The sequence below is a fragment of the Acidovorax lacteus genome, from assembly GCF_039540375.1.
Classification (GTDB): Bacteria; Pseudomonadota; Gammaproteobacteria; order Burkholderiales; family Burkholderiaceae_C; genus Acidovorax_G; species Acidovorax_G lacteus.
Genome location: NZ_BAABEX010000004.1, coordinates 1 through 56054 on the forward strand (window position 1 = coordinate 1; position 56054 = coordinate 56054).

A 56054-nucleotide genomic window follows, 5' to 3' on the forward strand; every position below is an offset into this window, starting at 1 on the left:
GTTGTACGCCGCTGCTTGGGTCTGGCTGGCGCAGGCTCGGATGCTGTTGGGGCGGCTTCAATAGATTTCTTCTACACCCTCTTGGCGACCCAAAAGAAAGAAGGTGCGCCGCCGGGCGCACATCCCGGCCTCAGACCACAGCACAAGCACAGCAGCAAACTACCGCCAACCACAGAGTGCTATGGAATCCATAGCTGCTCGTGCTTAAGAAAAAAGCACGAGCGGCCTGTTTGACTTTCATCCTCCAAGCGCCGCACCGGCACACCCCCGCAGCCCCACAACGCCCCCCCGGCAACCCCACCGCCTCGCAGAAGCCCCCACGGCCTCTCACCCCCAGGCACCTTGGCGACAGCCCCGCACTTGACGCTAGACCGACCGGTCTAGATACTGCACCCATGCCGCCACGCCCCCGCTCTGCGCCCTCCACCTCGTCGCCCGCTGCATCGCCCGCCGACGCGTCAGCGCCCCCTGGCACTGCCGCACCTGCCGCACCCGCGCCCTCCACCCGCGACCGCCTGGTCCAGGCGATGGCCCGCGCGCTGCGTGAGCGCGGCCTGCACGGCGTGGGTTTGGCCGAGGTGTTGGCCGATGCAGGCGCGCCCAAGGGCGTGCTGTACCACCACTTTCCCGGTGGCAAGACCGAGCTGGCCACCGCCGCCATTGCCGCCGTGACCGAGGCCATGGTGCAGCGTCTGCAGGCCCTGCTGGCCGCAGGCGCCGATCCGGTGGCCGCGCTTACCCGCTGGGTGGGCGAGGCCGAGCGGCAGCTGGTGCGCAGCCAGTTCACCGCCGGATGCCCGCTGGCCACCGTGGCGCTGGAGACCACGCCCGACGACCAGGCGCTGCGCCAGGCGCTCGATACCGCGTTTGTCCGCATCCGCAGCACCGTGGCCGATGCGCTGGCGGCCTCCGGCATCCCGCCCGCGCGGGCCCAGATGCTGGCGGGGCTGGTGCTGGCGGCTTACGAGGGCGGCTTGCTGCAGGCCCGCGTGGCGCAAGACGGCGCGGTGCTGCAGAGCGTGCTGCAAGGGCTGGTGCGCTGGATCGAGTCCGAAATTCCTGGTCGCAGCCCGGCGACGCCCCACCTTCCACCGACCCCGGAGGCTTCATGACCCTTGAGACCCTTGCTCCCACCCGCGCCGCTCCCGCAGCAGCGGTGGAGCCCGAAGCGCTCACCCTCACCGCGGCCGACGGCACGCCGATTGCCGCGCTGCGCTACCGCCCCGAAGGCACCGCCCATGCGGGCCTGCTGGTGGGCAGCGCCACGGCCGTGCCGCAGGGCTTTTACCGGCGCTTTGCCCAGCATGCGGCGGCGCGCGGGTTTGATGTGCTGACGCTCGACTACCGCGGCATTGGCCGCTCGGCCCCGCCCAGCTTGCGGGGCTACGAGGTCGATTACCTGGATTGGGGTCGGCAGGACCTGGCCGCCGGGGTGGAGGCGCTGCGCCAGCCGGGCCGCCCGCTGTATCTGGTGGGCCACTCGTACGGCGGGCATGCGCTGGGCCTGCTGCCCAACCACCACGAGGTGCACGCCTGCTGGACCTTTGCCACGGGCGCGGGCTGGCATGGCTGGATGCCGCCGCTGGAGCGCCTGCGCGTGCAGCTCATGTGGAAGGTGGTGGGGCCGCTGTGGACGCGTCGCGCCGGTTACCTGCCCTGGAGCCGACTGGGCATGGGCGAAGACCTGCCGCTGGGCGTGTACCGGCAATGGCGTCACTGGTGCAGCTTTCCGCGCTACTTCTTCGACGACCCGGCCATGCCGCACATGGCCGAGCAGTTCGCGCAGCTGCGCCTGCCCATCGTGGCGGCCAACGCCACCGACGACGCCTGGGCGCCCCCGGCATCGCGCGACGCCTTCATGCAGGGCTACCGCAATGCGACCGTGCAGGCCGTGACCATCGACCCCGTGGTGGACCGCACCGGGCCGATTGGCCACATGGGTTACTTCCGGCCGCAGGCGCGGGCGTTGTGGGATCAGTGCCTGGACTGGCTGGCCTCGGCGCCGCACCAGGTCCAGGGAAGCTCCGCATAACTCCCTGCGGGCTGCGCTGGCACGGCCTCGGGCGGTCCATTGCGTTGCGTTTCTTGCCCGTAGCCGTGCGATGGCTGCAAAAAGCGCCTTGTGGTCCATACCGATCCGCACCCGCGCATCCTCGCGAGGGTGATGCAGAGCTTTCCAGGCGGCCGCCGCTGCCCGCGCGCTGCGGGCCTGAGCACGCCCCGGGGGTGGCGCACGCTCAGCCGTTGACCAGCAGCGCGCCCTCGCGCGTCGCTGCGCCCGAACGCACCAGGTCGTCCATCAGCGACTGCAGCCAGGCGGCTTCGGGCTGGTCGGCAAAGTGTGCGCGGTGCAGCAGCCCGAAGTAGGGCGTTCCCTCGGCCCAGGCCTGCAGGCGCGCCACCGGCACCTGCTGCCATTCGAGCAGCTTGTACTTGAGCAACACCTTGGCCGCGTACAACGCGTGGCGCTGCGGGTCTTGCACAAACCCGGCCAGACGCTTGCGTGCATAGGCCAGCGCGCCGCCCACATCGGTGAACACGCTGCCATGGCCCGGAATGACCACGCGCGGCTCCAGGCGCTCAATCAGGTCGAGCGTGGCGCCCACGGCTGCAAACGCGTCTTCGCCCTCGATTTCAGGAAACACCACGCCAAAGCCACGCTCCCAGAGCGCGTCGGCTGCGATCAGCACGCCTGCGTCGGGCGCGTACAGCACCACCGAATGCGTGTCGTGCCCCGGGGCTGCGTGCACCTGCCAGCGGCGCGCGCCCACGCGCACTTCGGTGCCGGGCTCCAGCAGGCCGTCAAAGCGAAAGCGCGGGCATTCCTGGCCCGTGGGGCGGTAGCTCAGGCGGGACTCGTCCCAGGCGCGCACGGCCTCGGCCTCACCCGGGGCAATGCGCGTGTGCACGCCCGGCCAGCGGGCTTGCAGCGCGGCGTTGCCGCCGCAGTGGTCGCTGTGCAGGTGGGTGTTGAGGATGTGGGCCAGCGGCTGCCCGCCCAGCGCGGCCTGCACCAGTGCCACCGTCTGCTCGGCGTGGGTGCAGTAGCCGGTGTCGACCACGGCGGCGCCCTGCGGGCCATGCAGCAGCACGTTGTTGGCCGACAGCCAGCCGCGCTCGAGCACCTGGATGTCGGGCGGCAGCGCCACGGCTGCCGAAGCGCCCGTGGCCCCCACTTACTTGCTGCTGGCGCGCAGTTCGCGCCGCAGGATCTTGCCCACGTTGCTCTTGGGCAGCTCGTCGCGGAACTCGATGTACTTGGGCCGCTTGTAGCCGGTGAGGTTTTCCTGGCAGTAGCGGGCCACGTCGTCTTCGGTCAGGGCCGGGTCGTTCTTGATGATGAACACCTTGATCGCCTCGCCCTGCTTGGCGTCGGGGATGCCGATGGCCGCGCATTCGACCACGCCCGGGCACAGCGAGATGACCTGCTCCAGCTCGTTGGGGAACACGTTGAAGCCGCTGACCAGGATCATGTCCTTTTTGCGGTCGATGATGCGCGTGAAGCCGCGCTCGTCCATGATGCCGATGTCGCCCGTGCGCATGAAGCCATCGGCCGTAAAGGCCTTGGCGTTCTCGGCCGGCTGGTTGTAGTAGCCGGTCATCACGTTCGGGCCCTTGATGCAGATTTCGCCCGACGCGCCCTGGGGCAGGCTGTTGCCGTCGTCGTCCTTGATGGCGATCTCGATGCCCGGCAGCGGCAGGCCGATGGTGCCGCTGAACTCCTTGGCCGTGACCGGATTGTTGGTGCCGATCGCGCAGGTCTCGCTCATGCCCCAGCCTTCGATCATGGTGCTGCCGGTGACCTTCTGCCACTGGCGCGCCGTGCCTTCGGAGGCCGCCATGCCGCCGGCCTGCGACACGCACAGGGTCGAGAAGTCGATGCTCTTGAACTGCGGATGCTGCAGCAGCGCGTTGAACAGCGTGTTCACGGCCGGCAGCATGTGGAAGGGCCGCTTCTTGAGCACCTCGATGAACTTCGGAATGTCGCGCGGGTTCGGGATCAGCGTGAGGCTGGAGCCCTGCCGGATGGCCAGAAGGCACAGCGTGAGCGCGAAGATGTGGTACAGCGGCAGCGCGGCAATGCTGTTGGCCTTGCTCAAGTCGCCCACCTTGGACAGCGCGGGCGTGAACCAGGCCTCGGCCTGCAGTGTGGCGGCCACGATGTTGCGGTGGGTGAGCACCGCACCCTTGGAGAGGCCCGTGGTGCCGCCCGTGTACTGCAGGAAGGCAATGGAGTCGAGGGTGGCCTGGCTGGGCGAGAGGCTGCGCGACTCGCCGATGGACAGTGCCTTTTTGAAGGTGACGACCTTGCGGCCCTGCGACAGCGGCAAATCGTACGCGGGCACCATCTTGGCCAGGTGGCGCACGGCAAAGGTGATCCAGCGGCCGTACCAGAAGCCCAGCAGGTCGCCCATGGAGGCCATCACCACATGCTTGACGCCCGTGTGCTCGATGACCTCGGCCAGCGTGTGGGCAAAGTTCTCCAAGATCACGATGGCGCTGGCGCCCGAATCCTTGAGCTGGTGCTCCAGTTCGCGCGCGGTGTAGAGCGGGTTCACGTTCACGCAGGTGTAGCCGGCGCGCAGCACGGCGGCCATGGTCACGCCGAACTGCGGCACGTTGGGCAGCATGATGGCCACGCGCGCGCCGGGCTCCAGCCCCAGGCTCTGCAGGTACGCGCCCAGCGCGGCCGAGCGGCGCTCCAGCTCACCGTACGACATCCAGCGGTCCATGCAGACCGAGAACGGGCTGTTTGCGTGCTTGCGGAAGGATTCCTCCAGCAGATGCGCGACCGAGCGGTACTGCTCGGGGTTCACATCGTGCGGCACACCCGGGGGGTAGCTCTTGAGCCAGATCTTGTCCATGCGTGTCCTTGTCCTCGGCAATCAAATCAATGAACGGCAACTGCCGGGCATTGTGGAAGCGGGGGCCGCGAAAGGGTTACCGGGCTTGTCCTAGGGTGCGGTGCAGTTCGGTCTCGCAGGTGACAGGATCCCCCTGGAACAGCAGGTCCATCAGGGTCTTTTCGCGGGCTGCAATCGTCTGCAGAAACTGGTCCACGGCCCCGCGTTCGCGGGCCATCGCGCCAAAGGTGTCGAAGCCGGCCTCCAGAAAGCGCTGCAGCGCGCCCATGCCCGCCTTTTCGGCCGGGCCGCGCATCATGCGCAGCATCATCCGCAGGCCGGGCGTGCGCGTGAGCCGGGCCAGGTCCTGCCCCATGCCCAACACGCGCTCGAGCTGCTGCCGACGCGCGTGGGGCTGGCCCACGGCCTGCCAGGCGCGCGCATAGCGCAGGGCGGGCGATTCCGCCGCCGGACCGGCCAGCCAGTTGCGGCCCATGTCATGGTCCAGGGTCTCGGTCTGGGCGTGCAGTTCGGCCAGCGCCACGGCGGTGCCCACCACCGGCTGCGGAAACAGCGTCTGCAGCGTGCCCGCGATGCGGCTGAACTGCTGGTCGCGGTCGCTGTAGTCGCGGTCGCTGTACAGCTCTTCCAGAAAGAAGCGCGATGCGGCGCCGAAGCGGGGCGATGCCATCAGATCGGCATAGGTGCCGGCAAAACGGCGCGATTGCAGGGTCTTCACGGCGGCCACCCCGTCGCCCAGTCCGGGCTCAGCCGTGCGCAGGCGGCGCAGGGCCTGCACGTCGGCGATGCTGTTGCGGATGGTCTGGGCGGCGTCCATGGTCTCTCCGTGCAGGCTCCACAATGCAGGGGCGGGAGCGTCTCTCCCGAGATCATCGGGGATTTCATGATCGCGAAGATACAAGGCTGGCTCGTAAGACTGTGGCTGCTCTGGGTAGCGGGCTGCACGGCCCTGGCTTGGACGCTGGACGCCGCGTGGGCCTGGTGGCTGGTGGTGCTGCCCACGCTGGTGTTCCTGGCTGTGATGGCGCTCGAATGCGCGCTGATGCATGCCCTCAACCGGCGCGACCCGGCCGCGCGCGCCAGCCTGGCGCAGGTGCTGCGCGCCTGGGCGCAGGAGCTTTGGGCGGCCACCGTGGTGTTCGGCTGGCGCCAGCCCTTCCGTGCCGAGCGGCATCCCGATTGGCTGCCCGAAGTGCCCACCGGGCGCGTGGGCGTGGTGCTGGTGCACGGCTACATGTGCAACCGGGCGCTGTGGCAGCCGTGGCTGCCGCGGTTGCGTGCACAGGGCCACGCGCATGTGGCGCTCAGCCTGGAGCCGCCGCTGGCCTCCATCGACAGCTATGCGGCCCAGGTGGAGGCCGCCGTGCGCCGCGTGGAGCAGGCCACGGGCCGGGCGCCCGTGCTGGTGTGCCACAGCATGGGCGGGCTGGTGGCGCGGGCCTGGCTGCGTGCGGTGCCCGATGCCGACCGGCGTGTGGCGCGCGTGATCACCTTGGGCACGCCGCATGCGGGCACCTGGCTTGCGCGCTGGAGCGGCACCCCCAACGGGCGCCAGATGCGCGTGGACAGCGCCTGGCTGCAGGCGCTGTCTGCTGCCGAGCCTCAAGAGCGTGCCGCACGTTTTGACTGCTGGTTTTCCAACTGCGACAACATCGTTTTTCCGGCCTCCACGGCGGTGCTGGCGGGCGCCCGGGTACACGCGTGCCACGGCTTGCCACATGTGCAGATGGCGCTGGACGAGGGGGTGATCGCAGCCTGCCTGGCCCAGATCGCCGAGGCCGACCGCGCAGGCTGAGCACTGGCCAGCCTCCCCAAGCGCTGCGGGGCGCTTGTGGCGCCCCGCAGACTGACAGATTCGCCGTGGTGCGGCGCAGCGCGATCAGGCCATGGCAGGCTCGGTCGCCTCGGCAGCGTTGGCTGCGAATTCCGGCTGGCCGCGCAGCCGCTCGTAGATCGGCGTGAAGTCGGCGGCTGTGAGGTCGAACAACTGCTCGAAGCTGTCGATCACGAAGTAGGTCTGCTGGTAGGTGTCGATCTTGTAGCGGGTGCGCATGGTGCGCTCCAGCTGCAGCGGCAAGCGCTGTGGCTCGGGGCTCTGCACCGAATAGGGCAACTCGCCGCTGGAGCTCAGGATGCCCGCGCCATAGGCCCGCAGACCGCTGCGTTCGCGGATCAGACCGAATTCGATCGTGTACCAGTACAGCCGGCTCAGCATCTCGCACGCTCCCAGCCCGTGTGCCTTCAGGCCGCCCTGTCCGTAGCGTTGCACGTAGTCGGCAAACACCGGGTTGAAGAGCAGCGGCACATGGCCGAACAGGTCGTGGAAGATGTCGGGCTCGACGACGTAGTCGAATTCCTCGGGCGTGCGGATCCAGTCGGTGACCGGGAACTTGCGGTTGGCCAGCAGCGTGAAGAACGGCACCTCGGGAATCAGCCCCGGTACGGCCACGATCTCCCAGCGTGTGGCCTTGTACAGGCGCTCGTTGATCTCCTCGAACCGCGGAATGCGGTCTTTTACGCCCAGCGCGGGCAGCGCGGCGATGAAAGCTTCGCTCGCCAGGCCTGGCAGCAGCGCGCTCTGGCGCTCATACAGGCGGCGGTAGGTGTCGTGGTCCTGTGCGGTGTAGGCCGCAAAGTCCTGCGCGCAGGTGTAGTCGGCGTTCGCGCGGCGGTAGTCGCCGCGCGGTGGGCGCTCGCTGGCGCCATAGACAACGGGTTCGGCAGCCATGGGCGGTGCTCCAGCCAGTGACCCTGCGCTCAGGCCGCTGCCTTGGGCTTGGCCGCTTCGAGCACGCCGCGCTCGATCTGGTCGCGCTCCAGCGACTCGAACAGTGCCTTGAAGTTGCCTTCGCCAAAGCCGTCGCGGTAGTCGCCCTTGCGCTGGATGAACTCGAAAAACACCGGGCCCAGCATGGGGGTGGAGAAGATCTGCAGCAGCAGGCGCGGCGTGCCGTCGGCCGTGGTGCCATCGAGCAGGATGCCACGCGACTGCAGCTCGGACACCGGCTGGCCGTGGCCCGGCAGGCGGCCTTCGAGCATCTGGTAGTAGATGTCGTTGGGGGCCGGTGCCATGGGCACGCCCGCCATCTGCAGCTTGTCCACGGTGGAGAGGATGTCGTCGCAGATCAGCGCGATGTGCTGGATGCCCTCGCCGTTGTACTGCATGAGGAATTCTTCAATCTGGCCGCCGCCCTGCTTGGATTCCTCGTTCAGCGGAATGCGGATCTTGCCGTCGGGTGCCGTCATGGCCTTGGAGGTCAGGCCTGTGTACTCGCCCTGAATGTCGAAGTAGCGGATCTCGCGGAAGTTGAACAGCTTCTCGTAGAAGCCCGCCCAAAAGCCCATGCGGCCGCGGTACACGTTGTGCGTGAGGTGGTCGATTTCGTTGAGGCCATGGCCCACCGGGCGGCGGTCCACGCCTTCGATGAATTCGAAGTCGATGTCATAGATCGACTTGCCGTCTTCAAAGCGGTCGATCAGGTACAGCGGTGCGCCGCCGATGCCCTTGATGGCCGGCAGGCGTAGCTCCATGGGGCCGGTGGGAATTTCGATGGGCTGTGCGCCCAGCTCCAGCGCGCGCTTGTAGGCCTTGTGGGCGTCTTTCACCCGGAAGGCCAGGCCGCAGGCCGACGGACCGTGTTCGGCGCCAAAGTACGCCGCCTGGCTGTGGGGTTCGCGGTTGATGATGAAGTTGATGCCGTTCTGGCGGTACAGCACCACGTCCTTGGAACGGTGGCGCGCCACCAGGGTGAAGCCCAGCTTTTCAAACACGGCTTCCAGCACGCCGGGGGTGGGCGAGGTGAATTCGACGAACTCGAACCCCATCAGGCCCATGGGGTTGTCCCAGGCTTCGATCTGGGCGGCGGTGGCTTGGGGCAGTGCAGCGTTCATGGTGTCTCCGGCCATGTCAGTGAGGATGTCCGCACTGTAGAAGCCGAAGCGGGCATGATTCGCGCGTTTGAAGGCGTGTTCTTATCCTGGTTTGCAGGAAAGTTGCGAATCATCAATGGATGGCGCAGGCTTTACGTGTATGCGACCCTGTTCACCCGGGCGCCACGCTTGCGTGGGGCTCCGGCGACCTGTCCGTCGCTGGCTTACGGTTTGCCTGCACCCGCCTGCAGTGCGCGCATCCCAAGCGCGCCCTCCAGTCGGAGCTGCTCTTCAGCCGAGAACCACTGGTCGCGCAGCGCCTGGCTGTCGCCGGCTTGCTGGCGCGCCTGGGCGTACCGGTCCAGGCGGGCGTTCCAGTCGGCCTGTTCGCGATCGAGTTGGGCCAGCGCCTGGGCAGCGGCGGGGCCGTACTGGGCGCTGCGCTGGGCATGGCGTGTGCGTTCGTCCACCCCTTGCGCGTCAAAGGTCTGGGTCTGGGCCGCGACGCCCAGGTGGGCAATCGCCTCAGCCCGTGCGGCGCGCTCGGCCGCGGGCAGTTCTGCCTCCAGGCTTTGCAGTGCGGCGGCGCGTTCCTGCTCGCTGAGCGCGGGGTTGCGCTGGATTTCCATGCGGGCCACGGCCAGGCGGTCCAGCGCTTCTTCGCGCTCGAACAGGGCCAGGTGCTCCTGGTCGTCAAAGAATCGGCGGCGCAGCGCATCGCGCTCCATCATGGCGGCGCGCAGCGCGCGCGGATCGCTGGGGTCTGCGGGCGGGCGAAGCTCGCCCAATGCCACCCGGTAATCGACATACCGGTAGGCGATCGTCAGGGCCCGCGGGACGAGCTCTGCCGGAAAAAATCGGCCTGCAAGGCCAGCCAGCCGGTCTTTCAGGGCCTGGGGCGATTCGGCTTCGCCCGCTGCCAGCAGCAGCGATTCGAGCCGGTTGCGCAGATCCTGCGCAAGCAAAGGATCGTCGGCGACGGCCTGGCGCGTGGCTGCACGCGCGTCGTCCGACACCGCTGCCCCCGTGTGCGCGAGTGCAGTCGCGTCGGAACGTGTCCCGGCCACACCCGCTGGGGCGACCGCGTTGGGGCCTGGTACGGGCAGCGGTGGCGGCCCGCCCAGGCTGACGAGCACGCCAACCAGCGCCGCCACCGCCAGTGCCGCGGCACCGGCCGCGACTGCGCGGGCACGGCCAGGCTTCGGACTGGCCGTGGAGGTGGAGGGCGTGCTCCGGTCCATCACAGGCCCAGACCCTTGAGGCGGTTGGCGTGGTCGCGGTACAGCGTGACGGGGTCCGGTGAGAACCAGTCGCGCAGGCCCAGCAGCTGGTTCACTTCGTCCAAGTGGTTCTGGCGGTAGTCGCCCAGGTGGCGGCCCAGGCGCGAGGAACAGGCGGACACCAGGCCGTCGTTGGCTTCACCGAACACCAGGCCCAGCGTGGCCAGGGGGGCATCGCTCAGGTCCAGCACGTTGGTCAGGGTCTTGGTGCCCGTCCACGAGAAATAGCGCACACCGTTGACCAGCTCGGGCCCGCTGCCGCAGCCGCTGGGCAGGCCTTGCGGGAAGCGCTGGTTGAAGCGCGCGCTGCCTGCGGTCGTGAGCGAATCGAGCGCCGCCGTGGGCATCTGGGGCAGCCCGGAGCCGCCCGAGAACACATTGATCAGCCCGACCAGCGCCGACGCGGCCGCGTTGGCCACGGCTTCCGACACCGAACCGGCCGGGGCCACACCGCGCACGATATCGGCCACGCGCGAGCCGCGGTTCACGCCACCGATGGACGTGACCGATGCCACCAGCTGCGGCGCCACACCGGCCACGTAGCGGATGGTGGGGCCGCCGTGCGAATGGCCGATCAGGTTGACCTTCTGGGCTCCTGTCATCGCCAGAATGGTGCGCACCTGGGCCAGAAGCTGCTCGCCACGTACCTCGGTGCTGTTGGCGGCCGACACCTGGGCCACGTACACCCGGGCGCCGCCGGAGCGCAGGGCGGACGGAATGCCGTAGAAGTAATCGACGCCCAGCGCCGAGTCGAACCCGAACAGGCCGTGCACCAGCACGATGGGGTAACGGGTCTGCGTGTAGCCCGTTTGCGCATGGGCGGTCGAGGCGGTCCAGAAGGTCAGGCTTGCGGCCAGCAGGGCGAGGGCCCGCCCGAGGCGGCTCCAGAGCGATGGCATGGGATATGTCTCCGGTTGTGATTGGTTTTGGCGGTACAAAAAAGAACGACCGTTCGTTTTTGTGGGACTTATTTTTCCGGGGAAATCCCCTGTCTCCATCGGGACATACCCGCCTGCGGACATACCCGGAGCTGCAGCGCAGCAACGGGCGTGCGTTTCTAAAATCCTGCGTCATGAGCACCTCTTACGCACTGGACAAGCTGGATCGGGCCATCCTGCGCCGATTGCAAGACAACGGACGCGAGACCTACGATGTCATTGGCGAAGAGGTCGGTTTGTCGCCAAGTGCCGTGCTGCGCCGCGTCAAACGGCTGGAGGATGCGGGGGTGATCCATCGCTACGTGGCGCTGGTGCGTCCCGAGGCTGTGGGCCTGGGCCTGACGGCCTACCTGAACGTACGCCTCGAAAAGCACACCGAAACCCACAAGCGCAACCCCATGGACCTGTTCCGCGCCAGTGTGCAGACTTGGCCCGAGGTGGTGGAATGCGCGGCGCTCACAGGCGAGATGGATTACCTGCTGCGCGTGGTGGTGGCCGACATGGCCCACTACAGCCGCTTCATCATGGACACGTTGCTCAAGCACCCCAGCGTGGAAGACTGCAAAACCAGCTTTGTGCTGGACCGCGTGAAGGCCACAACGGCCATGCCGGTGTAGGGGTTTTGGGCGCGTCGCCGAGGCGTCTGGCGCGGGCTTGTCGAGGGCAGCGGGGCTCCCTAAAGTTGAGGAGGTCGGTCTAGATTGCTGCGACGCAGCAAATGGAGCGGACAAAACCTAGGGAAAACCCTAAAATCACGCCCATGATCGCGACGACTAAAGATTGGCTCAAGGCATCATGGGACGCCAGCAAATACATGCTGCGCCCGATGAACGGGCGTGCCCCGTCAGGAGGTCCTTCCGTGTCCACCCCTGTCATGGTTCCCATCCGCTCGCTCGGTCCTTCGTACCGCGAGCGCATCACGGCCCATCTGCTGCAGCTGGAGCCTGCCGACCGCTATCTGCGCTTCGGCTATGCCGCCAACGACGAGCAGATCCGGCGCTATGCCGACCAGCTCGACTTCGAGCGCGACGAGATCTTCGGCATCTACAACCGCCGGCTCGAACTCATCGCCATGGCCCATCTGGCGTTCTCGGAGCATCCCGAGCACAAGCACTGCGCCGAGTTTGGCGTGTCGGTGCTCAAGCAGGCCCGCGGGCGTGGTTTCGGGGCGCGCCTGTTCGAGCGTGCGGTGATGCACGCGCGCAACGAGGGGGTGAACATGCTGTTCATCCACGCGCTGAGCGAGAACACCGCAATGCTGAAAATCGCTCGCAATGCTGGCGCGACTGTGCGGCGTGACGGTTCAGAGTCCGAGGCCTACCTGCAACTGCCCCCGGCCAGTTTGGACACGCGCGTGGCCGAGCTGGTCGAGCAGCAGTTTGCCGAGGTGGACTATCAGCTCAAAAAGCAGGCCAAGCAGTTCTGGAGCTTTCTGGCCGGCGTGCAGGAAGTGCGCAGCGGCGTGCGCAACGCGCGCCACCAAAGCGCCGAATGACTGCGCTGCGGGGCCATCGTCAGCCCCGCGTGGCGCTCGGGTGAAGGGTTTGCCCGGGGCCGCCGACATGGCAATCCGCTATCCTAGGGGTCTGATCCACTACCGCATGTCCTGCACACGTTTCTGTGTCTGACCCGCACCCTGCGCGCTTGCCCGAACGCGAAGACAAGCGCACATTCCTGCAGAAAGTCGCTGAATTCATCCACCCCGGCCCCGACTCGGCCGAGGAACTGATCGACACCCTGGCCGAAGCCGAGGACAACGACGTCATCGGCGCCGAAACCCGCGTGATGCTCGAGCGGGTGATCCGCCTGTCCGACCGCACCGCCGGCGACGTGATGGTGGCCGCACCCCGCATGGATCTCGTCAACATCGACGCACCGTTCGATGAATTGCTCAACCTGGTGATCGGCACGGCGCACTCGCGCTTTCCGGTGTACCAGGGCGAGCGCGAGAACATCATTGGCATCCTCATGGCGAAGGACCTGCTCAAGCTGCAGCGCGCGCCAGAGCTCAACATCCGTGCCTTGTTGCGCCCTGCGGTTTATGTGCCCGAGAGCAAAGGTCTGAACGATCTGCTGCGCGAGTTCCGCGGCAACCGCAATCACCTGGCCATCGTGATCGACGAGTTCGGGCGGGTGGCCGGGCTTGTGACCATCGAAGACGTGCTCGAAGAAATCGTGGGCGAGATCGAGGACGAGTTCGACATCGCCGAAGACGAAGGCGACATCTTCGGCCTGGCCGACCGCACCTACCGCGTGAGTGGCGACACACCGTTGGAGCGCGTGCGCGAAGCCTTCAACGTCGAGCTGCACGGCAGTGACCGCGAAGAGCACTTCGACACCATTGGCGGCCTGATCGCGCACGAGATGGGCCACGTGCCCCGCCGTGGCGAAAGCCATACCCTGGAAGGGCTGCAGTTCGTCGTGCTGCACACCAAGGGCGGTGCCGTGCGCTGGTTCAAGGTGTCGCGTCCCGAAGCCAGCGAAGACGCGTGATGGCGGCGTTCGAGCACGCCGCCCCCCGATCGGGTGCGTGGCGGGGCCTGCTGGCGCTGCTGGTGCTGGCAGCCGGGGTGCTGCAGGCCGGCGCACTGGCTTGGCCATGGGCCGCCCCGCTGACAGCGCCCGATGGCACCGTGGCGGGCGCGCCGCCGCTGTGGTGGCTGCAACTGCTGTCGCTGGCGGTGCTGTGCGCGGTGTTGCTGCGCACCGAGCGGCCCGCGCAGGCCGCATGGTGGGGCGGGCTGTTTGCCACGGCCTGGCTGTCCGCCACCTTCTGGTGGCTGTTCATCTCCATGCATGTGTACGGCGGGCTGGCGGCGCCGCTGGCCGCAGCGGCGGTGCTTGCGCTGGCGGCCTTTCTGGCGAGCTACTACGCCATCGCTTCATGGCTTTTTTGCCGTTTCAAGTCCCGTGGACAAGCACGAGCAGCTCTCTTTTTTGTAGCGCTCTGGACGCTCGCCGAAATGGCCCGCGGCACGCTGTGGACGGGCTTCCCCTGGGGGGCGGGCGGCTACGCGCACGTTGAGGGCCCCCTGGCGCCGCTGGCGCGATGGGTCGGCGTGTACGGCGTGGGTGCCGCGGCAGCGGCGGTGGCCATGTTGCTCGCGCAAGGCCTGCACGTGCTGCGCATGCACCCGCGCCAGCGCCTCGCGTGGCTGGCGGCCTGGACCCTGGTGCTGCTGGTGTGTGCGGCGGCCACGGTGGCGCGCACCCGGGCGCTGGACGACGCCCGGGCCGATGGCGGCGTGGCCGCGGCGGCGGCGCGCGTGCACACGCTGGCCCTGCTGCAAGGCAACATCCCGCAGGACGAGAAATTCCAGCCCGGCAGCGGCGTGCCGCTCGCGCTGGCCTGGTATGCCGAGGCGCTGCGCAGCACGCCAGCCCGCATGGTGGTGGCGCCCGAGACGGCGGTGCCGCTGCTGCCCCAGCAGCTCATGCCCGGCTACATGGACGGGCTGCGGGAGCACTTTGCCCGTGGTGAGCAGGCCGCGCTGGTGGGCGTGCCCTTGGGCGACGCGGAGCAGGGCTACACCAATTCGGTGCTGGGCTGGGCCCCAGAGGCGGCCGAGTACCAGTACGACAAGCACCACCTGGTGCCGTTTGGCGAATTCATTCCCCCGCTGTTCCGCTGGTTCACCGCGATGATGAACATCCCGCTGGGCGACTTCAACCGCGGTGCGGTGGGGCAGGCGTCCATGGCTTGGGCGGGCGAGCGGTGGGCTCCCAACATCTGCTACGAGGACTTGTTTGGCGAAGAGTTGGCCGCCCGGTTCGACCGGCCGGAAACGTCCCCCACGGTGTTTGTCAACGTGAGCAACATCGCGTGGTTTGGCGACAGCGTGGCCATCGACCAGCACCTGTCGATCAGCCGCATGCGCGCGCTGGAATTCGAGCGCCCGATGGTGCGCGCCACCAACACCGGGGCCACAGCCGTCATCGACCATCGGGGACAGGTCACGCACGCACTGCCGCGCCTTACGCGCGATGTGCTGCTGGCCGACGTACAGGGCCGGGGTGGACCCGACGCTGACACCTGGGCGGCCACGCCGTTTGCGCGCTGGGCTGCGCCCTGGGGTCTGGCCCCGGCCTGGATGGCGATGGGGTTGCTGGCCCTGGCCTGCGCACGGTGGCGGCAGCGGTCCCGTGGGCGAGGGCGCGCTTGATCCACATCAGCGCCCTGCGGGGCTTGCGGGCTGCCGCGGCCCAGGGGCGCGCCCTGCCTCGATAATAGAGGGGCCGCACCTTGACAGAACCGGGTGAGGCACAACACGAGGCGGCCCACGCCGCCACTCTGGAGCACAACTGAAAATGGCAGATTCCTTCTCGTACGAACAGCTGATCGCCTCGGGCGAAGGCCGGTTGTTCCAGCCCGACAGCGGCCGCTTGCCGCTGCCGCCCATGCTGATGTTCGACCGCATCACGCACATCGACAGCGACGGCGGTGCGCACGGGCTGGGAAGGATCGTGGCCGAACTCGACGTCAAGCCCGACCTGTGGTTCTTTGACTGCCACTTCCAGGGCGACCCGGTCATGCCCGGCTGCCTGGGGCTTGATGCCATGTGGCAGCTCATCGGCTTTTACCTGACCTGGCTGCAACTTCCGGGCCGCGGCCGTGCGCTGGGCGCGGGCGAAGTCAAGTTCACCGGCGAGGTCGGTCCCGACGTGAAGCTCGTCACGTACGAAATCGACATCAAGCGCGTGATCAAGCGCAAGCTCAACATGGCCATCGGCGACGCACGACTGCTGGCCGATGGCAAGGAAATCTACGTGGCCAACGACCTGCGCGTGGGCCTGTTCCAGCGGGAGGGCGCAGCCGGAGGTGCCGCATGAGCCCGCGCCGTGTCGTCATCACGGGCATGGGCATCGTCTCGTGTATCGGCAACGACCTGGCCACCGTCGAGGCCTCGCTGCGCGCGGGCACCAGTGGCATCAAGGCTGTTGAAAAATTCAAGGAGCTGGGCCTGCGCAGCCAGGTCGGTGGCGTGCCCGAGATCGACATCGAGGCCCGCATCGACCGCAAGCAGCTGCGCTTCATGGGCGATGCAGCGGCCTATGCGCAGATCGCGCTCGAGGACGCGATTGCGCAGGCCGGGCTCACGCCCGCGCAGGTGAGCCATCCGCGCACGGGGCTGATCATGGGCTCGGGCGGCGGCTCGCCGGCCAACCAGATCGAGGCCGCCGACACCTTGCGCGAAAAGGGCATCCGCCGCGTGGGGCCCTACCAGGTCACGCGCTGCATGAGCAGCACGGTCTCGGCGTGTCTCGCCACCAACTTCCAGGTCAAGGGCATCAACTACTCCATCACCTCGGCCTGCTCCACCTCGGCGCACTGCATCGGCGCGGCGGCGCAGCAGATCGCCTGGGGCATGCAGGACGTGATGTTCGCCGGCGGCGGTGAAGAGCTGTCCTGGGGCATGTCGCTGCTGTTCGACGGCATGGGTGCGATGTCGAGCAAGTACAACGACACGCCCGAGCGCGCCTCGCGCGCCTACGATGCGAACCGCGATGGCTTCGTGATCGCAGGCGGTGGCGGTGCCGTGGTGCTGGAAAGCCTGGAACACGCCCAGGCCCGCGGCGCGACCATCCTGGCCGAAGTGGTGGGCTTTGGCGCCACCAGCGACGGCGCCGACATGGTGGCCCCGTCGGGCGACGGCGCGATTGCCTGCATGCAGCAGGCGCTGCAGGGCATCGAAGGCCCGATCGACTACATCAACACCCACGGCACCTCGACCCCGGTGGGCGACATGCAAGAGGTACGTGCCATGCAGGCGTTGTTCGGCGACGCCGTGCCACCGTTCTCCAGCACCAAATCGCTGACCGGCCATTCGCTGGGCGCCACCGGCGTGCAGGAGGCCATCTACTGCGTGATCATGCTGCGCAAGGGCTTCATTGCAGGCTCGGTCAACGTCGAAACGCCCGACCCGGCGCTCGGCAGCATGCCGCTGGTCACGAAAACGCGCGACGCGCAGCTCACCACGGTGCTCTCCAACAGCTTCGGCTTTGGGGGCACCAACGCAAGCCTGGTGCTGCGCCGCTGGGGCAGCTGAGTCGCACGCTCCACGCTGGCTGCCCAAGCCGCTGTGCAGGTCACAGCGGCTTTTTTTTGCCCGCCGGATCGGCCTGCAGCGCCTCGTGCAGGGCCGGCCCCAGCAGCGCACGCATGCGGGTGGCCGCCAGCCCCTCGGGCACGCTGCGCGCCTGGTAGGCGAATAGCGAAATGGGGGCCAGCTCGTGCAGTTCCTGGGTCACCACGCTGGCCGGGTCCTGCCGCTGCGCGGTGAGGAAGTCGATCACCGTCCACCCCATGCCCAGCCGCACCAGTTCGAGCGCCAGTCGCGAGGTCTGCACCTGGATGGCCGGTGCGAGCGGGGCGCCCACGCGCTGAGCGATGTCGTCGATGGACTGGCGCATCGGATCGTCGCCCACCAGGCGGATCACCGGCACCTGCGTCAGGCGCGCGCGCAGCGTGGCGGCGCGGGGTGCCCGGCCCCACAGCGCCGGGGCCACGGCCAGCGACAGGCGCCCGCTGACCAGCAACTCGCTGCGGATCTGCGGGTGCGGATGCGCATAAAAGCCCAGGCCGAAGTCCACGCTGCGCGTGAGCAGGGCCTGCGTCATCTGGTCTTGGTGCAGCGTGCGCACCTCCACCGCCACCTGCGGGTAGCGGGCGGCGTGGCGCTGCAGCAGGCGCGGCAAAAACTCGTGCGTCACCGCCGGAATGGCCGCCAGCCGCACCTGCCCCTCGTCGCTGGCCCCCAGGTTGCGTGCGGTGCGTCGCAAGGCATCGAGCTGCTGGTGGATGCCCTGCGATTCGGTGGCCAGCACGCAAGCCTCCGGCGTGGGCGACAGTCCCTGGCGCGTGCGCACGAACAGCCGGTAGCCCAGCTGCAGCTCGGTGTGCGCCACGGCCTTGCTCACGGCAGACGGCGTGATGCACAGCAGCCGCGCGGCAGCGCTCATGTTGCCGGTTTGCAGCACGGCCTGAAAGACTTCCAGCTGGCGCAGGTTCATGCGTCGTCTCCGGTGTGGGTGTGAGTAAAAGTCAAAGCAAAAGGCCAATTATTCCGCTTTGGTGTGCATGCTTGTCCCATAGCATGCGCCCACCTGCACCAAGAGGCAGGGAGTGCGAACGACCGGCGGCGCGGGCACAAGCCGCGTTCCGGTCCGCCGTGCTGCAAGCCAACCCATCAGGAGATATTTGCCGTGTTGTCCGCTTCCTTGTTGTCTGCTTCGTTCACCCGCCGCGGCCTCGCCGCCCTGCTGCTGTCGGCCGCATCGGCCGCTGCGCTGGCCCAGGCCGCCAAACCGCATGTGGTGGTGCTCGCCACGGGCGGCACCATTGCCGGTGCTGGCGCTTCGGCCGCCAACAGCGCCACCTATGCCGCCGCCAAGGTGCCGGTCGACAAGCTGCTGGCCGGTCTGCCCGAGCTGTCGAACGTGGCCAAGGTGTCCGGCGAGCAGGTGTTCCAGATCGCCTCGGAGAGCTTCACCAATGACCACCTGCTCAAGCTGGGCCAGCGCGTGTCGGCCCTGGCCAAGCAGGCCGACGTGGATGGCATCGTCATCACCCATGGCACCGACACCATGGAAGAAACCGCCTACTTCCTCAACCTGACGGTGCGCACGGCCAAGCCCATCGTGCTCGTGGGCTCGATGCGCCCGGGCACGGCCCTGTCGGCCGACGGCGCGCTGAATCTCTACAGCGCCGTGAGCGTGGCCGCCAGCAAGGACGCCGGTGGCAAGGGCGTGCTCGTGAGCATGAACGACGAAATCCACACCGGGCGTGACGTGCACAAGCATGTGAACATCAAGACCGAGGCCTTCAAGAGCCAGTGGGGCCCGCTGGGCATGGTGGTGGAGGGCAAGAACTACTGGTTCCGCGCACCCGTCAAGCGCCACACCCTGCAGTCGGAGTTCAACATCGACGACATCAAGGCCCTGCCGGCTGTGGACATCGTGTACGGCTACGGCAACATGAACACCACGGGCATCGAGGCCTACCACCGTGCGGGCGTGAAAGCCCTGGTGCATGCGGGCACGGGCAATGGCTCGGTGGCGGCGCAGGCGGTCGAGTCGCTCAAGGCGCTGCGTGCCAAGGGCGTGCACGTCATCCGCTCGTCGCGCGTGCCCGACGGCTTCGTGATCCGCAACGCCGAGCAGCCCGACGACCAGTACGACTGGGTGGTGGCGCACGACCTGCGCCCGCAGAAGGCCCGCATCCTGGCCATGGTGGCGCTGACCAAGACCAACGACAGCAAGGAACTGCAGCGGATCTTCTGGGAGTATTGACAGGCTCCCCCTGAGGCGCTGCGCGCCTTCCCCCTCTCTCGCCTGGCTGCGCGAGCCGGGAGGGGGCGCCCCCAGCGGGGCGGGGCGGCCCTTGCGCGGGGGCACTGGCAGGGGCCGCGCCCGCTGCGGCGGCAACGGCTAGTTCCGTGTGAGGAAGGTATGAGATGACTTGGCGCACTGAACGTGATGCGCCGACGGTTGCCCGCATGGGCGGCCCCCGGTGCGCACCGGCAGACCGCGCGCGTGATCGGTGGGAAAGGCTGGGGCTCCAAAAGGGCTCCGGCCTTTTTTCATGGGCGGGCCGGGGCGCAGCGTGGCGGCGCGCCTTGGCCGTGGGCGCCGGGCCGTAAAATCACTGGTTTGCGTGCGGGGCCTGCCCTGTGCGCGGGCGCGCGCCGGCTCATGGGCCGTTTGTCGTGTTCGTTCTTCCCTCATTCCGGCCCTGGTCCTGCCAGCGCCCAAGACACCTCACCTCGCCGCATGTTGACCTTCCAGCAAATCATCCTGAAGCTGCAGTCCTACTGGGACGCGCAGGGCTGCGCGCTGCTGCAGCCCTACGACATGGAAGTGGGAGCGGGCACCTCGCACACCGCCACCTTCCTGCGCGCCCTGGGCCCCGAGCCCTGGAAGGCCGCCTACGTGCAGCCCAGCCGCCGCCCCAAGGACGGCCGCTATGGCGAGAACCCCAACCGCCTGCAGCACTACTACCAGTACCAGGTGGTGCTCAAGCCCGCGCCCAGCAACATCCTGGAGCTGTACCTGGGCAGCCTGGAGGCGCTGGGCTTCGACCTGAAAAAGAACGACATCCGCTTCGTGGAAGACGACTGGGAGAACCCCACGCTCGGCGCCTGGGGCCTGGGCTGGGAGGTGTGGCTCAATGGCATGGAGGTCACGCAGTTCACCTACTTCCAGCAAGTGGGCGGCATCGACTGCAAGCCCATCACCGGCGAGATCACCTACGGCCTGGAGCGCCTGGCCATGTACCTGCAGGGCGTGGACAACGTCTACAACCTGAAGTGGACCGACACCATGAGCTACGGCGACGTGTATCACCAGAACGAGGTGGAGCAGTCCACCTACAACTTCGAGCACAGCGATGCCGAATTCCTGTTCACCGCCTTTGGTGCGCACGAAAAGCAGGCCAAGCACCTGATGGAGCAGCAGCTGGCGCTGCCCGCGTACGAGCAGGTGCTCAAGGCCGCCCACACCTTCAACCTGCTGGATGCGCGCGGCGCGATCAGCGTGACCGAGCGCGCCGCCTACATTGGCCGCATCCGCAACCTGGCGCGCAGCGTGGCCCAGAGCTACTACGAAAGTCGCGAGCGCCTGGGCTTCCCGATGGCGCCGCGCGAGTGGGTGGCGCAGATCCCGAAAAAGGCCGCCTGATGATCCTGGAGGTGGCCACCCTGCAGGTGCGGCCCGGCCAGGCGGCCGCGTTCGAGCAGGCGTTTGCCCAGGCGCAGCGCATCATCGCCGCCATGCCCGGCTACGGGGGGCACGAGTTGCAGCGCTGCCTGGAGCACGATCACCAGTACGTGCTGCTGGTGCGCTGGGCCACCTTGCAGGACCACACCGAGGGCTTTCGCGGCTCGCCGCAGTACCAGGAATGGCGCGCGCTGCTGCACCATTTTTATGACCCGTTTCCGACCGTGCTGCATTACAGCCCGGTCTTTCCGTCCGAGAGCGGATCCATCGCATGACCACCCAGAACCTTCTCGTCGAACTGTTTGTCGAAGAACTGCCGCCCAAGGCGCTGCGCAAGCTCGGAGACGCGTTTGCCAGCGTGCTGGCCGACCAATTGCGTGCCCAGGGGCTGGCCTCGGCCGCCTCCGTGGTCACGCCGTTTGCGTCGCCGCGCCGCCTGGCGGCCCATGTGACGGCCGTGCTCGCGCGTGCGGCCGACAAGGCGGTGCAGCAAAAGCTCATGCCTGTGAGCGTGGGCCTGACGGCCGACGGCCAGGCCGCGCCCGCGCTGCTCAAGAAGCTGCAGGCCCTGGGGGCCGACGTGAGCGACCCGGCCGCGGCCGTGGCAGCCCTGAAGCGCGCGCCCGACGGCAAGGCCGAAGCCTTGTTCTACGACAGCATCGTGCCCGGTGCCGAGCTGGCCGCGGGCCTGCAAAAGGCGCTGGACGAAGCCCTGGCCAAGCTGCCCATCCCCAAGGTCATGACCTACCAGCTCGAAACCGACTGCGAGCTGCCGGGCTGGAGCAGCGTGCACTTTGTGCGCCCGGCCCACGGCCTGGTGGCGCTGCACGGGGCCGAGGTGGTGCCCGTCAAGGTGCTGGGGCTCACGGCGGGCAACACCACCACCGGCCACCGCTTTGAAGCCGCGCTGCCGCGCGTGACCATCGCCCATGCCGACCAGTACGCTGAAACCCTGGCGCGCGATGGCGCGGTGATCGCCGGTTTTGCCGAGCGCCGCGCCGAGATCGTGCGCCAGCTGCAGGCCGCAGCCCAGCAGGTGGGGGGGGGCGTGCGCCCCATCGAAGACGAGGCCCTGCTCGACGAGGTGACAGCCCTGGTCGAACGCCCCAACGTGCTGGTCTGCCAGTTCGAGGAGCAGTTCCTCGAAGTGCCGCAGGAGTGCCTGATCCTGACGATGAAGGCCAACCAGAAGTACTTCCCGCTGCTGGATGCGCAGGGCAAGCTCACGCACCGCTTCCTGGTGGTGAGCAACATCCGCCCCGACGATGCAAGCGCCGTGATCGGCGGCAACGAGCGTGTGGTGCGTCCGCGCCTTGCCGACGCCAAATTCTTCTTCGACCAGGACCGCAAGAAGACGCTGGCCAGCCGCGTCGAGGGGCTCTCGAAGGTGGTCTATCACAACAAGCTGGGCACGCAGGGTGAGCGCATGCAGCGCGTGCGCGCCATCGCCAACGCCATCGCCGAGCGTGTGTTCGGCCAGATCGTGGCGCAGCATGCGGTGCTGGCCTCGGCCGAAGGCGAGATCGCGCGCGACTACCTGCGCTCGTGCGTGGACATGGCCGCGCAACTGGCCAAGACCGACCTGCTGACCGACATGGTGGGCGAATTCCCCGAGCTGCAGGGCATCATGGGCGGCTACTACGCGGCCAACGACAACCTGCCCGTGGAAGTGGCGCATGCGATCGAAGACCACTACAAGCCGCGCTTTGCGGGCGACGAACTGCCGCGCGACCATGTGGGGCTGATCGTGGCCCTGGCCGACAAGCTCGAAACCCTGGTGGGCATGTTCGGCATCGGCAACCTGCCCACGGGCGACAAAGACCCGTTTGCGCTGCGCCGCCATGCGCTGGGCGTGGTGCGCATGCTGGCCGAAAAAGACCTGCCGCTGGGCCTGGACGAGCTGCTGCACTGCGCCGTGCCAGCCTTTGGCGACAAGATCACCGACCCGACGGCCGCGTTGTCCGACTTCATCTACGACCGCCTGGCCGGCAGCCTGCGCGAGCAGGGCTACCGCGCCCAGGAGGTCGAGGCCGTGCTGGCCCTGCGCCCGCAGCGCCTGGCCGACGTGGCCAAGCGCCTCGAAGCCGTGCGCGCCTTTGCCGCGTTGCCCGAAGCCGCCGCACTGGCCGCGGCCAACAAGCGCGTGGGCAACATCCTCAAGAAGGCGGGCGAGGTCGATGCCCACGTGAGCGAGGTGCTGTTGCAGGAAGACGCCGAAAAGGCCCTGTACGCCGCGCTGCAGGCCACCGGCCCGCAGGCCGACGCGCAGTTTGCCGCGGGCGACTACACCGCCTCGCTGCGCACGCTGGCCGCGCTGCGTGCGCCGGTGGATGCATTCTTTGAGCACGTGATGGTCAACGCCGAGCAACTCGATCTGCGCCTGAACCGCCAGGGCCTGCTCAAGCGCCTGCACGAGGCGATGAACCGCGTGGCCGACCTCGCAAGCCTCGCGGCCTGAGGCCCGGGCCAACCCCCGAGGCCTTTGCCCATCGTCCATGGCCCAGCGTACCGTTGCGCACCCCGGAGCCGCCACCATGAAGCTTGTGATCCTCGACCGCGACGGCACACTCAACCCGCTGGTGGACGGCTATATCACCACGCCCGACGAGTGGACGCCGCTGCCCGGCGCGCTCGAAGCCGTGGCGCGCCTGGCCCATGCGGGCTGGCATGTGGCCGTGGCCACCAACCAGCCGGGTCTGGGCCGGGGCCTGCTTGATGTGGTGGCGCTCAACGCCATCCACGCGCGCCTGCAGCGACAGCTGGCCGCACTGGGCGGGCGCATCGATGCGATCTTTTTCTGCCCGCACGCGGCCGATGAAGACTGCCACTGCCGCAAGCCCGCGCCGGGCCTGCTGGAGCAGATCGTCGAGCGCTACGGCGTCGAACCCCACGAGGTGCAGGTGGTCGGCAGCTGCAGCGCCCACCTGCAGGCCGGTGCGGCGCTGGGCGCCGTGCTGCACCTGGTGTGCACGGGCGCGGCCGCCGACTGCGCGCCGGGCCAGCCGCTGCCGCCGGGCTGTCCGGCCGGGGCGCAGGTGCATGCCGATTTGGGCGCATTTGTCGATGCCCTGCTGGCCGCGCCCGCGCCGGCTGGTCGTGCCGCCTGATGCTATGTTTTTGATAGCTGCTCGTGCTTTATTCTGAAGCACAAACGGCCTATTTCACTCCGAAACCACCATGGCCCTGATCCGATCCATCGTTCACCTGCTCTGGATGGGCGTGACCGTCGTGCCCTACGCCATTGCCATCCTGCTGGCGGCGCTTGTGGGCGTGCGCGGCGTACCGCTGTACCGCATCGCCGTGGCCTGGCTCAAGCTGTCGATGGACGGCGCGCGCTGGTTCATGGGCATTCAAGTGCGCGTCTCGGGCATGGAACACCTGCCGCAGGGCGAGCGCAGCGGGGCCATCCTGCTGCTCAAGCACCAGTCCACGTACGAGACCTTCCTGATGCCGACGATCATGCCGCACCCGCTGGCCTATGTGTTCAAGAAGGAGCTGCTGTACGTGCCCTTCTTCGGCTGGGCCATGGGCCGGCTCGACATGATCCACATCGACCGCAGCCAGCGCGCCCAGGCCTTCAACAAGGTGGTGGCCCAGGGCAAAGACCTGTTGGCCCAGGGCATCTGGATCATCATGTTCCCCGAAGGCACGCGCGTGGCCCGCGGGCAGAAGGGCCAGTACAAAACCGGCGGCACGCGCCTTGCCGTGGAAACCGGCGCGCCCGTGGTGCCGATTGCCGTCACCTCGGCCAAGTGCTGGCCGCGCAAGGCCTTCATCAAGCGCCCGGGTGTGGTGGATGTGTCGATCGGCCCGCCCATTCCCAGCACTGGCCGCCAACCCGACGAGCTGATGCGCGAGGTCGAAGACTGGATCGAGGCCGAGATGCGCCGCCTCGACCCCGATGCTTACAAGACAACCCCCTGAGGCGCTGCGCGCCTTCCCCCTTCTCTCGAATGGCCGCGCCATTCGGGAAGGAGGACGCCGCCAGCGCGGCGGGGCGGCCCTTGCGCGGCGGCCACTGGCTTGGGCCGTGCCAGTGGCAAAAGCTGCGTGCGTTTTTGTGGGCCCTTGGGGACTGTTGAGCTGATGCAGCGGCTGGTGCAACTGGTGCTGGACTTGTTCGACGCGCCGCCTGCGGTGGCGCAGCCTCCTGCGTCCCCTTCGCCCCCTGCGCCCCGTTCCTCCCAAACTTCAGGGCCCAATCGGCCGCTCGTGCTTGAAAATCAAGCACAAGCAGCTCCTGATTTCATAGCAAACGCCGCGCCTGCCGTGCCGCTGCCCGCGGTGCTGGCCCCGGCCGAGTTCCGCCACCCGCAGGCCAACCGCGAGATCCGCCTGGGCGACGCCACCGTGGCCTTTGCGCTGCAGCGTGCGCGGCGGCGCAGCATCGGCTTTACCGTGGGGGCCGACGGCCTGTCGGTGCGTGCGCCGCGCTGGGTCACGCTGGCCGGTGTCGATGCCGCCGTGCGCGAGAAGCAGGACTGGATCCTGCGCAAGCTCACCGACGCGCAGGCCCGCCGCGCGCGTCAGGAAGACGGCCGTATCCGCTGGGCCGACGGCGGCACGCTGCCCTACCTGGGCGCACCGCTGGCGCTGCGGCTGGACCCGGCCCACCGCTTTGCCGGCCGCGGCGCCGCCCTGGCCCCCGATGCCGCCACCGGACAGCCCGCGCTGCACCTGGCGCTGCCGCACCATGCCACCGAGGCGCAGATTCGCGACCTGGTGCACGCCTGGCTCATGCGCGAGGCGCGCCGCCACTTCACCGAGCGGCTCGACCACTTTGCCCCGCTGCTGGGGGTGCGCTGGACGGCACTGCGCTTGTCGGGCGCGCAGACGCGCTGGGGCAGTGCCAAGGCCGATGGCTCCATCCGCCTGAACTGGCGGCTCATGCACTACGGGCCCGCGCTCATCGACTACGTGGTGGCGCACGAGCTGGCCCACCTGCGCGTGATGGACCACAGCCCGCGCTTCTGGGACACGGTGGCCGAGGTCGTGCCCGACTACGCCCGCCTGCGTGCCGCGCTGCGCGACCAGCCCGCGCCCTTGTGGGAATAGGCGCTGCGCAGCGGCCGGGGCACAATCGGCGGCGTTGCGCGCGGGCGTGCACGGTGCACTGCCCGCGGCCCTGAACCGAGGTGTTGCCCATGATTCCCCTGCAGCTTTTCGACCCCGCGTCCAGCACCTACACCTACCTGCTGCACGACCCCGCCACGCGCGACGCCGTGGTCATCGACCCCGTGGACGAGCAGCTCGAACGCGACCTGGCCGTGATCGAAGGCCGGGGCCTGGTGGTGCGCTGGATCGTCGAAACCCACGCCCACGCCGACCACATCACCAGCGCCGCGCGCCTGGCCGAACACACGGGCGGCCGCACGGCTGTGCCCGCGGCCTGCGGCATCGGCACGGCCGCCGTGCAACTGCAGCATGGCGACACGCTGGCCTTTGGCGGCGAAACCCTGCGCGCCCTGCACACACCTGGCCACACGGCGGGCAGCATGTCGTTCGTGTGGCGCGACCATGTGTTCACGGGCGACACCCTGCTCATCAACGGCTGTGGCCGCACCGACTTCCAGTCGGGCAGCGCTGCCGCCCTGTACCACAGCATCACCCAGGTGCTGTTCGCACTGCCCGACGCCACCACCGTCTGGCCCGGCCACGACTACCAGGGCCGCAGCCATTCGAGCATCGGGGCCGAGAAGGCGGGCAACACCCGCGTGGCCGGCCGCGGCGAGGCCGAATTCATCGCCTTGATGGACAGCCTGCAACTGCCGCGGCCGCGCCGCATCGACGAAGCCGTGCCCGCCAACCTGCATTCGGGCCTGCGCCACGACGTGGATGGCGCGGCGCTGTCGGCTCCGCGCACGGCCGAAGGCTACGCGGGCGACGTGCCGCCCGCGCTCGCCTGGCAGTGGGTGCAGGAAGGCCAGGCCGTGCTGGTGGACGTGCGCACCGACGCCGAGCGCGAATGGGTGGGCCAGGTGCCCGGTGCCGTGCCCGTGGCCTGGAAGCAATGGCCCGGCATGGCCATGAACCCGGCGTTCGACGCGCAGATCCGCGAAGCCGCCGCGGGCGGCCTGCCGCTGGTGCTGCTGTGCCGCAGCGGCGTGCGCTCGGTGGCCGCCGCGCGCCGCGCCACCGAACTGGGCGTGGTGGCCTACAACATCCTCGAAGGCTTCGAGGGCGACCCTGACAGCCAGGCCCACCGCGGCCGCAAAGGCGGCTGGCGCCTGCGCGGCCTGCCCTGGCGGCAGGGCTGAGCGCGGTCGCGCCGCACGCAGCATCCCCTCTGCCGGGTGCCCGGCGCCCGCGCGTGCCCGGGCATCGTGCGGGCGACACGGCCGGGCGTGCAAACTCGGGATAATCCGCGCCATGACTTTTCTGGCCATCGACGTCGGCAACACCCGACTCAAGTGGGCGCTGTACGACGCGCCCCGCCCCGGAGCCACCGCGCTCGCGCAGGGGGCGGAGTTTCTGGACCACATCGACCGCCTGGCCGAAGGTCCGTGGGCCGATCTGCCGGCGCCCACCCGCATGCTGGGCTGCGTGGTCGCGGGCGATGCCGTCAAGCGCCGGGTCGAAGAGCAGATGGAGCTGTGGGACATTGCGCCGCAATGGGTGGTGTCGTCCACCACCGAAGCAGGCCTGACCAACGGCTACGACCATCCCACCCGCCTGGGCGCCGACCGCTGGGTGGCCATGGTCGGCGCGCGCCACCATGTGCTCGCACAGGGCCCAGCCCGGCCCATCGTCGTGGTCATGGTCGGCACCGCCGTCACGGTGGAATGCATCGACACCGAGGGGCGCTTCCTGGGCGGGCTCATCCTGCCGGGCCACGGCATCATGCTGCGCGCGCTTGAATCGGGCACCGCTGGCCTGCACGTGCCCACGGGCGAGGTGCGCACCTTCCCCACCAACACCAGCGACGCGCTGACCAGCGGCGGCACCTACGCCATCGCCGGCGCGGTCGAGCGCATGTTCCAGCACCTGCGCACCCACTGTGGGCAAGAGCCCGCGTGCGTGATGACCGGCGGCGCCGGCTGGAAGATGGCCCCCAGCATGACACGCCCCTTCGAGCTGGTGGACAACCTGATCTTCGACGGCCTGCTGCAGATGGCCGCGGGCCGCTTCGGCGGCTGAGCGCTGCCGCGCCGCCAAGTCCCACCTCCGGGCCGCCTCCCCGCGCGGCCCTGCCAAGCGGTTGGTTCACCGCCTTTGTTTCTTAAGCACGAGCAGCTATTGAATTCATAGCACTTCTTGGGTTGGCGGTAGTGTGCCGTTGGGGCTTCCTGTGGTCCGGTGCCGGGATGTGCGCCCGGTGGCGCACCTTCTTTTCTTGTCTCGCCAAGAAAAGAAGGCAAAAGAAGGCGACCCTACAGGCTGCGACCCTGCGCTTCGCTCCGGGCAACCTGCGGTGCTCGCGCCTGGGGTGCGCCGCATAACTCACTTCGCGCTTGCAGCACTGCGTTCGGACAAATGCGGCGAGCTAGAGGACGAAGCCTGCGTGTCCTACGGCACGCAGGCCACCCCAGTTGCTTCGCTCCTCGGCGCATCCTGAAGGGGGTAGGGAGACGGGCCATCGCTGCGCTCGGCCCGGCGGGGGCACCAGCGCTCTGAGGCAAACCACAGCGCGCCAAGTTCGGCCGGGAGGCTGCGCCGCCCTGGGCCGGCGAAGCCCGGCACCCCACAGCCCCGCTTCGTCACGCCCTCCACCACTGGCGCGGCCCAAGGCCAGGGCAGCCGAGCAAGGGCCGCCCCGCAGCGAGGGCTGCGTCCCCCTTCCCGAATGGCGCAGCCGTTCGAGAGAAGGGGGAAGGCGCGCAGCGCCTCAGGGGGATGCCCCTTACTCCTCTTCGAGTTCCGCCTTCGCCATCTCGACATCCAGACGCTCCATCGCGTCCTGGGGCGTGCAGGCGGCGGCTTTCTCGTACAGCGCGGTGGCTTCCTTCATCTTCTTGTCGCCGTCCAGCATCACCAGCGCGTTGGCGTACTCGATCATGGCGATGGCCGAGCCGGGGTTGAGCTTGATCGCTTCCTGAAACAGCTTGAGCCCCACGTCCTTCTTGGCGCCGTAGGTCATGCCGCCAATCAGCGAACCCACCTTGTCGATGACTTCGGCATGGAACGCGCCCAGCGCAATGCGGGCGTCGGCGTGTTTGGGCTCCAGGGCAATGGCGCGCTCCAGCGATTCCTTGACCTTGGTGCCCAGGCCCTGGGCCAGCGCCTTGGCCACGCTGATGCCCTGGCTGTAGCGGCCCAGGGCGTAGGCGTTCCAGTAGTGGGCGTTGGCGTCGTCGGGTGTTTCGGCGGCCTGCGCCTGGGCGCGCTCGGCCACGGTCATGAACAGGTCCAGGCGCGTTTTCTCTTTGGGTTCGAGGTAGTTGGCGTAGATGGCCGTGGCCTTGTTGGCCACGGTGATGCCGCGGCCACCCAGCGCCAGCCCGGCGGCGGTGGCGCCTTCGAAGTCGCCGTTGTGGAACAGGGCCCAGGCTTCGAGCAGTGCCGCATCCTTGGGGCAGGGCTCCGCATCGCCCGTGTGCAGCCGTGCCCAGTGCTTTTTGGCACTGGCGGCGTCGAAGCGGTAGGCGCCGGCGTGGGGGAAGGCGGTCCATTTGGCCATGGTGTGTCTCCTGTACGGTTCGTTGGTTTGTTGTGGTTGTGGTCGGGTACGGGCTCAGCCCTCGGCCTGTGGTGCGTACGCGCCCACCAGGCGCAGCAGGTGCAGGCGCTGTTCGGCTTCAAGGTAGGGCATGAGCAGGTTCAGCACATGGTGCGCGCCGCGCAACAGGGCGGCCTGCGCACTGTCGGGCTCCAGCGCGCGGCGTGGGTCGCGCACGTACTCGAAGCTCAGCCAGTAGGTGAGCACCACCACCATGCTGGTGGCCGTAGCTTCGAGTTCGCGCGGGTCGATGTGCAGCGTGTCGTTGCGGCCCATGCCGTCAAGCATGGAGCGCACAGCGCGCGTTTTGTTCTTGAGGATGGCCTGGAAAGCGGTCTCGAGCCGCCGGTTCTTGGACAGCAGGTCGTTGAGGTCGCGGTACAGAAAACGGTACTGCCAGATCAGCTCGAACAGCGTGTGCATGAAGAACCAAGCGTCCTCCACGTTGCGCACGCCGTCGGCCGCGCCCAGCAGCTCGTTCAGCGACCGTTCGTAGCGGTCGAACAGCGCGTTGATCAGCTCGTCCTTGGCCGGGTAGTGGTAGTACAGGTTGCCCGGGCTGATGCGCAGTTCGGCCGAGATCAGCGTGGTCGAGACGTTGGGCTCGCCGAAGCGGTTGAACAGGTCGAGCGTGACTTCCAGGATGCGTTCGGCCGTGCGTCTGGGCGCTTTTTTGACCATGCGTGCTGTCCCCTTGGCGGTTCTCGTGGTGGGCGGTAACGGTGTGGCTACTCTAACGCAGCAGCGCCCGGGCCGGGCACCGTGCGCGCGCGCCACGTCTCGTGGTCAACCCGGGGGCAGGCGCAAAAAAGGCCGTCGCGCGTGGAGCGGGACGGCCTTCAGGGGCGGGCAGGGCGCAAGCGCCCGCCGCGGGATCAGTTGGCTGCAGGCGTCGCGGCCGTCTCGGCAGCGGCCTCGGTGCGAGCGGCCACCTTGGGGAAGGGCGCGCGGGGCTTGGCGGCGGCCTTCTTGGCCGGGGCGGCCTTCTTGGCAGCCGGCTTCACGGCAGCGGGCTTGGCGGCAGCAGCCTTTTTGGCCACGGGTTTGGTAGCGGCTTTCTTGGCAGGGGCGGCCTTCTTGGCAGCAGCGGTGGGCTTGGCTTCTGCCTTGGGGGCTGCCTTGCCCACGCTCTTGGCCAGCGCGTCCACACGGGCGCTCAGGGCTTCGAGGTCACGTGCCGAGGGCACACCCAGCTTGGCCAAGGCCTTGGCCACGCGGTCTTCAAAAATGGTTTCCAGCTTGTCCCACTGGCCGGCGGCGCGCGAGCCGATGTCGTTGGCCATGGTGCTCACGCGGCTCGTGGCTTCGGAGATCTTTTCTTCGGCCACGGCCTGGGTCTTGCGTTGCAGCGTCAGGCCTTCCTTGACCAGTGCTTCAAACACCTTGCCACCTTCGACCTGCGCCTTGGCAAAGGCGCCCAACCCCGCCAGCCAGATCTGCTGGGCCGAATCCTTGACGGTGTTCGACAGCTGCGAGTTGCTGCCCTTCTTCTTGTCGTTGCTGAGTTTCTGCAGTTTCTTGACCATGGGGACCTCCGGTATGGGTGAACGGGTAAGCCGGTGCGGTGGTGCCCCCGGCGCATGCACGCACTGTACGCCGCGAGCCCCTGCAGGTGTAGGCGTGCGATCCTAAAAACGTAGAGCCACCTGTCTACAGGCCGCGGCCCGCGCCGCGGGTTTTTGCTGAATCGGTGGCTTTCGCGCATGCGCAAGAATGGCCTGTTCTCACAGGAGTGGCTATGCAGTATTTCGTGACGGGTGCAACAGGGTTTATCGGCAAGCGGCTGGTCAAGAAGCTGCTCGAGCGCAAAGGGACGGTCGTGCATTTTCTGCTGCGCAAGGAAAGCGCAGACAAGGTGGCCGATCTGCGCGCCTACTGGGGTGTGGGGCCGAGCCGCGCGGTACCGGTGTACGGTGACCTGAAGGCCAAGAAGCTCGGCGTGTCGGCCGAAGACATCAAGAAGCTCAAAGGGCAGGTGGACCACTTCTACCATCTGGCGGCCATTTACGACCTGTCGGCCGACGAAGAGTCGCAGATCGCAGTCAACATCGACGGCACGCGCAACACCATCGACCTGGCCAAGGCCATCGACGCAGGTCGCCTGCACCATGTGTCGTCCATCGCGGCCGCTGGGCTGTATGAAGGCGTGTTCCGCGAAGACATGTTCGACGAGGCCGAGGGCCTGGACCATCCGTACTTCCGCACCAAGCACGAGAGCGAGCGCATCGTGCGCGAAGACTGCAAGGTGCCCTGGACGGTGTACCGCCCGGCCATGGTGGTGGGCGACAGCACCACGGGTGAGATGGACAAGATCGACGGCCCGTACTACTTCTTCAAGCTCATCCAGCGTCTGCGCCAGCTGCTGCCGCCCTGGATGCCCTCGGTGGGGCTCGAAGGCGGGCGTGTGAACATCGTGCCTGTCGATTTCGTGGTCAACGCGCTGGCCGTCATCAGCCACCAGCAGGCCATCGACCGCAAGTGCTACCACCTGGTAGACCCCGTGGGCTACCGCGTGGGCGATGTGCTCGACATTTTCAGCCGCGCCGCGCATGCGCCGCGCATGAACCTGTTCGTCAATGCCGCGCTGCTGGGCTTCATTCCCAAGGGTGTGAAGAAGAGCCTGATGGCGCTGGCACCGGTGCGCCGCGTGCGCAACGCGATCATGAAGGACCTGGGCCTGCCCGAGGACATGCTCACCTTCGTGAACTACCCCACGCGCTTTGACTGCCGCGAGACGCTGGCGGCGCTCAAGGGCTCGGGCGTGAGCTGCCCCAACCTGCGCGACTACGCATGGCGGCTGTGGGACTACTGGGAGCGCAACCTCGACCCCGAGCTGTTCATCGACCGCTCGCTCAAGGGCACCGTGGCGGGCAAGGTGGTGCTGGTCACCGGCGGTTCGTCGGGCATCGGCCTGGCGGCGGCGCACAAGTTTGCCGAGGCGGGCGCCACCACCATCATCTGTGGCCGCGACCAGGACAAGCTGGACGAGGCCTGTGCCGAGGCCAAGGCCAAGGGCTACAGCTTTGTGGCCTACGCCGCAGACATTGCCGACATGGCCGACTGCGACCGCTTCGTGAAGCTGTTGATCGACAACCACGGTGGCGTGGACTTCCTCATCAACAACGCCGGGCGATCCATTCGCCGTGCCATCGAGTCGAGCTATGACCGCTTCCACGACTTCGAGCGCACCATGCAGCTCAACTACTTTGGCTGCCTGCGTGTGACCATGGGCCTGCTGCCAGGCATGGTGGGCAAGCGCAAGGGCCATGTGGTCAACATCAGCTCCATCGGTGTGCTCACCAACGCGCCGCGCTTTTCGGCCTACGTGGCCAGCAAGGCCGCGCTGGACGCCTGGACGCGCTGCGCCTCGAGCGAGTTCGCCGACCAGGGCATCACCTTCACCACCATCAACATGCCCCTGGTGCGCACGCCCATGATTGCGCCCACCAAGATCTACAACAACGTGCCTACGCTCAGCCCCGAGGAAGCCGCCGACCTGATCGCCCAGGCCTGCATCTTCAAGCCGGTGCGCATCGCCACGCGCCTGGGCATCACGGGCCAGGTGCTGCACGCGTTGGTGCCGCGCGTCGCGCAGATCGTGATGAACACCAGCTTCCGCATGTTCCCGGACTCCGTGGCGGCCCAGGGTGGCAAAGAGGCCAAGCCGCAGCTGTCGGCCGAGGCCTTGGCCATGCAGCAGATGATGCGCGGCATCCACTTCTGAGACATGCGTCCGCCGCCCGGTGGGCGGGCGGCGGCGCGCATGGCCAGGGTGGGATAATCCGCGCTTCGCCGCAAGGCGCACCCCACCGTCTTTTCCCATGATTCTGGTCACTGGCGGCGCAGGCTTCATCGGCGCCAACTTCGTGCTCGACTGGCTGGCCCATCACGACGAGCCGGTCGTCAATCTCGACAAGCTCACCTACGCAGGCAACTTGCACAACCTGGTCAGCCTGCGGGGCGATGCTCGGCACATCTTTGTGCAGGGCGACATCGGCGATGCCGCGCTGGTGGGGCAGTTGCTCGCGCAGCACCGGCCCCGTGCGGTGGTCAACTTTGCGGCCGAATCGCATGTGGACCGTTCCATCCACGGCCCTGAGGACTTCATTCAGACCAATGTGGTCGGCACCTTCCGCCTGCTCGAGTCAGTGCGCGGCTACTGGGTCGGCTTGGATGATGCGGCGCGCGCAGCGTTCCGCTTGCTGCATGTGTCCACAGACGAGGTGTATGGCTCGCTCGAGGCCGCCGCGCCCGCGTTTACTGAGCAGCACCGCTACGAGCCCAACAGCCCCTACAGCGCGAGCAAGGCGGCGTCGGACCACTTGGTGCGTGCCTGGCACCACACCTTCGGGCTGCCGGTGCTTACCACCAACTGCAGCAACAACTACGGGCCTTATCACTTTCCCGAGAAGCTGATTCCGCTGATGATCGTGAACGCGCTCGCAGGCAAGCCACTGCCGGTGTATGGCGACGGTCAGCAGATCCGCGACTGGCTCTACGTGCGCGACCACTGCAGCGCCATCTGCCGTGTGCTGGAGGCTGGGCAATTGGGCGAGACCTACAACGTGGGCGGCTGGAACGAAAAGCCCAACATCGAGATCGTCCACACCATCTGTATGCTGCTCGATGAACTCTGCCCCCGCAGCGACGGGCAGAGCTACCGCGCCCAGATCACCTACGTGAAAGACCGGCCAGGGCACGACCGCCGCTATGCGATTGACGCCCGCAAGATCGAGCGTGAACTGGGCTGGAAGCCTGCCGAGACCTTCGAAACCGGCATCCGCAAAACGGTGCGTTGGTACCTGGACAACGCAGACTGGGTGGCCCAGGTACAGACCGGTGCCTACCGTCAGTGGGTGCAAACCCAATACGCCGAGGCTGGGGCGGCAGCATGAGCGGCGCGCCGCTGCGCATCCTGCTGCTCGGCAAGGGCGGGCAGGTGGGGTGGGAGCTTCAGCGGAGCCTTGCTCCGCTGGGCGAGGTCACGGCGCTGGACCACGACAGCACCGACTTCTGCGGTGATTTCACGCGTCCCGATGAGCTTGCCGCGTCTGTTCGGGCGCTGGCGCCGCAGGTCATCGTCAACGCCGCTGCCCACACCGCGGTGGACAAGGCCGAAAGCGAGCCCGATCTGGCCCGCACGATCAATGCCACCGCACCAGGGGTGCTGGCGGAAGCCGCCGCCCGCAGCGGTGCCTGGCTGGTGCACTACAGCACCGACTATGTGTTTGACGGCGGTGGTGAACGTCCGTGGCGGGAGGGCGACACACCGGCCCCGCTGTCGGTGTACGGCCGCACCAAGCTGGAGGGCGAGTGTGCGATCCAGGCGTCGGGCTGCCAGCACCTGATCCTGCGCACCAGCTGGGTGTATGCGGCCCGCGGCGGCAACTTTGCCAAGACCATGCTGCGCCTGGCCCAGGAGCGCGAGCGCCTGACCGTCATCGACGACCAGTGGGGCGCCCCCACGGGTGCCGAACTGCTGGCCGATGTCACGGCGCACGCCGTGCGCCACCTGCTGCGCAGCCCGCAGGACGGCGGCCTCTATCACCTGGTGGCGCAGGGTGAGACCACCTGGAACCGCTACGCACGCTTCGTGATCGAGCAGGCACGGGCCCTGCGGCCCGACCTGCCCTGGAAGGTGTCCGAAGTGGCACCGGTGCCCACCAGCGCCTTCCCCACGCCCGCCGTACGGCCACACAACTCGCGCCTGTCCACCGACAAGCTCCAGTCCACGTTCGGCCTGCGCTTGCCGCGCTGGGAGGAGGGCGTGGCCCGCATGCTGCAAGAGACCCTATGACCGCACGCAAAGGCATCATCCTGGCCGGAGGCTCCGGCACCCGTCTGCACCCCGCTACGCTGGCCATCAGCAAACAACTGCTGCCGGTGTACGACAAGCCCATGGTGTACTACCCGCTGAGTACGCTCATGCTGGCAGGCATCCGCGACATCCTCATCATCAGCACCCCGCAAGACACCCCGCGCTTTGAACAGCTGCTGGGCAATGGCCATCAATGGGGGTTGAACCTGCAGTACGCCGTGCAGCCCAGCCCCGACGGCTTGGCCCAGGCGTTCTTGATTGGCGAGGCCTTCCTGGCGGGCAGCCCCAGTGCCTTGGTGTTGGGCGACAACATCTTCTACGGCCACGATTTTCATGAGCTGCTGGGCCACGCCATGTCCCGCACGGAAGGCGCCAGCGTGTTCGCCTACCATGTGAACGATCCCGAGCGCTACGGCGTGGCGGAGTTCGATGCAACCGGCCGGGTGCTCAGCATCGAAGAAAAGCCGGCGCAGCCACGCTCCAGCTACGCGGTCACCGGCCTGTATTTCTATGACGCCCAGGTGGTCGAACTGGCCAAGCGCCTCAAGCCGTCTGCCCGGGGCGAACTGGAAATCACCGACCTGAACCGCCTGTACCTGGAGCAGGGGCAACTGAGCGTGGAGATCATGGGCCGGGGCTATGCGTGGCTCGATACCGGCACGCACGAAAGCTTGCTCGAGGCCGGACAATTCATCGCCACCCTGGAACACCGCCAGGGCCTGAAGATCGCCTGCCCCGAAGAAATCGCCTGGCGCAACGGCTGGATCGACGCCGCGCAGCTTGAGAAGCTGGCAGCCCCCCTGGCCAAGAATGGCTACGGCCAGTACCTACAGCGCTTGCTCAAAGAAAAGGTCTATTGATGAAGGCAACGCGCCTCGCCATCCCCGATGTGGTGCTGATCGAACCCAAGGTGTTCGGTGACAGCCGCGGATTCTTCTTCGAAAGCTTCAACCAGAAAGCCTTTGACGAGGCCACGGGCACCCAGTACCAGTTCGTGCAGGACAACCACAGCCGCAGCGCCCGCGGGGTGCTGCGCGGGCTGCACTACCAGATCCGTCAGGCACAGGGCAAGCTGGTGCGCGTCGCCCGTGGCCGGGTGTTTGATGTGGCCGTGGACATGCGCCGCTCATCCCCCACCTTTGGCCGCTGGGTGGGGGCCGAGTTGAGCGAGGACAACCAGCACCAGCTCTGGGTCCCGCCGGGCTTTGCCCACGGCTTTGTGGTGCTCAGCGAGTCAGCCGACTTTCTCTACAAGACCACCGACTACTACGCCCCTGCCCATGAGCGCGCGGTGCGCTGGGACGATCCTCACATCGGCATTGAATGGCCTTTTGACGGAGCGCCGCAGCTGTCGGGCAAGGATGCGGCGGCGCCGCTACTCTCGGCTGTTGGCCCGGAGGATCTCTTTGCCTGATCGTGGCGCGCTGCCGCGCGTTGCCGTGTCTATCGTCAGCCATGGGCATGCCCACGACGTATCGGCCCTTGTGGCAGCGCTTGCGTCCTCCAGCCTGCCGCCCCATCGCATCTGGGTCACCTGGAACCACCCTGCCGAGTCTGCTGACCTGGCCTCCGCAGCCCGGGTGACGCAGGCCTGGCATGCGGGTGCCCTGCAGGCTGCGCAGGTGCTACGCCACCGGCACAACAAGGTGCCCCAGGGCTTTGGAGCCAACCACAATGCTGCGTTCGCCTGCGAGCAGGCGCAGCCCGACCCCGCCGACTGGTTTGTCGTGCTCAACCCCGATGTGCGCTGGCTCGCCGATCCTTGGGGGGGCATCGGGAACAGCCTGCGCGCAGCCGAACCTGCGGCGGCAGCCTGGTACGTACGCCAGGTGTCGGCTTGCGGCCAGCCGCAGGACGCCGAGCGCGCCCTGCCCACGCCCCAGGCGCTGCTGCGCCGCTATGTGGGCCCCCGGGCCGCGGCGTCTGCGGTGCCTGCGCGTATCGATTGGGTCAACGCCGCCTTCCTGGTGCTGTCGTCCGCTGCGTACCGTGCCGTGGGCGGATTCGATGAGCGCTACTTCATGTACTGCGAAGACGTGGACCTGTGCCTGCGTCTGCAACTGCGCGGCTATGCGCTGCAGGCAGTCCCCGGAGCCCTGGTCATTCATGCTGGCCAGCGCGCCAGCCACCGCAGGCTTGATCATCTGCGCTGGCACCTGCAGAGCCTGTGGCGGCTGTGGCGCTCTGATGCTTACCGTCAGTTCCGTGCCTTGCGCCGCGGCGCGCCGGTCGGGGCCCGGTAAGATGATGGGTTGTTCCCGGCCCGCTACGCGAGGCCTGTTATGTCACAGACCGAAATCCTGATCTCTCCTGTTTCTGATGCCTCGGGCCGACCGCGGCTTGGCGAAATATTGGTGTCGCTGGGCAAACTTTCGCCGCGTGACCTTGATCGAGCCCTGTCTGCCCAGCAGGAGATGGGAGGGCTGCTGGGCCAGGTGCTGTCCCGCCTTGGGCTCGTTTCCGAAGTCGATGTCGTACAGGCACTGGCGCGGCAACTCGATGTGCCTTGGGTCACAGCCGACCAGTTGCCCGCGGTGGTGCCCGAAGTGCCAGGTCTGCTGCCCGAATTCTTGCGCGCCCATGCCATCTGCCCTCTGCGGGTGGACGACACGGGCCTCGCCGTGGCCATGGCCCACCCGCAGGATGCTTTCGTTCTCAAGGCGCTGCGCCTGTCAGCGGGCATGCCGGTGCGCCCCTGCATCGCGCTCGAATCGGACATTGAGAAAGCCCTCACCACCCCAGCAGAGGCTGTGGAGGAGGAGGGCGACGATTGGGGCGGGGAGGGCGATGGCAGCGACTTTGTGGAGCATCTCAAAGACCTCGCCAGCGAAGCGCCCGTGATCCGCATGGTCAGTGCCATCATTGGTCGGGTTACCGACTTGCGTGCCTCGGACATCCACCTCGAGCCCTTCGACGATGGCCTGCACGTCCGCTATCGGGTCGATGGCGTTATCTCCACGGCCGAAGTCATTCCGCCTCGACACAGTGCCGCCGTCAACTCCCGCGTCAAGCTCATGGCGCACCTCGACATCGCCGAGCGCCGCCTGCCGCAAGACGGACGCATCAAGACGCGCGTCAAGGGACGGGAGTTGGACCTGCGCGTCTCGACCGTGCCCACCGTGCACGGCGAAAGCGTGGTCATGCGGGTGCTGGACCGTTCCAGCGTGCGCTTCAGCCTCGAAGACATGGGCTTTGCCCCTGATACGCTGGAACGTTTCAATGCCTTGCTAGCGCGTCCGCATGGCATTTTGCTGGTCACTGGCCCGACGGGTTCGGGAAAAACCACCACGCTTTACGCGGCGCTTTCCAAGATCGACGCCGACGCGCACAAGATCATCACGGTCGAGGAACCGGTCGAATACCAGCTCGAAGGCATCAACCAGATCCAGGTGCATGCCCAGATCGGACTGAGCTTTGCGCGCGCTTTGCGTTCCATTCTGCGGCAGGATCCCGACATCATCATGATCGGTGAAATGCGCGACACCGAGACCGCGCAGATCGCCGTGCAGTCGGCCCTCACGGGCCACCTCGTGCTTTCCACGCTGCACACCAATACCGCCGCTGGTGCTGTGGTGCGACTGACCGACATGGGTGTTGAGCGCTACCTCATCACCTCTTCGGTGAACGGTGTGCTTTCGCAGCGCCTGGTGCGGCGCTTGTGCGCGCAGTGTCGTGAGCCGTATCAGCCGGAGCCTGGTCTGCTGCAGACCTCAGGCCTCGCGCGCTTCATGGCCCCAGGGGCGCCGCTGTACCGTGCCGTGGGTTGCGACCACTGCCGGGGTTCGGGCTACAGCGGGCGTACAGGGGTCCACGAGTTGCTTACGCTCGACGACGCCTTGCGCCGCGCCATTCTGGAAGGTGCCGATGCTTCCCGCCTGCACCAGCTCGCGCAGGCTGGCGGCATGCTCAGCCTCTACGAAGACGGTCTGCGCAAGGTGGCTGCTGGAGAGACCAGCCTCGACGAGGTCCTGCGCGTGACCGAGGATCAGTCGGATGCCTGATTTCGTCTGGAAAGCCGCCCGGGCCGATGGCTCGGTGGTGGACGGTGCAACCGAAGCGCCGGCCCAGGCTCAGATACTGCGCCAGCTCAAGGCACAGGGCCTCACGCCCATTTGGGTGCGCGAGCGCGAGGGGGCGGCGCCCGTTGCGGCGGCGGCTGCGTTGCCTGCAACGGCCATGCCGTCCCGCCGGCGCGGGTTGCGTGGCCGCGACGATACCGAGCCCAATGCTGCCGACGTCCTAGCGCTCACCAGCGAGCTGTCCATCATGCTCAAGGCGGGGCTCGCGCTGGACACCGCACTGCGTCTGCTGGTCGGCATGACGCACAAGCCACGCATGATGGCCATCGTCACCCAGGTGCTTGAAGACGTCAAAGGCGGTGCGCCGCTGAGCCGGGCGCTTGGGCGCCACCGTGAGCTGTTTGGCGATTTCTATATCAACATGGTCCGCTCCGGCGAGGCCAGTGGCCAGCTCGCCTCGGTCTTCGAGCGACTGGTGGAACACATTGAGCGCCTGCGCGCGCTGCGAGAGAGCGTGATCTCTGCCGCCATCTATCCCGCCATCCTGCTGGGGGTGGCCATTCTGTCGCTGGCGGCCATGCTGGGATTTGTGGTCCCGCAGTTTGAAACCCTGTTCAAGGACATGGGCGATGCACTGCCCGCACCCACGCGCTTCGTGATGGTGCTGGGCCAGGTCTTTACCCAGTATGGCTGGGCACTGGCGGTGGGTGCCGCGGCCGTATTCTGGCTGATGCGTCGTTGGGCGCGTTCTCCGCGTGGTCGGGCGGCCCTGCAGCGCCGTGCCCTGCAATTGCCGGTCCTCGGTCCGCTACTGCACCAATACGATTTGACCTTGTTCGCCCGGTCCCTTGGCACCCTGCTGGGCAACGGTGTGCCGCTGATTGCCGCGCTGAACATCGCCACTGAAACCGTGGGCAATGTCAATCTGCGCACAGCGCTGGCGGGCGTGCCAGCCCAGGTCAAGGACGGGACCAAGTTGGTCGATGCACTCTCTGTCACAGGTATTTTTGAACCATTGGCCGTCAACCTGATCCGAGTGGGTGAAGAAACCGGCCGCATCGGCCCCATGCTGCTGGAGCTGGCCCACATCTACAACCGCAATGTCGAGACCGGCATCAAGCGCGCGCTCACCATGCTTGAGCCCTTGCTCATCCTGGTGCTGGGGCTGCTGATCGCAGCCATCATTGTTTCCATCTTGTTGGGCATCCTCTCCGTCAACGACCTCGCGTCCTGACCGGTTGCCCGCCAGACCGACTGCAAGGAAATTCCATGTCCCTCCTGATTGCCAAGCCTCAGCCCTCCCGTCGCCGCGCTCGCGGCTTCACGCTGATCGAACTGCTCGTCGTGCTCGCCATCCTCACGCTGCTGGCCGGGTTGGTCGGTCCGCGTGTGCTGGGCCAGTTGGGCGGCGCCAAAAGCAAGACCGCCGCCGTTCAGATTGCAGACCTTGAAAAATCGCTTGAACTGTTCAAGCTCGACGTCGGTCGCTTTCCCAGCACCGAAGAAGGTCTGCAGGCGCTGGTTGCCAAGCCGGGTAGTGCCAACGGCTGGAATGGCCCTTACATCAAGGGTGGCGTTCCCAACGACCCCTGGGGCAAGCCCTACAAATACACCGCCCAGGGCGGCAATGTCGAAATCCTTTCGCTGGGTGCCGATGGTGCATCGGGCGGCGACGGCGAAAACGCCGACATCCGCAACGCCCATTGAGCGCGTGACCACCCGGTGATTGCAATGGTGAGCGTGCGCCCGTGGCGGGCGGCGCCGGCACAGCATCTGCGGGGCTTCACCCTGGTGGAGCTGCTGGTAGTGTTTGCCATTGGCGCGTTGTTGGTGGCTTTGGTGCCGCTGGCCTACGACAAATTGCGCGAAGGCACGGCCTACCGCAACACGCTGCGCACCGTGATCACCGAATTGCGATCGGCACGCGAGGCCGCCCGAGCCGAAGGCCGACTCGTACGCTTCGAGATGGACCTTGCTGCACGCCGCTTTGCTGTGGTCGGACGCACGGTGCATCCTGTGCCCGAACCACTTGAAGTCCGTGCCGTGGTCGGCCGCGAACTGCTGTCTGCCGACCAAGTGGCGTCTATTGTGTTCCTGCCGCAAGGCGGCGCCACCGGGGGTAGCCTTGACATCGTTCGCCCTTCGGGCGACGGCACGCGTGTGCGGGTCGATTGGCTCACCGGGCGCGTTGAATGGGAGCCCCTTCGCCCATGAGCGTGGTACACCGCTCGGGGGTGCGGGGCAGGGGAGGGCGCCAGCGTGGGCTGTCGCTGCTCGAACTACTGGTGGCCTTCTCGATCATGGCCATGGCCTTGGGCCTGCTCTACCGCAGCATGGGCTCCAGTGCCCGCAACGTGGCCGACATGGGGCAGCAACAGCGTGCATTGCAATGGGCCGAATCGCTGTTGCTGACCCGTGAATCCGTGGGGCCCGAGGGCTGGAACGAAAGCGGCGACACCGCCGGCATCCGCTGGGATGTGCGTAGTACGCCGCTGGCGCCTCCCCCATCATCTGGCACTGGCGCCACCAACCCGCAAGCGGTGGGATTGCACGGGGTAGAGTTACAGCTGCGCTGGGACGAATCGGGCCGCATGCGCGAACTGCGGCTGGCCACGGTGCTGCCCGAGCGCAAGCCCCGGCCCGGGGAGTCCGTGCAATGACGTGCCGTCCAGAGCGTGGGTTCACGCTGGTCGAGGTGCTGGTGGCCGTCAGCCTGCTGTCGGTACTGATGCTCGCACTGGCATCGGCCTTTCGCACCATGGCCCAGACCGAATCTCGGGTGGACGAACGTGCCGCCCGAACGGACGATCAGCGGGTGGCTGCCGACTTGCTGCGCCAGGTGTTGGGCCGGGTGTCGGCGCGCCGTGTGGCGGCCCCCGCGGTCGAAGGTGGGTTTGCCGTTCCGTTCCAGGCCCTGCCGCAGGCCATCGAATGGGTGGGCATCTTGCCCGCGCGCCCCGGTGTGGGTGGGCGCACCTGGTTCCGTCTCCAGGTGGAGCCAGGCCCCGCTGGTGACGCACTCGTGCTGCGCTTTGCGCCCTGGGATCCAGCCCAGCCCGCTCCGCCCGATCTGACCCAGGCCGACGCGCGTGTGCTCGTGCCCACCGAGGCCGTGTTGCAGGTGTTTGCAGAGGGCCAGCCTCCCGCGGGTGTTTCCCCAGCCAACTGGCCCCAGGGCTGGGTAGAGGGGTGGCCGCCCCGCGGCCACCTGCCCGAACGTCTGCGACTGCGCATCACCGACGCCCACGGCCCCTGGCCCGACCTGTTGATTCCGGTGTACGGCATGTCGCAGGGCAGTAATACAGGCGACGGTTTTACGATCGGGGGCTCTCGATGAGGAGGCGCGTGTTGTCACCTGCGCATGCCCGCGGGCTGGCGCTCATTGCCGTGTTGTGGATCGTGGCGGCGCTCTCCATTGCCGCCTCGGGCCTGGTCAACACGGCACGGCAGGAAATTCGCCATACCGCCCGCCAGCACGCCTCGGTACAGTCGCTGGCCACGGCAGATGCCGCCGTGCGCCTTGTGCTGCGCGATCTGGTGGTGGCGCCTGAGAAGCCGGCCGCCACGCGGGATGTCGAGGTCGCCTGGGCTGGGCAGACCGTGGCCGTACAGGTGCAGCCCCTCAACGGCCTTGTCGACCTAAACCACGCTCCTGTCCCGCTGTTGGCTGCATTGTTCCAGCATGCAGGTGGGGTGCCACCAAGCGCTGCAGAAGCACTGGCCGTAGCCCTGGAGGCCTACCGCAAACGGCCCGATGCGCAGGGCCGAGCGGTGGGGCTGGACGCACCCGAGGACCTGCTCCAACTGCCCGGCTTCCCGTTTGACCTCTATGTTAGTATCCGCCCGCTGGTCTCGACGGCACTTTCCGGCGCTGGCTTGGTCAATGCGCTGGCGGCACCGCCCGAAGTGCTGCTGGCACTCGCCCAGGGCGACGCCGCAGCAGTCCAGCAGATCGTGCAGACCCGCGCTACGGCGGGCCAGACCACCGATACCACCCGCCTCAACCCCGCTTTTGTCGGCAATACCCCCTCAAGGGCCTACATGCTGACGGCGCGGGTTCCCGTCGACAGTGATGCGGAACTGCACAGGGTCTGGATCGTGAGCTTGGCCGCAGCCGGTCGCAACGGTTTGCCGTGGCAGGTCATCGAGCAGTACCAGCGGCTGCACCGCCCACCCATCCGCTGAAGGCACCATTCATCCATGACAATGATCCGGCACGAAGCGCGACTCTTCGGCCTTGACCTCTCTGGCCTTGGCCAGGATTTTCAGCAGGCGTGGCAAGGCATGGCACGTTGGCCCCTGGTCGCTTGGTTGCGTCCTGCCGCACGGATCGATTGCCTTCGGCCAGACGGCACCACCGTGGCGTGCCAGGGCTTGCGTCCTTTGCCGCGCACCCACAGCGCTGGCAAGGCCCCCTTTGTGGCGGTGGAACTTCCCGAAGACATTGTGCTGCGCCACCAGGTGCGCTTGCCGCAATTGCCCGCAGCCGATCGTGACGCAGCCCTGGCCCTGGAGGCCCAGCGCCTGAGTCCGTTTCCTGCCACTGACACGGTGTGGTGCGTCTGGCAGCGCGGGGGCGCCCAAAACACGGCAGACGCTTCGCAGCCTGCCTGGCAGATGGCGATCACTTCGCGCGCATTGGTACAGGCCCACTGGGACCGCGTGCGCCCCGCCGTCGCTTCGCGCTTGGGGACGCCTGACGCCTGGCCTGAAATCTGGATTCCCCGGGGAGATGGTGCCTACGAATCGTTGGCCGGTTTCGGCGAGTCTGCGCGGCAACGCGCGCAGGCTGTGGGGGCGCGCGTCAACATAGGCATTCTGGTGCTCGTCCTGGCCTGTTTGGGGGCCCTGGCCGTGACCCCTACGGCCCAACTGCGCCTGCGCGCCATCGACGCTGCGGGCCGCTTTGAGCAGGTGCAGGCGCAAGCGCAGCCGCTCTTGCAGCAGCGTGAAGCCTTCGTCAAAGCAGAAGGGCAGCTGCAAAACCTGGTCGAGAGCATGGGCGCTCCGGTGTCCGTGTTGCAAGTGCTCGATGCCGTGACACGAGCCTTGCCCGACGACACCACCCTGCAGACGTTTCAGCTCACGCACAGCGACGCACCCGCGCGCACTCCCAAGGTCAGCATCACGGGGCAGGCGCCCAACGCCGCTGCGCTCATGCAGCAGTTGGGCAATCTGCCTGGCTTCAAAGAAGTCAGGGCACCCAGCCCAGCCGTCAAGCCTTTGGGTGCCGTCAAAGAAAGCTTCACCATCGAATTTGTGGTCGATACGGCGGTGTTTGCACCGGCTACCACGCAGGCGCAAGCCCCGGCTCCTATGCCAGCGCCTGCTGCATCGGCGCCCGCCGCCGCAGCATCTGCGCCGCAGGCGGCGGCTTCGGGGGCGGCGCCTGCCGGTGCGGTGCCTGCGTCGTCCCCGGTTTCAGCGCCTCAGAATGCCGCTTCTGCTGCTGCTACGCCTGCCTCGGCAGCCTCAACTCCCCAGGCTCCTAGCGCCAAGCCATGACCGCTTCCTCTTCTTCCTTTTTGCGCGGTGTACCCCCCCGGGTGCTGGTCGCGCAGCTGCTTATCGTGCTGGCTGCTGTGCTGCCTTTGGTGGCAGGCGGGCTGTGGCTCTGGAACAAGCACCAATGGGCAACCGACAAACTCGCCCAGCTGGAGCCGCGCTACGCCCGCATGCTGGGGCTGATCGACAGCAAAGACAAACTGCAGCAGGTAGAGGCCAGCACGCGAGCCTTGCTTGCGCAGCACGCTTACCCTGCCAACCAAGACGCCGTGCAGGCGGGCAACGACGCACAGCAGCGTATTCGCACGCTGTTTGCCGACAGCAAGCTCGACGTGGGCAGCATCCAGGTGCTGCCCCCCAAAGAAATGCAGCAGTTTGACCGGATTGGGATCAGCCTGCGCATCGAAGGCGACATTGTCGGCCTGCAAAATGCCTTGGCCCTGCTCGAAACCCAGCGCCCCACGGTGTGGGTTGATACCGTGGCCATTCAGACCATTGGCGCGGTCAAGCCGCAGTCTCCGGTGCGCTTGGGGGCTCAGCTCACGTTTTCAGTGTTGCGGAGCCGCTCATGAAGGCATTGCATTGGTTGTTGGCCGCGGCGCTGGGCCTGCTGGGGGCCTTGGGCGTGTTGTGGCTGGATCCGCAGCAGCCCGGCACGTTGCGCAGTTTCGCCTGGGAGCCCCCAGCGCCGCTGGCCCCGGGTTTTGCGGTTCCGCAGTTGCCGGTGGCCTTGCAAGGCGGTGTACCGGCTGGCACCGCCGCGTATTTGGCCGTGCTGGATCGGCCGTTGTTTGCAGCCGACCGCCGTCCGCCGCCACCGCCGCCGCCCCCGGGCGCCAAGCCCGCCGAACCGCCGCCAGACCCGCTGGCCAACCTGACGCTGTTTGGCGTGTACACCGGGGCCGACTTCAGTGGCATCGTGGCGCGCTTTAACGACAAAGTCCGCCGTGTCCGCGTGAGCGAAGCCGTGGGCGAATGGACGGTCGAAGCCGTGCAGGGCCGGCAAGTCACATTCAAGCGGGGCGAAGAATCCCGCACCGTCTACCTGGCCCACCAATATGGCCCGCGTCCTGCGCCAGCGGCGGGCGCTCCTGCCACCACTCCGGTGGCCGCCTCTGCGGGCGTGCCGGTAGATCGGGCCGCCATACAGGCGCAAGAAATGGAAGCCGCCCGCGAACGGCTGCGCCAGCGCAATGAACTGTTCCGCAAGGCGGGTCTGCCGCCCGTGAAAGAATGAGCATGTTGAATACCAAGCACACCGCCTTGTCTCTTGCGCTGGTTTATGCCCTTGGCGGGCTGGCGCAGGCAGCACACGCGCAGACGCCCGTGCCTGCCGTGGCGCCAGAACAGTCCCCCGCGGCGGCTGCGGCAACCGCTGGCGCGCCTGCCCAGGCCACCACCGCCAGCGGCGCCAGCACCAACCTCAACACCGCCACTGACGCCGCCGCGCAGGAGCCTCGCATCATTCGCGGCAACGACGCCGTGGTGGCCCCGCCCAAGCCTTTTGCTCCGCTGCAGGGTGGTAACACCGGCTTTCGGTTTGAAGAGGCACCGATTGCCGAGTTTGCCGTACTGGTGCTCAAAGACATCGTCAAGGCCGACTACGTGCTGCACCAGCAGCTCACCGGCTCTGTCACGCTTTCAACCGGTGGCGATGTGTCGCCAGACCAGGCGGTGCTGCTGCTCGAGGCCGCGCTGCAGGCCAATGGCCTGGTCATGGCGCGCGACACCCGGGGCACCTACCACATTGGCAAGCCCGAAGTCATCCGCGGCATCGTGCCCGCCATTCGCCAGGCGGTGCCAGGCAACCCGTTGCCACCGGGCAGCGGGGCCATTGTGGTGCGCCTGCAATACATTGGCGCGGCAGAAATGGCCACCATTTTGCGGCCCATGCTGGGCGCAGACTCGCTGGTGCGGGTGGACAATCTGCGTAACCTGCTGGTGTTGGCCGGTACCCGCACCCAGGCCGAAGGCTGGCTTGATTTGATCTCGACCTTCGACGTCAACCTGCTCAAAGGCATGTCGGTGGGCGTGTTTCCGCTGAAGCACGCCACGGTCAAGGAAGTCGAGGCGGCCTTGTCGTTGATGACCGGCAGTGGCGTGGGCGCTGCGGTAGCTGCACCCAGCGGAGCGGCGGCCGCCACCACGAGCAATGCTGCACAGCAGCAAAACCGCCCCGCTGCTGCGGCAGGCGGAGGCGGGGACGCCAACCCCCTGCAGGGCGCGCTGCGCATCTTGCCCATCGAGCGGCTCAACAGCATCTTGGTGGTCACGCCCCGCGCCGCGTACCTGGACGAAGCCCGGGCATGGATCGAACGGCTCGACAAACCCAGCAGCAACAGCGCCGAGCCCCAGCTCTTTTTGTACCCCGTGCAAAACGGTTCGGCCAAGCACCTGGCGTCGGTCATCGGCAGCTTGTTTGGCAGTGGCCAAACCAGCACCACGCCCACCAGCACGGGCGTGGCCCCGGCATTGGGCACCTCCACGTTCGGCACATCGGGGTTTGGCGCCAGTGGCTTCGGCACGGGCAACACCGCGTTTGGCGCGGGTGCGGCCGGGCTCAGCGGGGCTGGTACCACTGGTTTTGGGGCCGGTTTTGGCGGTGCCAGTGGTTTTGGTACCACAGCGCAGCGCAACACCCCGCAAGGCGCGCAAGCAGGTGTAACGGCCACCACCCTGGGCCAGGGGCCTAACGCCGTGCGCATGATTGCCGACGAACTGAACAATATGGTCGTCTTCTACGGCACCCGGGCCGAATTTGCCAAGGTAGAGGCCGCCCTCAAGCGGCTCGACTTGCCGCCCACCCAGGTGCTGATCGAAGCCTCCATCATCGAAGTCACGCTGCGCGACGACCTCGAATACGGCTTGCAGTGGCTCTTCAACGGCGGCGCGCCGGGTGACCTGACGGGCCGCGGCGCCATCAGCAATGTGGCCGGGGGCGTGCTGGGCTCTGCCGGTCGGGGCTTTTCGTACACCATGGTCAACCCCGCGGGCAACATCCGCGCGGTGCTCAATGCGCTGGCTACCAAGTCGCTGGTCAAGGTCATTTCCAGCCCCTCGCTGATGGTGCTGGACAACCACACCGCTACCATCAGCGTGGGCAACCAGCAGCCCTTCAAGGCCTCGTCGACCATCATCACGGGGGGCGGCACCAGTGAGAGCATTCAGTACAAAGATACGGGCGTGAGCCTGCAGGTGACCCCTTCGGTCACGGCCGGCAACATGGTTACCATGGCTCTGAGCCAGATGGTGACCGACGTGGGCGACATCGACTCCGCCACCGGTCAACGCACCTTTTTGCAGCGCCAGATCAACAGCAAAGTGGCCGTGCGCTCGGGCGAGAGCATTGTGTTGGGCGGGCTGATTCAAGACAACGCCACCAACGGCGGCAGCGGTGTGCCCGGCCTGTCGGCCATTCCCATCATTGGCGGGCTGTTTGGCACGCAAAGCAACAACGTGCGCCGCACCGAACTGCTGGTGGTGCTGCTACCGCGCGTGGTGCGGGCCGACCAAGACCTGCGCGAAGTCAGCGACGAACTGCGCGACCGTATGAAGGGCTTGACCCGCAAGGGCTCGCTGTTTTGAACCAACTGCAACCCAGTGCGTTGGCCCCCATGGGCCAGCGTGCCACGGAACTGCGGCTCACCCACGGGGTCTGTGGCTAGGCCGCAGGGCCGTGCCTCTCAATACGGCCCTAGTGCCACACCCCTCACCCAGCGCACCCCGGCCTAGCACCTCTGGGGTGCCCCACGGGCGCCACGTGCGCCCTTGGCAATGCAGGTGTTTTTTTTCTGAATCGTTTGGAGGAACGCGAATGAAGTCCACCCACCGGGCCTTGTCCGGTTCTGTCCGCTGGTTGGCGGCTGCAGCCGTCTTGGCTGCCGCAGCCGGCTGCGCCACCACCAGCGCCAACCCCGAAGAGCACGTCACCCGCCTGGCAGAACAGCGCTGGGCGCACCTGATCGACGGGCGCTGGCAGCAGGCCTACGACATGCTCACGCCCGCCTACCGCAAGCTGCACGATCTGGCCGAATACCGCGGCACCTTCAAGGGCGGTGGTGTGCAATGGAAGGGCGCCAAGGTGGTGCGCAGCGAATGCGAAGCCGACAAGTGTGAACTACGTCTCGAAATCACGGTGCTCAACCCGCTGGGCCGTCGCCCGGGCGATACCATCTCCACCCATGTCACCGAACAGTGGCTCAAAGAGGGTGCGCGCTGGTACTATTACGAGAAGCCTTGAACGGCCGGGGTGAGCCCGCTGTGCATGGGGCTTGAGGCCCGTCAAACGGCCCACCTACAGCGCTCTTCACAATCCTTTGTTGTGGTCTTACGGAAGGGAGATCCATCGCATCGACAGACTTGTGTTTTTGTTGGGTTGCACGATGTTGCGTTTTGTCTACAGCATGCAGCCCTGCCCCCCGGTTGCAGGGGCTAAGCCCAGATCCCTGTGCTACTATTTGTGAGCGTAATCAATCTTGGTAGTTGCGCTTACCAACTTTTTTAATGGAGTCTTTAATGAGAAAAAGTATTCTCTCTGCAAGCATTGCTGCCATGATTGGTGGCCTCGGCTTCGCTGGTCTGGCCAACGCTGGTGTGCATGCTCCTGCTGCTAACCAAGCTACGGCTCTCAGCATCAACGAGGCTGGTACGGGTCACATCCTGATCGTGCCGTACTTCACCACGCAAGGCACCAACGCAACGCTGCTGAATATCACCAACACCGATACTTCGAACGGCAAGCTTGTCAAGATCCGCTTCCGCGGTGCCTCGAACTCTGACGATATTTTTGACTTCACGCTGGCCCTGTCGCCTGGTGACGTGTGGGCAGCCAAGGTCAGCCAGGGTACTGATGGCCGTTCGCAACTGGAAACGTCCGACAAGTCGTGCACGCTGCCCTCGTTCGTGGCAACGCAGCGTAACTCGTTCCCCACAGGCCGTCTGAACCCCGCTCTGACGGACGCGCAGAAAGCCAATGAAACCCGCGAAGGTTACATTGAAATTCTGACGATGGCCGACATTCCGTCGGCTGCTAACTCCGACCAGTTCGCTGCTGCTTCGCCGATCACGACGAACCCGCTGTTCACGGCCATCAAGCACGTGAATGGCGTGGCTCCCTGCACGACTGCGACGCTGAACACCCTTCGTACCGACTCTGAGTACTACGACATTGCTGCTGCCGCTGCCTTGCCGGTCCCGGTGACCATCACTGCGCCGACGACCCGCACCGCTCGCGGCAAGGGTCTGAACTACCCCACCGGTCGTCTGATGGCCAACTGGACCATCATCGATACGGTGAAGACGGCTACGTTCTCGGGTGCTGCAGTTGCCGTTCGCGCGGCAGGTGGTGCAGCCACTGACGTCAATGCGAACATTGTGTTCTTCCCGCAATCTGACGACCTGGTTCCCAATGCAGGTGGTACCGCTCTGGATGGCCTGACGGCAGACCCGCTGCTGCGCAGCGCTAACCGACTGGCAACGAACCCGGCAACTGGTGGCGCGCCAGCTGCTCCGGCGTCTGCAACGCCGTTCATCGCTGCGTCGTACTACGATCTGCCTGATCTGTCGACCCCGTACCTGGCTGCTACCACGGATCCCCGCGCTCAAGCGCAGGCGCTGACCGCCGCTTTGGCAGCGAAGTCGGTGATCAACGAGTACCTGACGACTACGAGCATTGCCGCTACGACGGATTGGGTCTTCTCCATGCCCACCCGCCGTTACAACGTGGCTGTGAACTACCGTTTCACCAGCCCGCTGAGCACGGATAGCCGCGTGTACACGACTTGGACAGCCGATTACTTCGACGCTACCAACACGTCGCTGGTGAACGGTCAGATCTGTGTGGCTGCTGACAGTGGCGCCGCTGGTGTGAACCAGTGGGATCGCGAAGAGACCACGACTTCCAGCCAGTTCGTGATCTCCCCCGGTACCGTGAACAACGTTCGCTTCTGCGGCGAGACTTCGGTTCTGGCCTTCAACAACGGCACCAACACCTCGTCGGGTTCGCTGTCCGCTTCGGTGGCCCTGCAAAACCTGAACGTGAACGCCAACGAAGGTTGGGTGAGCCTCGGCACTTCTGGTCTGAGCAGCCGTGGCCTGCCGGTTCTGGGTGCGGCATTCGCCAAGTCCAGCGCCTTCGGCGCCGTGTGGCCCCACCGTTACACCCGTTAATTTGGGCTAACGTACAGACTCTCCCGCAAGGGAGAGTTCATGAAAAAAGGCGGGAACCTCCCGCCTTTTTTCATGGTCTGCTGAACTTCATCCGTTCATCTAATGGCCAACAGTGTTTAGCACATCAAGGAGCACATCTGTGTTGTTGAAAATGGGATTGGTTGCGAACAAACGCGCTGTAGTGGCCGTTCTCGCAGTGTTGGGTGCGCTATCTATGGTTTCACAGGTGTATGCGCAAGGTGCAAACGTCATCATTGAAACGGGTACTGCAAAAATCACCTCGCACGATCTCGAGGCAGAGATGGCAAAGGCCCCCCCAGAATTGCGTGCGAGTTTGTTGCAGCGACCAGATGCCCTGGCGCAATTGGCGTCTAACCTGTTGATGCGTCGCGTTCTGGCGCAAGAAGCAGAGAAGGCGGGTCTTCACACCCGCGGCGCCAACCAGGCCGCCTTGCAGATCGCCCGTGATCGTGTGCTCTCAGACCTCCAACTGCTACAGCTCGACGAACGGAACCGCCCGAACTCGATGGTGCTGGACCAGCGAGCGCGTGACGTATACCGCGCCGAAGGCGAGAAGCGCTTTGCCATTCCGGATGAGGTTCGAGCCAGCCACATCCTGATCGCCAAAGGCGACGGGGCGGAACAAAAAGCCAAAGCATTGTTGCAAGATTTGAAGAACGGCAAGGACTTTGAAGCCTTGGCCAAGGAGCATTCAGCTGACCCGGGGAGCGCAGCCAAGGGCGGTGACTTGGGTTCGTTCAGCCGGGGCCGCATGGTCAAACCGTTTGAAGACGCAGCCTTCGCCTTGCAACCGGGGCAGTTGAGCGAGGTGGTCGAAAGTCAGTTTGGCTACCACATCATCAAGGTGACGGAGCGCAAGCCGGGGGGTGTCAAACCCTACGAAGAAGTGCGCGATACGCTATACGAGGAGGTCACTCAGCGCATCCTTCAAGAAGGGCGCGTCAAGGCAGGCCAGCAGATCATGACCAAGGCCAAGCCCAACCCCGAAGCGCTGGACGCCTTCATTGCCAGCCAGAAGAAGAACTGAGTCTGGTTGAAGCGTTTGCATGTGGACTGAACTGCGCGCAGCCTGGGCCCTGCGCCCGCTGCTGCGCGCCATGGTCTGGCGTGAAGTGCAGGCCCGCCATGCCGGCACGGCCGGCGGGCTGCTGTGGCTGTATGCCCAGCCGCTGTTGACCATTGCGGCCTATTACCTGGTGTTTGACGTGGTGTTTGCCATGCGCCTGGGCGAAGGCGCACCTGCGCGCGCCGTGGGCACCTACCTGATTGTGGGCATGCTGCCCTGGCAGGCGTTTGCCGAAGGCCTGTCGCGCGGCATGCACAGCTTGGTGGATGCCGGGCACCTGCTGCAAAAAAATGCGCTGCCGCCAGTGCTGGTGGTGCTGCGCGCCGTGCTGGGCGCTGCCGTGGTGTATGCGCCGCTGCTGTTGCTGCTGGCCGTGGCCTACGCGCCGCTGCACGGTTTTGCTTGGCCCATGCTGGCCTTGCCGTTGGTGCTGGCGCTGCAAATGGCATTCGTGTTTGTGCTGGCCTACCTGCTGGCCATTTTGGCCGCCGCGCTGCGCGATACGCTGCAGGTGGTGGCCTTTTTGCTCTCGGTGGGCGTGTTCGTATCACCCATTTTGTTCCCGATCACGCTCTTCCCCGAAGGGTGGCGGTGGGTGCTATGGCTCAACCCCATGACGAGCTGGGTGCTGGCCTATCAAGACATTTTGCTGCAGGCCCAGTGGCCCCGCGCCACGGCCTGGGCCGGCATGCTGGCCTGGCTGGCCGTGGCTTGGCTGGCCTGGCGCCCCGTGTGGCGCCGCAGCCGCGACGAACTGGTGGATTGGCTATGACGCCTGCGCCCACGACAGCCACCAACCCCATGGCAGCACACAGCGCCCCCCACACTGCCCCTGTGCTGCAAGTGCAGCAGGTCAGCAAGGGCTACCGGCTGTACGCCCACCCGCGCCAGCGCCTGCGCGCGTTGCTCACGGGGGCAGCGCTGCACACCAGCCATTGGGCACTGCGCGACGTGAGCTTTGCCTTGCGCCCGGGCCAATGCCTTGGCGTGGTGGGCAACAACGGGGCGGGCAAGAGCACGCTGCTCAAGCTGCTGGCCGGTACGCTGCAGCCCACGCAGGGCACAGTGCAGTGCCAGGGGCGGGTTACGGCCATTCTGGAGCTGGGGGCGGGCTTTCACCCCGACTTTTCGGGCCGCGACAACCTGCGTTTTGCGGGCAGCCTCATGGGGCTGGACGCTGCCACCATTGCGCGGCTCGAAGCCAGCATCATCGACTTTGCCGAGCTGGGCCATGCCATCGACCGCGCGGTCAAAACCTATTCGTCGGGTATGGTGGTGCGGCTGGCGTTTGCCTTGGTCACGGCGGTGCAGCCCGAGCTGTTGATCGTGGACGAAGCCCTGGCCGTGGGCGACCAGAACTTCCAGAAAAAATGCGTCGAACGGATTGAAGCCTTTCGCCGCAATGGCTGCACCATCTTGTTCTGTTCACACAGCCTGTACCACGTGCGCCAGTTGTGCGACGTGGCGCTGTGGCTCGACAAAGGACAGGTGCGATCGTTCGGCGACACCGAAAAGGTGCTGGCCGCCTACGAAGCCAGCCTGCGCCAGCAGGATGTGGCTTCAGAGCAAGAGGCGGCGCCTTCGCAGCCCCTACCAGTTGCGCCGGCCGCCGGTGGCGACACAGCGCATATCGTGAGCGTGCAGGTGGCGCACCTCGATGCCGCATCGCCCCCGCAACTGCAGTCGAAAGATTTGGCCGTAACGGTGCGCGCCCGCAGCCCCGAGAGCGAACCCCCGAGCGTTGGCATCATGCTGGAGCAGGCGCATGGGGTGGGCATTACATCGATTGCGTCGCACGTCGAACAAACCTGGCCGCGGTGGAACGAGGCCGAGCAGGTGTGGGAGATTACGCTCACCTTTCCCGATCTGCCCTTGCACACTGGCGAATACGTGCTGAGCGCCTATTTGTTCGACCACAAAGGCCTTGTGGTGTGCGACGAATGGAAGCACTGCCAGAATTTTTTGTTTGTGTACCCCACGCAGACGCCGGGCTTGGTGCGCTTGCCGCATGTGTGGAGTTGAACCGTGACCGCATCGCGGTGGCGCACCGAACTGCGTGACGTGTGCGAGCTGGTGCTGGCGCCATCGATTGCGGCCGTGCTGCCGTGGCGCTGGGCTTTTGCGCTCATGCGCCAGGTATTGCCGCACACGCCCTGGTACCGCAGCGCAGCCGACGCCGCATGGCGAGAATTCGAGGCCCGGCCCGCCCATGCTTTGCTACCCGCCACACCGGCCGAACGCAACGCCATTGGGGCAGCATGGCGCGCGCAGCGGCAGTTGGTAAGCTGGGTGGACCACGCAGACCATTACCTCGCACGCAGCCGTGGCGACGCGTGGATGCGCGACCACCTGCGTGTGCAAGGCCAGTGGCCGCAGCCTGGGCAGGCGGCTTTGCTGCTGACGTTTCACTGGGGCGCTGGCATGTGGGGCCTGCGCCATGCCGCGGCGCAAGGCCTGGAGCCACGGGCCTTGGTGGCTTCGACCGAAGGCGAGCCCTTTCGGGGGCGTGCCGTGCTGGGTTGGTATGCCAAAGCGCGCACCGCAACAGTGCGCCGTGCACTGCGCTGCGACCCTCTGGACGTAACGGGCAGTCTGCGACCGGCCATCAAAACACTGCGCGCAGGCGGGCAGGTGTTGGCCGCCATCGATGTGCCCGCCGACCAGGCGGCCAGCGCCGAAGCCATCCGTGTGTTGAGCATGCCCGCGGCCGTGCCCCGTGCCTTGCACCGGCTTGCGGTGGAGCAGAAGGTGCCGGTGTACGTGTACCTGACGGGCTTCAACGCCGCGACGGGTGAACGCACGCTGCACATCCACGCGCTGGGCGTGTACGAAGACGCCAGCGTGCTCGTGCGCGATGTGTTTGCGCACCTGGAGCGTGCTATTTGCCAAGATTCGGCCGCATGGCACTTCTGGGGTGAAGCGCCGCGGTTTTTTCGGCAGACAGAACCGGGCTAGCGCCACTGCGGGGCCGCCATGCCAGGGATAGAGCAGCCCAGTAGCAATGCCACCTAGCGCAACGGGCGGTTGGTGAACACACCACGCCCCATGTGCGCCCACACGCCGTCCCACACCGCACGGCACAGCAGGCCCGCCATGCGCAGCCGTCCATGCTCGGGTTGCAGCAGATACAGCAGTGCGTACGGCACGATCTTGACCCATTGGTCCAGCCGCCACACCCACGGAATGCAGGCCCGAAGCGACATGGCCAGCGAGTTGCGCACGTGAAAGTACGCACGAAAGTCTCGGCCTACGTACATGGTGCGCCCAAGGCAGCGGAAGGCGCGTTGGCCCAGATCATGTTGCATCACCGCCGACGGCGCTGCCAGCACGGTAAACCCCAGCTTGCGGGCGCGCAGGCACCATTCCACATCCACCCGGTCAATGAAGTATTCCGCGCGCATGGGGCCTACGCGCTCCCACATGGCAAGCGGGATCAGCATGCCAGACGCTGGCAGGTATTCCACTGGGAGCGGTTCCACCCAACCGTCGGCACACACACGCCGAATGCGGAGCCCGAAGCGCTGAATCAGCAGCGTCGAGCGCCCTGTTTTGACGTCTTGGCACACGGGGCCTGCCGCCGTAATGCCAGGCTGCGCGGCAGTGTCTAGGGCCGCGAGCAAGTGCGCCACCAGGTGTTCAGGCGGTAGGCTGTCCTGGTCCATGAGCAGCACATGGGTGGCGCCAAGCGCCCGGGCGTGTGCGATACCCGCGTTATGGGCTGCGCCAATGCCCAGGTTGTCAGGCTGCGCAATCAAGACCTCTTTGCCCCGAGCAGATGGGTGTGGCCTGCGCTCGGCCGGGGGCGTGTTGTCGATGACCACGGTGTGGGCCACCTGGGGCGCAAGGCGATCCAGCAGCACCTGCAGCGCCGCATAACGCGGGTGGTACGTGACGACCACCGCCACAACGCGGGCGCCTGTCAATGCTGCCCTCAGCGGCTGAGCAGGCCCTTGATGCGGTGGCGCACCGGGTGTGGCACAGCTCGCACCAGTGGCCCGAGCAGGGCGCTGCGCTGAAGCCGCAACGCCCAGCGGTAGAGCCGCCCACGGGGCGCTTCGTGCGGAGTGGTGGCCCGCGCCTCTGCCACCATGCCCGCCGCCATGCGGGCAGCATCTGCCGCATCTTGATGCGCCG

The 56054-nt window shown here is 66.9% G+C and carries 54 protein-coding genes and 1 pseudogene (1 of these 55 running past the window's edge); 42 read left to right on the plus strand and 13 right to left on the minus strand.

What is annotated here, in order from left to right; all coding sequences use genetic code 11:
* The first annotated feature begins 395 nt into the window (after positions 1-395).
* Together ABD866_RS02085 and ABD866_RS02090 are read left to right on the plus strand one after the other, a co-directional pair.
* On the plus strand, positions 396-1112 hold the full coding sequence (locus ABD866_RS02085) for a TetR/AcrR family transcriptional regulator (protein ID WP_345060747.1): 717 nt from the start codon (positions 396-398) through the stop codon (positions 1110-1112).
* Positions 1109-2032: an alpha/beta hydrolase family protein gene (locus ABD866_RS02090; protein ID WP_345060749.1), complete on the plus strand. Its 924-nt coding sequence runs from the start codon at positions 1109-1111 to the stop codon at positions 2030-2032. Before ABD866_RS02085 ends, ABD866_RS02090 begins: the two co-directional genes overlap by 4 nt.
* Before the next feature lie 205 nt (positions 2033-2237).
* Here ABD866_RS02090 and ABD866_RS02095 read toward each other — a convergent pair whose 3' ends face one another.
* From ABD866_RS02095 to ABD866_RS02105, 3 genes are all read right to left on the minus strand, one after another.
* Complete coding sequence (locus ABD866_RS02095) at positions 2238-3176, minus strand: MBL fold metallo-hydrolase (protein ID WP_345060751.1); 939 nt, start codon at positions 3174-3176, stop codon at positions 2238-2240.
* Positions 3177-4865 carry an AMP-binding protein gene (locus tag ABD866_RS02100; protein WP_345060753.1) on the minus strand — a complete coding sequence of 563 codons (1689 nt, stop codon included), beginning with the start codon at positions 4863-4865 and terminating at the stop codon, positions 3177-3179.
* Positions 4866-4941: 76 nt separating this feature from the next.
* Positions 4942-5682 carry an FFLEELY motif protein gene (locus ABD866_RS02105; RefSeq protein ID WP_345060755.1) on the minus strand — a complete coding sequence of 247 codons (741 nt, stop codon included), beginning with the start codon at positions 5680-5682 and terminating at the stop codon, positions 4942-4944.
* A gap of 66 nt (positions 5683-5748) precedes the next feature.
* Between ABD866_RS02105 and ABD866_RS02110 the strand changes: the two genes are divergently transcribed.
* Positions 5749-6660 (plus strand): alpha/beta fold hydrolase, encoded by a 912-nt coding sequence (locus ABD866_RS02110; protein WP_345060757.1) that lies wholly within the window; start codon positions 5749-5751, stop codon positions 6658-6660.
* Positions 6661-6744: 84 nt separating this feature from the next.
* On the opposite strand, the gene phhA is transcribed toward ABD866_RS02110, so the two are convergent.
* The 4 genes from phhA to ABD866_RS02130 all read right to left on the minus strand — a co-directional run bounded on the left by phhA (position 6745) and on the right by ABD866_RS02130 (position 10914).
* Positions 6745-7593, minus strand: a complete 849-nt coding sequence (gene phhA / locus ABD866_RS02115; protein WP_345060759.1) for a phenylalanine 4-monooxygenase — start codon at positions 7591-7593, stop codon at positions 6745-6747.
* Positions 7594-7622: 29 nt separating this feature from the next.
* Positions 7623-8756 (minus strand): 4-hydroxyphenylpyruvate dioxygenase, encoded by a 1134-nt coding sequence (hppD, locus tag ABD866_RS02120; protein ID WP_345060761.1) that lies wholly within the window; start codon positions 8754-8756, stop codon positions 7623-7625.
* A 203-nt stretch (positions 8757-8959) separates the two neighbouring features.
* Positions 8960-9976: a lipase secretion chaperone gene (locus tag ABD866_RS02125; RefSeq protein ID WP_345061010.1), complete on the minus strand. Its 1017-nt coding sequence runs from the start codon at positions 9974-9976 to the stop codon at positions 8960-8962.
* Positions 9976-10914, minus strand: a complete 939-nt coding sequence (locus tag ABD866_RS02130) for an esterase/lipase family protein (RefSeq protein WP_345060763.1) — start codon at positions 10912-10914, stop codon at positions 9976-9978. The genes ABD866_RS02125 and ABD866_RS02130 overlap by 1 nt, the downstream gene beginning before the upstream one ends.
* Before the next feature lie 173 nt (positions 10915-11087).
* Between ABD866_RS02130 and ABD866_RS02135 the strand changes: the two genes are divergently transcribed.
* From ABD866_RS02135 to fabB, 6 genes are all read left to right on the plus strand, one after another.
* The gene (locus tag ABD866_RS02135; protein ID WP_345060765.1) at positions 11088-11570 is read left to right on the plus strand and encodes an Lrp/AsnC family transcriptional regulator; all 483 of its coding nucleotides are present in this window, start codon (positions 11088-11090) and stop codon (positions 11568-11570) included.
* A 146-nt stretch (positions 11571-11716) separates the two neighbouring features.
* Positions 11717-12448, plus strand: a complete 732-nt coding sequence (locus ABD866_RS02140) for a GNAT family N-acetyltransferase (RefSeq protein WP_425549533.1) — start codon at positions 11717-11719, stop codon at positions 12446-12448.
* Between the two features lie 125 nt (positions 12449-12573).
* Positions 12574-13446 carry a CorC family transporter gene (locus ABD866_RS02145; RefSeq protein ID WP_345060767.1) on the plus strand — a complete coding sequence of 291 codons (873 nt, stop codon included), beginning with the start codon at positions 12574-12576 and terminating at the stop codon, positions 13444-13446.
* On the plus strand, positions 13446-15116 hold the full coding sequence (gene lnt, locus ABD866_RS02150) for an apolipoprotein N-acyltransferase (RefSeq protein ID WP_345060769.1): 1671 nt from the start codon (positions 13446-13448) through the stop codon (positions 15114-15116). The genes ABD866_RS02145 and lnt overlap by 1 nt, the downstream gene beginning before the upstream one ends.
* 145 nt (positions 15117-15261) lie before the next feature.
* Positions 15262-15783 (plus strand): bifunctional 3-hydroxydecanoyl-ACP dehydratase/trans-2-decenoyl-ACP isomerase, encoded by a 522-nt coding sequence (gene fabA, locus ABD866_RS02155; protein ID WP_345060771.1) that lies wholly within the window; start codon positions 15262-15264, stop codon positions 15781-15783.
* Complete coding sequence (gene fabB, locus ABD866_RS02160; RefSeq protein ID WP_345060774.1) at positions 15780-17000, plus strand: beta-ketoacyl-ACP synthase I; 1221 nt, start codon at positions 15780-15782, stop codon at positions 16998-17000. Before fabA ends, fabB begins: the two co-directional genes overlap by 4 nt.
* 40 nt (positions 17001-17040) lie before the next feature.
* Here the strand turns inward: fabB and ABD866_RS02165 are convergent, their stop codons facing one another.
* Positions 17041-17964 carry a LysR family transcriptional regulator gene (locus ABD866_RS02165; protein ID WP_345060776.1) on the minus strand — a complete coding sequence of 308 codons (924 nt, stop codon included), beginning with the start codon at positions 17962-17964 and terminating at the stop codon, positions 17041-17043.
* Positions 17965-18171: 207 nt separating this feature from the next.
* Between ABD866_RS02165 and ABD866_RS02170 the strand changes: the two genes are divergently transcribed.
* From ABD866_RS02170 to ABD866_RS02215, 10 genes and pseudogenes are all read left to right on the plus strand, one after another.
* Positions 18172-19242, plus strand: a complete 1071-nt coding sequence (locus ABD866_RS02170) for an asparaginase (RefSeq protein WP_425549534.1) — start codon at positions 18172-18174, stop codon at positions 19240-19242.
* Between the two features lie 480 nt (positions 19243-19722).
* Positions 19723-20628, plus strand: coding sequence for a glycine--tRNA ligase subunit alpha (gene glyQ / locus ABD866_RS02175; protein WP_345060778.1), 906 nt, complete (start codon positions 19723-19725; stop codon positions 20626-20628).
* A complete protein-coding gene (locus ABD866_RS02180) occupies positions 20628-20942 on the plus strand; it encodes an antibiotic biosynthesis monooxygenase family protein (protein WP_345060780.1) in 315 nt (104 codons plus the stop codon). Before glyQ ends, ABD866_RS02180 begins: the two co-directional genes overlap by 1 nt.
* On the plus strand, positions 20939-23125 hold the full coding sequence (gene glyS / locus ABD866_RS02185; protein WP_345060782.1) for a glycine--tRNA ligase subunit beta: 2187 nt from the start codon (positions 20939-20941) through the stop codon (positions 23123-23125). The genes ABD866_RS02180 and glyS overlap by 4 nt, the downstream gene beginning before the upstream one ends.
* A gap of 76 nt (positions 23126-23201) precedes the next feature.
* Positions 23202-23774: a D-glycero-beta-D-manno-heptose 1,7-bisphosphate 7-phosphatase gene (gene gmhB, locus ABD866_RS02190; RefSeq protein ID WP_345060784.1), complete on the plus strand. Its 573-nt coding sequence runs from the start codon at positions 23202-23204 to the stop codon at positions 23772-23774.
* A 70-nt stretch (positions 23775-23844) separates the two neighbouring features.
* On the plus strand, positions 23845-24591 hold the full coding sequence (locus tag ABD866_RS02195; RefSeq protein ID WP_345060786.1) for a lysophospholipid acyltransferase family protein: 747 nt from the start codon (positions 23845-23847) through the stop codon (positions 24589-24591).
* Positions 24592-24753: 162 nt separating this feature from the next.
* Positions 24754-25722, plus strand: coding sequence for a M48 family metallopeptidase (locus tag ABD866_RS02200; RefSeq protein WP_345061013.1), 969 nt, complete (start codon positions 24754-24756; stop codon positions 25720-25722).
* An 89-nt stretch (positions 25723-25811) separates the two neighbouring features.
* Positions 25812-26312: pseudogene (locus ABD866_RS02205) on the plus strand (MBL fold metallo-hydrolase); the annotation flags it as partial.
* Between the two features lie 174 nt (positions 26313-26486).
* Complete coding sequence (locus ABD866_RS02210) at positions 26487-26924, plus strand: rhodanese-like domain-containing protein (RefSeq protein WP_345061014.1); 438 nt, start codon at positions 26487-26489, stop codon at positions 26922-26924.
* Between the two features lie 112 nt (positions 26925-27036).
* Positions 27037-27804, plus strand: a complete 768-nt coding sequence (locus tag ABD866_RS02215) for a type III pantothenate kinase (protein WP_345060788.1) — start codon at positions 27037-27039, stop codon at positions 27802-27804.
* Between the two features lie 703 nt (positions 27805-28507).
* Here the strand turns inward: ABD866_RS02215 and ABD866_RS02220 are convergent.
* The 3 genes from ABD866_RS02220 to ABD866_RS02230 all read right to left on the minus strand — a co-directional run bounded on the left by ABD866_RS02220 (position 28508) and on the right by ABD866_RS02230 (position 30849).
* Positions 28508-29284: a tetratricopeptide repeat protein gene (locus ABD866_RS02220; RefSeq protein ID WP_345060789.1), complete on the minus strand. Its 777-nt coding sequence runs from the start codon at positions 29282-29284 to the stop codon at positions 28508-28510.
* 54 nt (positions 29285-29338) lie between these two features.
* Positions 29339-30004: a TetR/AcrR family transcriptional regulator gene (locus tag ABD866_RS02225; RefSeq protein ID WP_345060791.1), complete on the minus strand. Its 666-nt coding sequence runs from the start codon at positions 30002-30004 to the stop codon at positions 29339-29341.
* Positions 30005-30198: 194 nt separating this feature from the next.
* Positions 30199-30849 (minus strand): phasin family protein, encoded by a 651-nt coding sequence (locus ABD866_RS02230; protein ID WP_345060793.1) that lies wholly within the window; start codon positions 30847-30849, stop codon positions 30199-30201.
* A 212-nt stretch (positions 30850-31061) separates the two neighbouring features.
* On the opposite strand from ABD866_RS02230, the gene ABD866_RS02235 reads away from it, so the two are divergent.
* The 23 genes from ABD866_RS02235 (at position 31062) to ABD866_RS02345 (ending at position 54875) form a co-directional block, all read left to right on the plus strand.
* Positions 31062-33047 carry an SDR family oxidoreductase gene (locus ABD866_RS02235; protein WP_345060795.1) on the plus strand — a complete coding sequence of 662 codons (1986 nt, stop codon included), beginning with the start codon at positions 31062-31064 and terminating at the stop codon, positions 33045-33047.
* Between the two features lie 97 nt (positions 33048-33144).
* On the plus strand, positions 33145-34218 hold the full coding sequence (gene rfbB, locus ABD866_RS02240; protein WP_345060797.1) for a dTDP-glucose 4,6-dehydratase: 1074 nt from the start codon (positions 33145-33147) through the stop codon (positions 34216-34218).
* Positions 34219-34229: 11 nt separating this feature from the next.
* A complete protein-coding gene (rfbD, locus tag ABD866_RS02245) occupies positions 34230-35120 on the plus strand; it encodes a dTDP-4-dehydrorhamnose reductase (RefSeq protein ID WP_345061015.1) in 891 nt (296 codons plus the stop codon).
* Positions 35117-36001 (plus strand): glucose-1-phosphate thymidylyltransferase RfbA, encoded by an 885-nt coding sequence (gene rfbA / locus ABD866_RS02250; RefSeq protein ID WP_345060799.1) that lies wholly within the window; start codon positions 35117-35119, stop codon positions 35999-36001. Before rfbD ends, rfbA begins: the two co-directional genes overlap by 4 nt.
* Positions 36001-36555, plus strand: a complete 555-nt coding sequence (gene rfbC / locus ABD866_RS02255) for a dTDP-4-dehydrorhamnose 3,5-epimerase (RefSeq protein WP_345060801.1) — start codon at positions 36001-36003, stop codon at positions 36553-36555. Before rfbA ends, rfbC begins: the two co-directional genes overlap by 1 nt.
* Positions 36548-37384 carry a glycosyltransferase family protein gene (locus ABD866_RS02260; RefSeq protein WP_345060803.1) on the plus strand — a complete coding sequence of 279 codons (837 nt, stop codon included), beginning with the start codon at positions 36548-36550 and terminating at the stop codon, positions 37382-37384. The genes rfbC and ABD866_RS02260 overlap by 8 nt, the downstream gene beginning before the upstream one ends.
* Before the next feature lie 39 nt (positions 37385-37423).
* A complete protein-coding gene (gspE, locus tag ABD866_RS02265) occupies positions 37424-39142 on the plus strand; it encodes a type II secretion system ATPase GspE (RefSeq protein ID WP_345060805.1) in 1719 nt (572 codons plus the stop codon).
* Positions 39135-40394, plus strand: a complete 1260-nt coding sequence (locus ABD866_RS02270; protein WP_345060807.1) for a type II secretion system F family protein — start codon at positions 39135-39137, stop codon at positions 40392-40394. Before gspE ends, ABD866_RS02270 begins: the two co-directional genes overlap by 8 nt.
* 35 nt (positions 40395-40429) lie before the next feature.
* Positions 40430-40867 (plus strand): type II secretion system major pseudopilin GspG, encoded by a 438-nt coding sequence (gspG, locus tag ABD866_RS02275; RefSeq protein ID WP_345060809.1) that lies wholly within the window; start codon positions 40430-40432, stop codon positions 40865-40867.
* A 24-nt stretch (positions 40868-40891) separates the two neighbouring features.
* A complete protein-coding gene (locus tag ABD866_RS02280) occupies positions 40892-41374 on the plus strand; it encodes a GspH/FimT family pseudopilin (RefSeq protein ID WP_345060811.1) in 483 nt (160 codons plus the stop codon).
* Positions 41371-41820 (plus strand): prepilin-type N-terminal cleavage/methylation domain-containing protein, encoded by a 450-nt coding sequence (locus ABD866_RS02285; RefSeq protein WP_345060813.1) that lies wholly within the window; start codon positions 41371-41373, stop codon positions 41818-41820. Before ABD866_RS02280 ends, ABD866_RS02285 begins: the two co-directional genes overlap by 4 nt.
* Positions 41817-42497 (plus strand): prepilin-type N-terminal cleavage/methylation domain-containing protein, encoded by a 681-nt coding sequence (locus ABD866_RS02290; RefSeq protein WP_345060815.1) that lies wholly within the window; start codon positions 41817-41819, stop codon positions 42495-42497. Before ABD866_RS02285 ends, ABD866_RS02290 begins: the two co-directional genes overlap by 4 nt.
* Positions 42498-42505: 8 nt before the next feature.
* Entirely contained in the window at positions 42506-43345 is an 840-nt protein-coding gene (locus tag ABD866_RS02295; RefSeq protein WP_345060816.1) for a type II secretion system protein GspK, read from the plus strand.
* Between the two features lie 99 nt (positions 43346-43444).
* Positions 43445-44665 (plus strand): PilN domain-containing protein, encoded by a 1221-nt coding sequence (locus ABD866_RS02300; protein WP_345060817.1) that lies wholly within the window; start codon positions 43445-43447, stop codon positions 44663-44665.
* Complete coding sequence (gene gspM, locus ABD866_RS02305) at positions 44662-45237, plus strand: type II secretion system protein GspM (RefSeq protein WP_345060818.1); 576 nt, start codon at positions 44662-44664, stop codon at positions 45235-45237. The genes ABD866_RS02300 and gspM overlap by 4 nt, the downstream gene beginning before the upstream one ends.
* Positions 45234-45902: a hypothetical protein gene (locus ABD866_RS02310; protein WP_345060820.1), complete on the plus strand. Its 669-nt coding sequence runs from the start codon at positions 45234-45236 to the stop codon at positions 45900-45902. Before gspM ends, ABD866_RS02310 begins: the two co-directional genes overlap by 4 nt.
* 2 nt (positions 45903-45904) lie before the next feature.
* Entirely contained in the window at positions 45905-48250 is a 2346-nt protein-coding gene (gene gspD, locus ABD866_RS02315) for a type II secretion system secretin GspD (RefSeq protein ID WP_345060821.1), read from the plus strand.
* A gap of 229 nt (positions 48251-48479) precedes the next feature.
* On the plus strand, positions 48480-48905 hold the full coding sequence (locus ABD866_RS02320) for a hypothetical protein (RefSeq protein WP_345060823.1): 426 nt from the start codon (positions 48480-48482) through the stop codon (positions 48903-48905).
* Positions 48906-49180: 275 nt separating this feature from the next.
* Positions 49181-50833, plus strand: a complete 1653-nt coding sequence (locus tag ABD866_RS02325; protein ID WP_345060825.1) for a cell surface protein — start codon at positions 49181-49183, stop codon at positions 50831-50833.
* Between the two features lie 139 nt (positions 50834-50972).
* A complete protein-coding gene (locus ABD866_RS02330; RefSeq protein ID WP_345060827.1) occupies positions 50973-51881 on the plus strand; it encodes a peptidylprolyl isomerase in 909 nt (302 codons plus the stop codon).
* 19 nt (positions 51882-51900) lie between these two features.
* Positions 51901-52692: an ABC transporter permease gene (locus ABD866_RS02335; RefSeq protein WP_345060829.1), complete on the plus strand. Its 792-nt coding sequence runs from the start codon at positions 51901-51903 to the stop codon at positions 52690-52692.
* Positions 52693-52721: 29 nt separating this feature from the next.
* A complete protein-coding gene (locus tag ABD866_RS02340) occupies positions 52722-53942 on the plus strand; it encodes an ABC transporter ATP-binding protein (RefSeq protein ID WP_345061016.1) in 1221 nt (406 codons plus the stop codon).
* A gap of 3 nt (positions 53943-53945) precedes the next feature.
* The gene (locus ABD866_RS02345; protein ID WP_345060831.1) at positions 53946-54875 is read left to right on the plus strand and encodes a hypothetical protein; all 930 of its coding nucleotides are present in this window, start codon (positions 53946-53948) and stop codon (positions 54873-54875) included.
* A 53-nt stretch (positions 54876-54928) separates the two neighbouring features.
* Here ABD866_RS02345 and ABD866_RS02350 read toward each other — a convergent pair whose 3' ends face one another.
* Together ABD866_RS02350 and ABD866_RS02355 are read right to left on the minus strand one after the other, a co-directional pair.
* Entirely contained in the window at positions 54929-55843 is a 915-nt protein-coding gene (locus ABD866_RS02350) for a glycosyltransferase family 2 protein (protein WP_345060833.1), read from the minus strand.
* An 8-nt stretch (positions 55844-55851) separates the two neighbouring features.
* Positions 55852-56054 carry the final stretch of a methyltransferase domain-containing protein gene (locus ABD866_RS02355; RefSeq protein WP_345060835.1) on the minus strand. The gene runs 3691 nt beyond the window's last position, so the window shows 203 of its 3894 coding nt (coding positions 3692-3894); its start codon lies off the right edge, out of view; it ends in the stop codon at positions 55852-55854.

What these genes read in the sequence shown, in the direction of transcription:
- ABD866_RS02110 (WP_345060757.1), top strand. Translation starts at nt 5,749, where the DNA reads ATGATCGCGAAGATACAAGGCTGGCTCGTAAGACTGTGGCTGCTCTGG.
- hppD (WP_345060761.1), bottom strand. Translation starts at nt 8,756, where the DNA reads ATGAACGCTGCACTGCCCCAAGCCACCGCCGCCCAGATCGAAGCCTGG.
- ABD866_RS02340 (WP_345061016.1), top strand. Translation starts at nt 52,722, where the DNA reads ATGGCAGCACACAGCGCCCCCCACACTGCCCCTGTGCTGCAAGTGCAG.
- ABD866_RS02200 (WP_345061013.1), top strand. Translation starts at nt 24,754, where the DNA reads ATGCAGCGGCTGGTGCAACTGGTGCTGGACTTGTTCGACGCGCCGCCT.
- ABD866_RS02180 (WP_345060780.1), top strand. Translation starts at nt 20,628, where the DNA reads ATGATCCTGGAGGTGGCCACCCTGCAGGTGCGGCCCGGCCAGGCGGCC.
- ABD866_RS02100 (WP_345060753.1), bottom strand. Translation starts at nt 4,865, where the DNA reads ATGGACAAGATCTGGCTCAAGAGCTACCCCCCGGGTGTGCCGCACGAT.
- rfbA (WP_345060799.1), top strand. Translation starts at nt 35,117, where the DNA reads ATGACCGCACGCAAAGGCATCATCCTGGCCGGAGGCTCCGGCACCCGT.
- rfbC (WP_345060801.1), top strand. Translation starts at nt 36,001, where the DNA reads ATGAAGGCAACGCGCCTCGCCATCCCCGATGTGGTGCTGATCGAACCC.
- gspD (WP_345060821.1), top strand. Translation starts at nt 45,905, where the DNA reads ATGTTGAATACCAAGCACACCGCCTTGTCTCTTGCGCTGGTTTATGCC.
- ABD866_RS02280 (WP_345060811.1), top strand. Translation starts at nt 40,892, where the DNA reads ATGGTGAGCGTGCGCCCGTGGCGGGCGGCGCCGGCACAGCATCTGCGG.
- ABD866_RS02090 (WP_345060749.1), top strand. Translation starts at nt 1,109, where the DNA reads ATGACCCTTGAGACCCTTGCTCCCACCCGCGCCGCTCCCGCAGCAGCG.
- lnt (WP_345060769.1), top strand. Translation starts at nt 13,446, where the DNA reads ATGGCGGCGTTCGAGCACGCCGCCCCCCGATCGGGTGCGTGGCGGGGC.
- ABD866_RS02165 (WP_345060776.1), bottom strand. Translation starts at nt 17,964, where the DNA reads ATGAACCTGCGCCAGCTGGAAGTCTTTCAGGCCGTGCTGCAAACCGGC.
- ABD866_RS02290 (WP_345060815.1), top strand. Translation starts at nt 41,817, where the DNA reads ATGACGTGCCGTCCAGAGCGTGGGTTCACGCTGGTCGAGGTGCTGGTG.
- ABD866_RS02230 (WP_345060793.1), bottom strand. Translation starts at nt 30,849, where the DNA reads ATGGTCAAGAAACTGCAGAAACTCAGCAACGACAAGAAGAAGGGCAGC.
- gspG (WP_345060809.1), top strand. Translation starts at nt 40,430, where the DNA reads ATGTCCCTCCTGATTGCCAAGCCTCAGCCCTCCCGTCGCCGCGCTCGC.
- gspE (WP_345060805.1), top strand. Translation starts at nt 37,424, where the DNA reads ATGTCACAGACCGAAATCCTGATCTCTCCTGTTTCTGATGCCTCGGGC.
- glyS (WP_345060782.1), top strand. Translation starts at nt 20,939, where the DNA reads ATGACCACCCAGAACCTTCTCGTCGAACTGTTTGTCGAAGAACTGCCG.
- phhA (WP_345060759.1), bottom strand. Translation starts at nt 7,593, where the DNA reads ATGGCTGCCGAACCCGTTGTCTATGGCGCCAGCGAGCGCCCACCGCGC.
- ABD866_RS02130 (WP_345060763.1), bottom strand. Translation starts at nt 10,914, where the DNA reads ATGCCATCGCTCTGGAGCCGCCTCGGGCGGGCCCTCGCCCTGCTGGCC.
- ABD866_RS02225 (WP_345060791.1), bottom strand. Translation starts at nt 30,004, where the DNA reads ATGGTCAAAAAAGCGCCCAGACGCACGGCCGAACGCATCCTGGAAGTC.
- ABD866_RS02195 (WP_345060786.1), top strand. Translation starts at nt 23,845, where the DNA reads ATGGCCCTGATCCGATCCATCGTTCACCTGCTCTGGATGGGCGTGACC.
- ABD866_RS02135 (WP_345060765.1), top strand. Translation starts at nt 11,088, where the DNA reads ATGAGCACCTCTTACGCACTGGACAAGCTGGATCGGGCCATCCTGCGC.
- gspM (WP_345060818.1), top strand. Translation starts at nt 44,662, where the DNA reads ATGACCGCTTCCTCTTCTTCCTTTTTGCGCGGTGTACCCCCCCGGGTG.
- ABD866_RS02300 (WP_345060817.1), top strand. Translation starts at nt 43,445, where the DNA reads ATGGCACGTTGGCCCCTGGTCGCTTGGTTGCGTCCTGCCGCACGGATC.
- ABD866_RS02335 (WP_345060829.1), top strand. Translation starts at nt 51,901, where the DNA reads ATGTGGACTGAACTGCGCGCAGCCTGGGCCCTGCGCCCGCTGCTGCGC.
- glyQ (WP_345060778.1), top strand. Translation starts at nt 19,723, where the DNA reads ATGTTGACCTTCCAGCAAATCATCCTGAAGCTGCAGTCCTACTGGGAC.
- ABD866_RS02105 (WP_345060755.1), bottom strand. Translation starts at nt 5,682, where the DNA reads ATGGACGCCGCCCAGACCATCCGCAACAGCATCGCCGACGTGCAGGCC.
- ABD866_RS02270 (WP_345060807.1), top strand. Translation starts at nt 39,135, where the DNA reads ATGCCTGATTTCGTCTGGAAAGCCGCCCGGGCCGATGGCTCGGTGGTG.
- ABD866_RS02085 (WP_345060747.1), top strand. Translation starts at nt 396, where the DNA reads ATGCCGCCACGCCCCCGCTCTGCGCCCTCCACCTCGTCGCCCGCTGCA.
- rfbB (WP_345060797.1), top strand. Translation starts at nt 33,145, where the DNA reads ATGATTCTGGTCACTGGCGGCGCAGGCTTCATCGGCGCCAACTTCGTG.
- ABD866_RS02220 (WP_345060789.1), bottom strand. Translation starts at nt 29,284, where the DNA reads ATGGCCAAATGGACCGCCTTCCCCCACGCCGGCGCCTACCGCTTCGAC.
- ABD866_RS02215 (WP_345060788.1), top strand. Translation starts at nt 27,037, where the DNA reads ATGACTTTTCTGGCCATCGACGTCGGCAACACCCGACTCAAGTGGGCG.
- ABD866_RS02310 (WP_345060820.1), top strand. Translation starts at nt 45,234, where the DNA reads ATGAAGGCATTGCATTGGTTGTTGGCCGCGGCGCTGGGCCTGCTGGGG.
- ABD866_RS02235 (WP_345060795.1), top strand. Translation starts at nt 31,062, where the DNA reads ATGCAGTATTTCGTGACGGGTGCAACAGGGTTTATCGGCAAGCGGCTG.
- ABD866_RS02320 (WP_345060823.1), top strand. Translation starts at nt 48,480, where the DNA reads ATGAAGTCCACCCACCGGGCCTTGTCCGGTTCTGTCCGCTGGTTGGCG.
- ABD866_RS02125 (WP_345061010.1), bottom strand. Translation starts at nt 9,976, where the DNA reads ATGGACCGGAGCACGCCCTCCACCTCCACGGCCAGTCCGAAGCCTGGC.
- fabB (WP_345060774.1), top strand. Translation starts at nt 15,780, where the DNA reads ATGAGCCCGCGCCGTGTCGTCATCACGGGCATGGGCATCGTCTCGTGT.
- ABD866_RS02325 (WP_345060825.1), top strand. Translation starts at nt 49,181, where the DNA reads ATGAGAAAAAGTATTCTCTCTGCAAGCATTGCTGCCATGATTGGTGGC.
- fabA (WP_345060771.1), top strand. Translation starts at nt 15,262, where the DNA reads ATGGCAGATTCCTTCTCGTACGAACAGCTGATCGCCTCGGGCGAAGGC.
- ABD866_RS02285 (WP_345060813.1), top strand. Translation starts at nt 41,371, where the DNA reads ATGAGCGTGGTACACCGCTCGGGGGTGCGGGGCAGGGGAGGGCGCCAG.
- gmhB (WP_345060784.1), top strand. Translation starts at nt 23,202, where the DNA reads ATGAAGCTTGTGATCCTCGACCGCGACGGCACACTCAACCCGCTGGTG.